Raw genomic sequence first — 57,359 nt, 5'->3', positions numbered from 1 at the left:
CCAACGGCTCCACCGCGACGGCAGGGCCGAGCGATACGAGGCCCCCCAGCTGATGACCGCGTGGGACGCGCTGTACCGGACGCTGCGAGAACCCCTTGCCGGGGTCTGCTACCGCCTGGACAGCGCCCTGAAACGGGTCCGAGTCGAGGCCGGCGAGGTCACAGCCGAGTTCGCCGACGGGCACACAGCGCAGGGCCACTTCCTCGTCGGCGCCGACGGAATCGGCTCGGCGACTCGCCAACTGCTCGATCACGCCGTGCACCCCTCGTACGCCGGTTACGTGGCCTGGCGGGGGCTGGAGCAGGAGTCTGCCCTGCCGGGCGATCTGCTGGAGCTGCTGACGGGCCGGTTCACGTTCTTCGGTTCGGACGGCCTACAGATGCTGTGCTACCTCGTTCCCGGCCCCGAGGGCCAGCTGGCCGAGGGCTCCAGACGCGTCAACTGGGTGTGGTACACCAACGTGCCCGAGCACGCTCTACCGAGACTTCTCGACAGCCGATCCGGGAAGTCGTACACGACGTTCCTGCCGCCCGGAGAGATGCTGCCGGAAACCGCCACGGAGCTCGCCGCCACCGCGGATGCATCGCTTCCACCGCAATTCGCGCAGCTCGTAGAGCGCTCCGAGGTCTTCATGCAACCCGTGTTCGATCTTCGTCCTCATCGGATGGTCGCCGACCACGCCGCCCTGATCGGCGACGCCGCCGGAACGGTCCGTCCCCACACTGCCTCCGGAACCTCCAAGGCGTTCGGGGACGCGGCCGGGCTTGCGGCGGCCCTGCACGGCTGGGCGCCCGGCCAGAACCTGCCCGCCGCGCGTCTGGCGGACTGGGAGCGGGAGCGACTCACCCACCTGGTCATGCTGTCGCGCGCCGGGATCGACCTCGCCAACCGGTCGTCGCTCGGAACCGCAACCGGACGACGCTTTTTCGTTCCTCGGTGACGACTCTTCGACGCCCTAACTCAGGGTCTTCGCGAGGAAGTTGAATACCGTTTGGTGGAGTTGGTACATAGCGCCTTCGTGGCAGTGTTGCCCGGCGCCGTCCGAATTTCGCATGACGACGTGTTCGTAGGGGGCCTGCATCTGCGCGGCCAGCTTCGCGGCCTGGCCCTTGAACACCTTGTCGTCCTCGCCTTCGAGGATGAGCGTCGGTGTCTGTATCCGCCGGATGTCTTCGGCGGTCAGTGTGTAATCAGCGGTTCTGCGAACGTAGTCGGCGACGGTCTCCACCCCGTACACCCACATGCCGTTCTGCAATCCCCACCGCGCGTTGGTGTCGCTCTTCATCAGGATCTCGAGGATCGGCATGGCCTCGTCGTCTCGCTCCTCCTCGATGAGGCGCAGAAGGAAAGCAGGAATCGGGGAGTAGGACGCGTAGAACGTGATCATGCCGTCGTTACACACGATCGCTGCCGACCGATGATCGTGGGCGGCATACCGCGCGACGAGGTAGCCGCCCAGGCTGTAACCGAAATGCACGATCTTGGCGCTGTCGATCTCCGGCACGGTCAGCGCGTAATCGACCACAGGGCCCAGGACGTTTTCCCAGTCCGCCCGGTACGGCACCTTCTTCTCCCGAATCATCCATCCTTGGCCCGGGCCGTCATACGCCAGAAAGTTGTACCCCCGGCGCAGCGCCGCCGCCCCGACAACGAAGTAGCCTTCCTCGCGAGTGGAGTCGAAACCGTTCGTGTAGATGACGGTAGGGCGAGGTTTCCCGCTGTCGTCGACGAGGAACAGATAGCCTGGCATCTCACCGTCCGGGTACCGGATGGACACCTCTTCGAACGGACCGTCCAGCAAGCCACCGGCTTTGACGAGGTAGTCCCTGGACAGCCTGGACAACTCCAATACCTGAGGATCGTTCGACGGATCTTTGCGTCGATAGAACTCGGCCGACCGGTAATAGCTGGACGCACGCAAGAACGCCTCCCGTGCGCTGACGCTGTCGCCGACCTCGAGGGACACCTCCCCCCGCCGCGCAGTCCGGTCCGCGATCGCCCTCCACGCCGCCGTCCAGGCATCCTCGTCGCCCTCGGGAATCTGTGCCGCCGTTACGACTACCTCGCCGATGTCTGCCCCTGCATCACCAGCGAATCCAGCCGCACGCAACGTCTCGAACTTGAACGCTTCGTCATCGAAGATGAACTCCACAGCCCTCGCCCCACTCCCTCGGCCGGCCGCCGGACCCGAGAGCTTCAGATGCTCGGCGAATCAAGCTCTCGCGCAGCTGGCTTCGTTCTCATACGGGATGATCCGGCCGTCGAACGTGTTCGCAGCCGAACCGCATCGCACAGCTCATCGTCCCCTGCCTTACCAGCCGCGTCCAGCGCCTGGCGGCACCGATCCGAAGCCGGAGTCCGGCATTCCTCCTGAACGAAAGCCAAACAGCCCCAACACCCGAATCGGGCGCGGGGCTTCTTGGGGACTGCCGCACGTGATGCGTGAGACCGGTCGAAGGGATCGTCCGCTTCCGCCGGGCGCCGCCGCTACGCCGGCGACGGCGCCCGCGACACGATCTAGCCCCGCGTGATCTTCAGCGTGACGTTGGTGCCCGCCTTGAGCGTGCGGCCGACGGTGCACACCTTGTCGACCGAACGCTCGACGAGCGTGACCAGCCTGTCCTGGGCCTCGGGGTCGAGTTCGCTGAGGTCGAGTTCGAGGGTCTCCTCGAGGTGCGGGTACACCTCGTTCTCCCGGTCTGCGGCTCCCGAGACGCGGATGGTGGCGTCGTAGTCGTCGCCGAGCCGGCGCGAGATCGGGAAGTCCGAGCTCATGCCCGAGCACGCGGCCAGGGCGATCTTGAGCAGTTCGCCGGGGGTGAAGACGCCCTCCACCGATTCCGACCCGATACGCACCTCGGCACCGCGAGAGCTACGGCCGGTGTAGAGGCGGGTGCCGGTGCGTTCGACCCACAGCTCGGTCGGCGCGGGAGCGGATTGCGGAGTCTGTTCAGCCATGGGTGGAGATCCTGCCATCCGCGCCCGAGTCGGTGGCACGCTCCCACACCTGAATGCCCTCGATCTCGGGCAGCTCCTCACGGTGGAAGGTGGGATCCAGGCCCGCGGCGCGCTGTCGGCTGTAGTGCCGGAACAGCAGGAACGCGACACCGGACAGCGGCAGCAGCGCCAACAGGTTCACTGTCGCCATCACCCCCATCACGAGGTCGGCCAGCGCCCACACGAGTGGCACCGACCCGATCGCGCCGGCGAACACGCACACCACCACCAGGGCTCGAAAGCCGGTCCGCACCCGCTTGGACTCGGTGAGGAATTCGATGTTGGTCTCGCCGTAGTAGTAGTTGCCGATCACCGACGTGAACGCGAGGAAGAAGATCGTGAAGGTGAGGAAGTGCACGGTCCACCCGCCGAGTTGCTCGCCGAGCGCGTTCTGGGTGAGCGACGCCCCGGCCTTGGTGCCGTACTCGGGATTCGAGAGCAGGATGACGAACGCCGTCGCGCTGCACACCAGCAGGGTGTCGAAATAGACGCCCAGGCTCTGCACCAGCCCCTGTTTGACGGGATGCGAAACAGCTGCCGTCGCACCGGCATTGGGCGACGAACCCATGCCTGCCTCGTTCGAGAAGAGGCCGCGCCGGATGCCGTTCATGAACGCCGCTGCGAATCCGCCGCTCACCACCTCCCGGACACCGAAGGCGTTCTCGACGATAAGCTTGACCATGCCCGGCACCTCGGTGATGTTGAGCACCACGACCAGCAGCGCGAGTGCCAGGTACGCACCCGCGACCACCGGCACCACGACCTGCGAGACGGCCGAGATCCGGCGGATGCCGCCGAAGATCACCGCCGCGGTCAGACCCGCGACCAACACGCCCACTGCGATCGCCACGCCGCGGCTGTCCGTGTCGAGGGAGGTGGACACCGCATCGACGATCGAGTTGGTCTGGACCGCGTTGAACACGAATCCGTAGGTCACGGTGATGACGACCGCGAAGATCACGCCCATCCAGCGGCGGCGAAGTCCGTGCAGCATGTAGTAGGCCGGGCCGCCGCGGAACCCGCCGTCCTTGTCGCGGATCTTGTAGACCTGGGCGAGCGTGGACTCGATGAACGCGCTGGCCGCACCGATGATCGCCATGACCCACATCCAGAACACCGCGCCCGGCCCGCCCACGCTGATCGCGATGGCGACACCGGCGATGTTGCCGGTCCCCACCCGCGACGCCGCGGAGATCGAGAACGCACGGAACGCCGAGATGCCCTTGGTCCCGTCCGGCAACTCCTCGGCGGGCTCGATGACCGATCGCAGCATGTCCGGCAGCAGCCGCACCTGCACGAACCGGGAGCGCACCGTGAAGTACAGGCCCAGGCCGACGAGCAGCACGATGACGCCGTACCAGTAGATGTCATTGACGTCGGTGACCAGTTCCACGAGCGAGTCCACACCAGGGACTATGCGGGACGGCCGTCCCGCGCGCCAGTCGGAAACCGACCGTCAGTTGCTAAACCTGGAAGCGATATCCCATGCCGGTCTCGGTCAGCAGATGCCGCGGCTTCGACGGATCCACCTCCAGCTTGCGGCGCAGCTGAGCGAGGTAGACCCGCAGGTAGTGCGTCTCGGTGGCATACGCCGGACCCCAGACCTCGCGCAGCAGTTCCTTCTGCCCGACGAGCTTGCCCTTGTTGCGCACGAGCATCTCGAGCATCCCCCACTCGGTGGGTGTCAAGTGCACTTCGGCCCCGTCTCGGGTGACCTTCTTCGCCGCCAGATCGACCGTGAACGAGTCGGTGGTCACCACCGGTTCGCTCGTCTCCGCCGCGGCCGCCCCACGCCGCACCGCGGCCCGCAGCCGGGCGAGGAACTCGTCCATCCCGAACGGTTTGGTGACGTAGTCGTCGGCGCCGGCGTCGAGCGCCTCGACCTTGTCCGACGAGTCCGTGCGCGCCGACAGCACGATCACCGGAGCCGTGCACCAGCCCCGCAGCCCCGCGAGCACCTCGATGCCGTCCATGTCGGGCAGGCCGAGGTCGAGCACCACCACCTCGGGGTGCTTCTCGGCCGCCGCCCGCAGCGCCGCAGCGCCGGTCGACGCCGTCGTGACCTCGTAGCCGCGGACACTCAGGTTGATCCGTAGTGCACGCAGGATCTGCGGCTCGTCGTCGACCACCAACACCCGGGTCATCGGGCTCCTTCCGTATCTTCGGCCGGCCCCGCCGGCGTGTCTCCGGCTCCGGTTCCGACCGGGCTGGCGGCCAGCTCGACGACCATCGTCAATCCGCCCCCCGGCGTGTCCGTCGCACTGACGGTTCCACCCATCGCTTCCACGAATCCCTTGACCACCGACAATCCCAGACCGACGCCGATCGTGTTGTCCCGGTCGCCGAGCCGCTGGAAGGCATCGAACACCTGATCGTGCGTGCCGCGGGCCAGACCGGGGCCCGTGTCGGCGACGGTGATCGTCATCCGGTCCCCCACCCGCGCCGCACCGATCCGGACGGGCTCGTCCGGCGCGTACCGCAGCGCGTTGTCGACGAGGTTCGCCAGGACCCGCTCGAGCAGCCCGGCGTCGGCCATCACCGCGGCAGCGCCCACCTCGACCTTCACCTGGTCCCGCACGCGCCGCGCCGAACCGGGCCCGCCGAAACCGGCGCCGACGAGGGCCCGGTGCACCACTTCCTCCAGGTACACCCGCCGCAGCGTCGGCTTGACCACGCCCGCTGCCAGCCGCGACGAGTCGAGGAGATTGCCGACCAGCGCCGTCAACTGATCGGTCGACTCCTCGACTGTCGCCAGGAGTTCGGCGGTGTCCTCGGGCGAGAACTCGATGTCGTCGCTGCGCAGGCTCGACACGGCTGCCTTGACCGCGGCCAGCGGCGTGCGCAGATCGTGGCTGACGGCCGAGAGCAGCGACCGCCGCAACCGGTCCGCCTCCGCCAGCGCCGACGCCTGGCTGGCCTCCTCCGCCAGCTGCCGCTGCCGGATCAGTCCGACCGCCTGGTTCGCGACCGCGTTGAGCACCTTCCGGTCCCTGGCGCCGAGTTCGCTGCCCGCGAGCAGCAGCGTGTACTCGCCGTCGCCCACCTCGCACACCGTCCCGGCGTCGTCGACGGTGCGCGGCGGCGAGGCGCCCGCGGAGCTGATCACCCCCTCGCCGCGACGGATGACGCTGACGCCCGTCTGCGCGTACGTCTCCCGCACCTTCTCGAGCAGCGCCGGCAGGTCGGCCCCGCGCAGCACGGACCCGGCGAACAGTGCCAGCAGCTCGGCCTCCTGCGACGCCCGCCGGGCCTCGCGCGCACGTTTGGCGGCGGCGTCGACGAGCACGGCGACCGCCACCGCGACCACCAACAGCACCATGGTGGTGATGAAGTTGTCGGGCTGCGCGATGGTGAAGCTGTAGAGCGGCGCGGTGAAGAAGTAGTTGAGCAGTAAACCGGAGATGAGCGCGGAGAGGATCGCCGGTCCGACGCCGCCGAGCAGCGCGACAGCGAGCACGACGACGAAGAACAGCGCGTTCTGGCCGCCTACGCCGGAGAACCGGTCGAGCACGCCCATCAGCACGGCTGCCAGCGACGGCACGACGACCGCCGCGAGCCACGAGACCACCCGGCGCTCCCCACGGCCCAGGATCGAGATCCGGTGCCGGGTCGCGGCCTCGTCGTGGGTGACCATGTGGACGTCGATCTTCCCGGACTGCTGGACGATCGCGGCCCCGATGCCCTCGTCGAGGATCCGCGCCCACCGAGACCGTCGGGACGTGCCGATCACCAGCTGGGTCGCGTTGACCTCGCGGGCGAACTCGAGCAGCGTCGTGGGGACGTCGTCGCCGACGACGCTGTGCAGGCTCGCGCCGATGCTGGCGGCGATCTTGCGCACCTTGCCCATGTCGCCGGCGGACACGCCCTCGAGCCCATCGCCGCGCACGACGTGCACCACCATCAGCTCGGCGCTGGCCTTGCTGGCAATGCGGCTGGCTCGCCGGACGAGTGTCTCCGACTCGGGGCCGCCGGTGACGGCCACGACGACCCGCTCGCGGGCCTCCCACATGTCGGTGATCTTGTTCTCGGCCCGGTACTTCGCGAGCGCGGCGTCCACCTGATCGGCCACCCACAGCAGCGCGAGTTCGCGTAGCGCCGTGAGGTTTCCACGACGGAAGTAGTTGCCGAGCGCCGCGTCCACCTTGTCGGCGGAGTACACGTTGCCGTGGGAGAGCCTGCGCCGCAACGCTTCCGGTGTGATGTCGACGAGTTCGACCTGGGTGGCGGCGCGCACCACCTCGTCCGGCACGGTCTCCTGCTGCGCGATGCCGGTGATCTGCTGCACCACGTCGTTGAGGCTCTCGAGGTGCTGGACGTTGAGCGTCGACAGGACGTCGATGCCGGCGTCGAGCAGCTCGTAGACGTCCTGCCAGCGCTTCTCGTTGCGGCTGCCCGGGGTGTTGGTGTGCGCCAGTTCGTCGACGAGGACGACGGCCGGACGCCGGGCCAGCACGGCCGCGACGTCGAGCTCCGGCATCGCGGTCCCCCGGTACTCGATGTACTTGGGCGGGATGACCTCGAGCCCTTCGAGCTGCTGCGCGGTGCGCCTCTCCGAGCATCGCGTAGGTCTTGCCGACGCCCGGCGCCGCACCGAGATAGATCCGCAGCTCACCGCGGCGTCGCGCTCGCTGATCCTCCGGAATCGTCACACCGCCATCATTCACCCGACTGCGCCGCGCCGCACCCAGGCGCGGTCAGGCCCAGTGCGAGATTGAGTTCGAGCACGTTCACCCGCTCGGCCCCGAGGAATCCGAGTTGACGGCCCTCGGTGTGCTCGGAGACCAGCTCGCGGACACGGTCCTCGCTCACTCCGTTGGCGGCCGCGACCCGCCGCACCTGCAGGGCCGCGTACGCGGGCGAGATGTGCGGATCGACCCCGGATCCGGAGCCCGTGACGGCGTCGACCGGAACGTCCTGCGGAGCGACACCCTCCCGCTCGGCGATCGCGGCCCGACGTGCCTCGACGAATCCGGCGAGCACCTCGCTGCTGGGGCCCTGGTTGGACGGCAGCGCCGCGGCCGGGTCGCCGGTGGCGAAGGGATCGCCGTCCGCGACCGAGCCGACGACCCGGTTGTGGAAGAACGGATCCGGCTTGCCCTCCTGCACCTGGGAGTCGACCCCGATCCAGCGGCTACCCACCACGCAGCCCGCGGCGTCGGTCACCGGCGAGCCCTCCGCCGAGCCGGAGCTGATGCGCCCGACACCCCACACGGCGGCCGGGTACAGCACACCGAGGATCGCGGTGAGCGCGAGCAGCACGAGCAGCCCGGCCCACACCTGCTTGAGAAGTCCGATTCCGAATCTCATTGACATTTCACCCGATTCCAGGAATGAGGCGGACGACGAGGTCGATCAGCCAGATGCCGATGAAGGGGGTGACGACACCACCCACACCGTAGATCAACAGGTTCCGGCCCAGCAGCTTCGATGCCGCGGCGGGCCGGTAGCGAACTCCCCTGAGCGCCAACGGGATCAGCCCGACGATGACCAGCGCGTTGAAGATCACCGCGGACAGGATCGCGGACTGCGGCGTCGCCAGATGCATGATGTTCAGCACCCCGAGCTGCGGGTAGATCGCGCTGAACAACGCCGGCAGGATCGCGAAGTACTTCGCGAGGTCGTTGGCGAGCGAGAACGTCGTGAGGGCGCCGCGCGTGATGAGCAGCTGCTTTCCGATCTCGACGACCTCGATGAGCTTGGTGGGATCCGAATCGAGGTCCACCATGTTGCCGGCTTCCTTGGCCGCCGACGTTCCGGTGTTCATCGCGACGCCGACGTCGGCCTGCGCCAGGGCAGGGGCGTCGTTGGTGCCGTCACCGGTCATCGCGACCAGACGTCCGCCCTCCTGCTCGGCGCGGATCCGCTCGAGCTTGTCCTCGGGCGTGGCCTCGGCCATGAAGTCGTCGACGCCGGCCTCCTCCGCGATGGCCCGTGCGGTCAGCGGGTTGTCGCCGGTCACCATGATCGTCCGGATACCCATTGCCCGCAGTTCCGCGAAGCGCTCGGCGATCCCGGGCTTGACGACGTCCGTCAGGGCGATCACGCCCAGCACCGTCGCCGTGCCGCGCTCGGCGACCGCCACGACGAGAGGGGTGCCGCCCGCCAACGCGACCTTCTCGACGGAATCCGACACGGCGGGATCCACGGCAGCACCGTATCCGGACACCCACGCGAGCACGGCGTCTCCGGCGCCCTTGCGGATCTGCTGCGGGCCGGTCGACGTCGCGATGTCGAGTCCGCTCATGCGTGTCTGCGCCGTGAACGGCACGAACTCGGCGTCCCGCTCGTGGTCGCTGGGATCGGAGGAGAGCCCGAATCGTTCGGCGCACAACTCGACGATGCTGCGTCCCTCGGGGGTCCCGTCGGCGAGGCTGGACAGCCGTGCGGCGGCGGCCAGTTCATCCTCCGAATGGCCCGGGGCCGGGTACAACGCCGTCGCGCGACGGTTGCCGAAGGTGATGGTGCCGGTCTTGTCCATCAGCAGCGTGTCGATGTCGCCGGCCGCCTCGACCGCGCGGCCCGACATCGCCAGGACGTTGCGCTGCACCAACCGGTCCATGCCCGCAATACCGATGGCGGACAACAGCGCACCGATCGTGGTGGGGATCAGGCACACCAGCAGCGCGATGAGCTTGATCGGATCCTGCTCCTGACCCGCGTACTGCCCCATGGGGCCGATCGCCACGACGGCAAGCAGGAAGATGATCGTGAGCGACGCGAGCAGGATGTTGAGCGCGATCTCGTTGGGCGTCTTCTTGCGCGACGCCCCCTCGACGAGTGCGATCATCCGGTCGACGAACGACTGCCCCGGAGCGCACGTGATCTGCACGACGATCCGGTCCGACAGCACGGTCGTGCCACCGGTCACCGCACAGCGGTCGCCGCCGGATTCGCGTACGACGGGGGCGGATTCGCCGGTGATCGCCGACTCGTCGACGGTCGCGATGCCTTCGATGACGTCGCCGTCACCGGGGATCACCTCTCCTGCCTCGACCACCACGGTGTTGCCGATCGCGAGCTGGGTGGCCGACACCTCCTCGATCGCGCCGGACGCGGTCAGGCGGCGGGCGACGGTGTCCTGCTTCACTTTCCGCAGGCTCGCGGCCTGTGCCTTGCCGCGTCCCTCGGCGACCGACTCGGCGAGGTTCGCGAAGAGCACGGTGAACCAGAGCCACGCGGCGATCAGCCACGAGAACACCGTGGGCTGCGCGACGGCCATGACGGTCGTGACGATCGAGCCGACCAGCACGACGAACATCACCGGGTTGCGCGCCTGATGGCGCGGGTCGAGCTTGCGCACGGCACCCGGCAACGACGTGATCAGCTGTCGCGGGCTGAAGATGCCCGCCTGCACGTGCGAGTGACCGTGCGCGGACTCCTCGACGGGTAGATCCGGAAGGGTGTCGGTCGGGTTCACTGTTGATTCCGTCCGCAGACTCATTGCAGGGCCTCCGAGATGGGCCCGAGTGCCAGGGCCGGGAAGAAGGTGAGGGCCGCGACCAGCACCACGGTGCCGGTGAGCAGGCCGGTGAACATCGCGCCGGAGGTGGGCAGGGTGCCCGCACCGGCCGGGGTCCGGCGCTGCGCGGACAGCGATCCGGCGAGCGCGAGCACGAACAGGATCGGCAGGAATCGTCCCAGCGCCATGCACACACCGAGCGCCGACTGGAACCAGTCGCTGGTCACGGTGATGCCGCCGAACGCGCTGCCGTTGTTGTTCGACGCCGAGGTGAACGCGTAGAGCACCTCGGAGAAGCCGTGGATGGACTGCGGGGTGCCGGGATCGCCGCTGTTGCCGAGGTATCCGACGGTGGACCCGAGGATCACCGTGATGCCGGTGCCGATCAGCACGAGCGCCGGCATCACGAGCACCGACAGTGCGGCGAGCGTGATCTCGCGCTGTCCCAGCTTCTTGCCGAGGTACTCGGGCGTGCGGCCGACGAGCAGACCGCCGACGAACACCGCGATCAGCGCGAGCACCAGGATTCCGTACAGACCGGTTCCCACGCCGCCCGGTGCGATCTCGCCGAGCAGCATGTTGAGCAGCACCGCGCCACCGCCGAGCGGGGAAATGCTGTCGTGGGCCGAGTTGACGGCACCGGTGCTGGTGCCGGTGGTGGTGACGGCGAACAGGGCCGAACCGGGGATCCCGAATCGGACCTCCTTGCCCTCCATCATCGATCCGGCCGCGGTGGCAGCGACGCCCCGCGCTCCGGATTCCGCGGTCAGGGTCACCGCGAGCAGACCGAAGTACAGCGTCGACATCACGGCGAGCAGGGTCAGGCCCTGCCGGCGGTCGCCGACCATCGTGCCGAACGTGCGCGTCAGGCTGACGGGGATGAGCAGGATGGCGAGGATCTCGACGACGTTGGTGAGCGGCGTCGGATTCTCGAACGGATGGGCGGAGTTGGCCGCGAGGATGCCGCCACCGTTGGTGCCGAGTTCCTTGATGGCCTCCTGCGACGCGACCGGCGCGAGCGCGTTGCTGACGCTGTTGCCGTCGAGTCCGGTCGAGGCGAAGCCGGTGTGGAACGACTGGATGACGCCCTGGCTCAGCAGGATCAGCGCGATGACGAACGAGATCGGCAGCAGGATGCGCAGGCAACCGCGGGTGAGATCGACCCAGAAGTTGCCGATCTCGCCGCCCCGCGAGACACGGATGAATCCGCGGATCAGGGCGGCCGCGACAGCCATGCCGACCGCGGCGGATACGAAGTTCTGGACCGCCAGGCCGGCGGCCTGCGTGAAGTTACTCATCGTCGTCTCGGGGACGTACGACTGCCAGTTGGTATTGGTGACGAACGACACGGCGGTGTTGAACGCGACGGCGGGGCTCACGCCTTCGTGGCCGCCGCTGAGCGGCAGCACTCCCTGGACGCGTTGCAGAAAGTAGAGGAACAGCACGCTGGCGGCCGAGAAGCCGAGCAGGCTCCCGGCGTATCCGTACCAGGTCTGTTCGGCGCGGGGGTTGACCCTGCACAGCCGGTAGAGCGTGGATTCGATGCGCAAATCGCCGGATCGGAGATCGGTGTCGGTGGTGTAGACCTTGGCCATGTAGTCACCGACGGGGACGTACAGAATCGCTAGCACGGCAATGACCAGTGCTATCTGCAGTCCCGCTGCGAGAGCGGGATTCATGTGCGAGGGACCTCTCGAGGACTAGAACCGCTCGGGGTTCAGGAGCGCGATGAGCAGGTAGATCACCAGGGCAGCGGCGATCACGACGACGGCGACACTGACCGTCCCGGCTACGGTCACCGGAGGCTCCTCGCCTGCAGACCACGCAACACCAGCGCACAGACGGTGAACACTCCGATGATCAACCCGACGTAGGCCAAATCAGCCATGACGTTCCTCTTCGACTTCCTCAGTAGGCGCACCGGACGACGGCGCGACGTGGAGACGCCGCATCCGGCGCCTACTGGAGAGTGCACCCGTTTCGAGCGCACGGACGTCGTCCTGACACTCTGCTGACGCCGCCAACCGAGCGTATTGATGCGATCTTTACGGCGGGGCAACCGCAGACACGCGGGCGATCACGAGACACCACAGATCGGAGGTGTAGTGAATCGCGTTGCACGGTGGTCGACGTCGCGAGCGGAGGCACCGTCTCGTGAAAATGAGTTCCACGACTAAGGCCGGTATGAAATTTCACATCTGGTTCATCTCGGGAACGAAATTCGTTCAACCATCCCGGGTTTGCTGTCCGCTTGTGACCAACACGATTCCCGTAGAAAAGGTGTCGACCACATCGACGGGCGGAGCAGGCATCGTCGAACGCATCCGGGCGGCATCGGTCTCATTCACACCGGCAGAACGTCGTGTGGCCGAGGCGATTCTGAGTGAGCCCGCCGCAGTGATCCACCGTTCGGTGACCGAACTCGCGGCCGCCGCTGGCAGCTCGCCCGCCACAGTCGTGCGGCTGTGCACGACGCTAGGCCTTCGGGGCTACCAGGAACTCAAGATCACCCTCGCGAGCGAATCGATCCCCGACGATCGCCGCGTACTCGGCGACATCACACCCGACGACACCGCCGGCGACATCGCCCACAAGGTCATGGACAGTACTGCCCGAGCTGTCGACAATGCTTCGAAAGCCCTCGACGTTCATGCCATCGAGACGGCCGTCGACCACCTGCTCGGCGCCCGTCGCATCGTGTTCGGGGCCGTCGGTACCTCCGCGCCGCTCGCACTCGACACCGCGTACCGGTTCGTCTCTCTCGGCCTCGACGCTTCCTTCACCCCTGACGTGCACAGCCAGCATGTCACCGCACGCATGCTCGGCCCCGACGACGTTTTCTTCGCGATCAGCCACACCGGATCCACCGTCGAAACCCTCGCGACGACCCGAGCCGCCAAGGCATCCGGGGCCGTCACCGTCGCCCTCACGAGCTTCTCCTCCTCACCGTTGACCGAAGAGGTGGCCGTGAGCATCGTCGCGGGCAGCGTCGAGACCAGCTATCGCGTCGAAGCGATGTCCAGTCGCATCGTGCATCTCGCCGTACTCGACGCTCTGTACGTCAACCTTTCCCGTCGCGCCGAAACCAGCGGAACTGCCCTCGCTCTCGCCGAAGACGTGCTCATCGAGCACCGCATCTGACCAGTCCGCCTGAACCGCACCCCACAGTCTCGGCGTGTCAGCGCCACAAAGGAGTTCACAATGCACGGCATCGTGTTGTACGACGACGGCACCCCCGCCGCGGGGGTGGCCGTCGCCACTGGTGGCGTCGTCACCAAGACTGATGACGACGGCCGTTTCACCCTCGCCCGCCAAGCGGAGTGGGGAGGGTTCGTCGTCCTCACCCGGCCCACCGGCTACACCGCCGCTCCCTGGTGGCACCGTGTTCCCGACACCGACGACACCGAACTCCGTTTCGTTCTCGTCCCCGAAGACCAACCCCTGCCGTACGAGTTCCTCCACCTCACCGACACCCACATGACGACCCGGGATGTCATCGACGCCGGTTACTACACCCACCGCTTGTACGCGGAGGGGAGCCTGCCCGAACAGGTCGTGGGATTCCTCGACCGCCTACCGACACTCGCGCCCGCTGCGCGACGCATCCTCGTCACCGGAGACCTCGTCGACAACGGGTTGCCGGAGGAATACGAGGCATACATCGAGGCCCTGCGGTCCAGCCCGGTGCCGGTCGAGTTGATCCCGGGCAACCACGACCACATGAACGGTGAACGCGGCTTCACGATCAGCCGCAACAACTACCTCACCAATTCCTCGGACCCGACCCTGTACGAGCGCTACCTGGGCCCGCGGTGGTTCAGCCTCGACGTCGCAGGCCTGCATATCGTCGGCTTGGACTGGCACAGCCACGAAGCCGGCATCGACCACGAGATCCAGAATGCCTGGGTCAAGGCGGATCTCGCTCAACTGGAGTTCGGTGCCCCGTACCTGCTGCTTTTCCACGATCAGCCGAACGCCTCCATTCTCGACGAACTCCCGTGGCGGCCGATCGCGGCGCTGTCCGGGCACTGGCACACCAGCCGTGTCATCGACGTCGACGGCACGCTGCACGTCAACAGTCCGGCCACGTTCTTCGCGAACCTCGACTACAGTCCGCCGGGATTCCGGCACGTGGTCTGGGACGGCACGACTGTCACCTTGCACACCGAAACCTTCTTGCCCGGTGAGGCACCCGAGGCCCTGACGGACGTGCGTACATCGACGTTCTCGGCTGCGACCGTGACCTCCACCGACAAGTCGATCCTGTGGTCCGCGCACGCGACCGGTGCCGGGCATCGGCACGGCGCCGCGGTACACGACGGCGCGGTCTACGTCGGTACCCAGATCGAGGACCGCCCCGCCGGCACCGTCGAATGCCTCGACCTCGAAACCGGTGCGGTGCGGTGGCGGGCCCGGACCCGATCCGCGGTGAAGACGACACCGGTTGTCGGTGACGGTCTGGTGATCGCCGCGGAGGTCTCCGGGGACGTCGTGGCCCTCGACACGTCAACCGGGGAGGAATGCTGGCGTGCCGCTTCGAGCGACCCGCTGCGCCGCTTCGCCTGGGGGGCACCGACGCTCGTCGACGGGACCGTCTACCTCGGGGATCCGTCCGATCTCCGCGCCATCGACGCCCGCACGGGGCAGTACATCTGGCACCGAACCGACCTCTCCCCCCACCACAACCTCGTCAATCATGCGGCCCCACTGGTCGTCGACGACCTCCTCGTCATGGGCTTCTGGCCTACCCCGACGGACCCGATTGGCCTCGACGCACGTACCGGCGAATCCCGTTGGAATCGTTCAGATCTCGACTCCGACGACCCGTTCACATCGTTGAAGCGACTGCTGATCATCGGCACAGGAGCACACGATGCGGCGCGCGATGTCGTGGTCATGCCCGCACACGGCCACACCACGGCCCTCGACCGAGGTACCGGTGCCACGCTCTGGACCGCTTCGCACCCGGGCAATTACGCCCCGACCACCCCGGTGATCACCGGGCACGGCTACGTCGTCACCGTGCCCGGGCTGGGACTACGGATGCTCGACCCCGACACCGGCGAGACAATCTGGGAAGCCGCGATCGACGGCGACGCTCCGTTCCCGATGAGCTCGTACACCAAGCGTCCTCACCCCGTCATCGCGCCGCCGCTGCTGCGCGACCAGCACCTTCTACTGCCCGGACTCGACGGCACGATCCGCCGCATCGACCTCGACGGGACCGAGCTGGGCCGAACCCAGTACGCCTCACCATTCGCTGCCGCGCTCACCGACGCGGGGGACCGTGTCCTCGCAGTCGGCACCGACGGCACCGTCCTCGCACTCGACCCCGCGACGATCGGTGGCGCGGGATGACCGCCACCATCGACGCACCCGACCGCGTCGTTCCACGCGCGATCGAGCGGCGTCGCGGTCGGCGCGGCGACCGGTTCGCCCCGGCTTTGCTGGTGCTGCCCGCCGGCATCGCGATGACTCTGTTCGTGATCGTGCCCGCGATATTGTCGCTCGTCGCGAGCTTCTTCGCTGTGCCGCTCGCCGGAGGGGCGTGGAAGTTCGTCGGATTCGCCAACTTCCAGCGGATCATCACCGACCCGACGGTGCAACAGTCGATAGTCAACACCCTCGTCTACACCGTGCTGACCGTCGTCCCCGGCCTTGCGATCGGTCTCGTTCTCGCATTGCTCGCCGAGTCCGTCGGCCGTGGCCGAACCTGGGTGCGTACCGCTCTGTTCCTGCCGATGACGGCGAATCTGGTGGCCATGGCAGTCGTGTTCCGGTGGCTCTTCGCCTACCAAGGCGGCTTCGTCAACCAGCTACTCGGCTTCCTCGGTATGGCCCCGGTGAACTGGCTCGGCGACCCCGACACCTCCCTGCTGACGGTCGCCGTCGTCGGGATCTGGCGCGGCGCCTCCTTCAGCATGATGATCTTCATCGCCGGCCTCGCGACGATCCCGACCACCATCGACGAGGCCTCCCGGGCCGAAGGAATCCGCGGTCTCCCCAAGCTGTGGCGCATCACGCTGCCGATGATGAAGCCGACCGTCGTCTTCGCAACCGTCCTCGCGATCCTCCACTCGGTGCAGGTCTTCGACGCGGTCAATGTGATGACCCAGGGCGGTCCACTCAACTCCACCGAAACCGTGCTCACCCAGTCCTACAAGCTCGGGTTCAGCTACTACGACCTCGGTGCGGCCTCCGCCCTGTCGTTACTGCTCCTCGTCGCCCTGATCACCGTCGGCGTACTCCAACGTCGCCTACTGACCGGAGAGAACCGATGAGCATCCTCGTCCGCGGCACCCGGTGGGTCCTACTCACCGTCGCCGTCGTCATCAGCTTGTTTCCGCTCTACTGGATGATCCGCACCTCGCTCGCCCCGGTGGAACAGGCCAACAAGAGCGGCATTCCGTTCATCCCCACCGAATTCGACCTCTCGTCCTATGCCCGGGCCTGGGGGGACGCGGGAATGGGACGGGCCGTCGTCACCGGGCTGATCGTGACCCTCTCGATACTCGCCCTACAACTCGCGACCTGCATACCCGCGGCCTACGTCCTGGCCAAAGTGCGCACGCGGGCATCGTCGGTGGTGTTCCTGATAGTGCTCGCCTGTCTGCTCATGCCCTCACAGGCCACCATGATTCCCACCTTCATCGGCATCAACGCCGCAGGTCTCGCGGACAGCTACGCCGGACTCGTCCTTCCCTTCACCACAAGCGCTTTCGGAATCTTCCTCCTGCGCCAACAGATGCTCTCCATCCCCGACTCTCTCCTCGAAGCCGCCCGCACCGACGGTCTGGGCCACTTTCAGATCCTGCGCAAGATCGTGGTGCCGCTCGCGGGCCCCGGCATCGCAGCCTTCTCGGTCTTCTCGGTCTTCGCTCACTGGAACGACTACCTGTGGCCGCTGCTGGTCGTGCGCAGCCCCGATCTCGTCACCCCGCCCCTCGCTCTCGCGGCGTTCCAGCATGCCGACATCGGCTTCGACTACGCGGCCCTCGCCGCCGGCGCCGTCATCGTGACCGCACCCGTGGTCTTGCTCTTCCTCGCCGCCCAGCGCCGTTTCGTGCAGGGCATGAGCGGCGCCGAGATTCCCGGATAGCTCGAGCCACTCGACAGACACCCGCCATCACAGCACTTATCCAAGGAGAACCCGCCATGCGCACAGCCCGACTTGCCGGCACCGCCGGAGCCCTCGCCGCCGGCATCCTCGTCCTCACCGGATGCGGCAACGCCTCGTCCACCAACACCGCCATCGCGGCAGCGACGGACATCAACTCCTGCACGCCGTCGGAACACACCCTCGACGTGACCTTCGGATCGCAGGGCGAGAACGCCATGAAGGTCGCCGTCGCGAACCTGCAGGCGAAGTATCCGGGCCTGACGGTCGACGCGGAACCCTTGAAGACGACGAGCTACGACGAACTCACGAACACCGTCGTCGCGGACATCGCGGTCGGCAAACGCCCCGACCTCATCATGAGTGGCCTCGGCCAGCTCCGCTTCTGGGTCGAGAAGTACTCGCCCGCCACCATCGACACCGCCGGCCTCGCGGACACGTACCAGTCGCAGTTCCTTTCCGCCGGTACGGTCGACGGCAAGGTCTACCTTGCCCCCGCCCAGGTATCCGCCCCGGTACTGCTCGTCAACCAGACGATGCTCGACTCCGCGAACGCGGGCAAGGCCACCGACATCCGCACATTCGACGACGTCGTCACCGCAGCCTCAAAAGTCACCGCGAAGACCGGGAACCCGTCGGTGTCGCTGCCCACCCAGCGCCTGCCCGACTGGCTCGGCCAGGGCTTCGTCCAAGGCGCCGGAGGGACCTTCGTCAACGCGGACGGCACCGCCGGTTTCGGTGACGCCACCGGCATCGACGCGCTCTCCCTCTGGACGAAGCTGAACGAGCGCGGCCTCGAAGCCCGTGTCAACGAGACGGATGCGATCTCCGCCTTCACGAGCCAGCAGACCGCTCTGGCCTTCACCGCGACCTCAATGATCGCATCCGTGAACAATACCGTCGGTGACGGATTCGAGTGGACAGCAGTGGATCTCCCGACCGTCAACGGCGGTGACGGGCTCCTGCCCGCCGGCGGCAACGGATGGATCGTCCTCAGCGACGACGGTTGCCGCGCAGCCTACGCCAATGCGCTCGTCGCCGAACTCCTCGGTACAGAGGCAGTGCTCGCCGCCAGCGGCACCGACTACTCCTACATCCCGGTCGACAAGGCGGCCGCCGAACAACTGCTGGCCACCAGCGGCATCCGCCAGCCACAGCGGTACGCCTGGACCTACGCCAAGGAACTCTCCCCGTGGGGCGGCTTCGACGGCGCCAGGACCTCGCAGATCAACGACGTACTCCGTCAGATGGCGCAGGGATTGCAGTCCGGTTCCGAACTCGAGCCCACAGTGAAGCGGGCCGTCACCACCATCAACTCGATCGTCGGGCAGGGCTGAGACATGACCCGAGTCGAACTCCACGGCATCAGCAAATCCTTCGGCGACGTCACCGCGCTCGACGGCATCGACCTCACCATCGGCGACGGCGAACAGGTAGCCATCCTCGGACCCTCCGGCTCCGGCAAGAGCACCCTGCTCCGAATCGTTGCCGGCCTGGAAACCCAGACCGCCGGTAGTGTCCACTTCGACGGCGTGCCGCAGGAAGGCATTGCCCCGCACCAACGCGACGCGGCCATCGTCTTCCAGCACTTCGCGCTCTATCCACACCTGACCGCACTCGAGAACATCACCCTCGGGCTGCGGCACGGCCTCGGCCTCCCCAAATCGGAAGCCGAGGCTCGGGCCCGCGACATCGCCACCCGCATGCGCGTCGAGGACCTCCTCGTCCGCAAGCCGAAAGCGATGTCCGGCGGGCAACGCCAGCGCATCGCGCTAGCACGAGCGCTCGCCCGCCGGAGCGGCATCGTCCTCCTCGACGAGCCCCTGTCCGGCCTCGACGCGCAACTGCACGTGACGCTCCGGGTCGAGATCGCAGCCCTGCTGCGGGAGGTCGGTGCAACCGGCATCAACGTCACCCACGACCAACTCGACGCCATGGCGATGTCCGACCGCATCGCAGTCATCAACCACGGCCGAATCGAACAGGTGGGCACCCCCGACGAGCTCTACGCAGCACCTGCCACCCTTTTCGTCGCCGGTTTCGTGGGATCCCCGCCGATGAACCTCGTCCCAGTGTCCGGCACCGGGGACTCGGTGTTCGGACCGATCGGCGGCCGGACCGAACCGATCACCCTCGGAATCCGCCCCGAACACCTCTCGATGCGCGGACACGAGAGCGACTGGCAACTGACCGGTACCGTCGTCCTCGTCGAACCGACCGGCCAGGATCGCGTCGTACAGATTGCACTCGACGACCACAGCACTGTCGCGTTTCGTTGCCCCGTCACCGACACCCCCCGGATTGGCCGGCCGGTCACGATCGGCGTGCGCCGCGAGCACGTACACGTGTACTCGACCGAAATGGGTGTCCGGCTGGGTACCGCCACCGAACTCGGGCTACGAAACGAGACCCTTGCGAGCGTGAGCGCGTGAGCACTCCCACTGCTGCACACACGATGGTGCTGTTCGACTGGAACGGCACCGTCGTGTGCGACGCGGACCGCGCCCGTGACGCCCTCAACGACGTACTGGCGAGCTATGGCGCAGATCCGGTGTCCAAGGATCAATTCCCCACCACGTTCCGCCTGCCCATGGCAGAAATGTTCGAGAGCCTCGGCCTGCCGCCCGAACACGGACCCGACGCCGAATCCCGATGGAACACAGCGATGACCCGACGCATCACAACGCTGCGTCCCGGCACACGCAACGCCCTAGTCGCCCTCGCCGACAACGGCGCCTGGCTGGGCGTCGTCTCCGCTGCGTCGGCCGACGCCGTCGCCTTCGACATCAACACCCTGAACGTGCCCGCGCTCTGGGATACGGTGGTCGCCCCGGCCGCGGACAAGACCTCGGTCCTGCGGTCACTCCGGCACCACGGTGACCGGGCCTACTACGTCGGCGACACCCCCTACGACATGGCCTGCGCGACGGAAGCCGGCTACGTCCCCATCGGGGTCCGCGGTGGTTACGCGAGTGAAGCCGCACTTCGCGCCGCCGGCGCGCACACCATGATCGACTCGCTGGACGAACTCACTGTGTTCACAGCAACGAAGAGGGTGACACTGGACGACCTGACCATCTGATCCGGGACTGCCGCACGACGGTGCCCATGTCACCCGTTCGTGCGGCAGTCCCCTGCACCGTCGAGAGAGGTGCGGTTCGAATGGCTACCGGTCCGTGCGGGTGAGCGCGCACACTGACGCCGGCACCGGCATGCCGTCGGGTACCCACGGAGCCGGGACCGGCTCTCCCACAACCGTTCGCATCGGCACCAGCCCGGCCCACACGTCGGGATTGCGGTCCCCCTCGCCGGGCGGTGCGGACCGGACCTTGACCGTCCACTGCCCCGGCGCGATCGGCAGCGCGATCGTGAGGGTGGCCGCGAGCTCCTTCCGTGTCGCCGCCCGCACCTCGGTGCTGCGGCCGGGGATCAGTGCATCGGACAACACCGTGAGCGCGTCCTCCGCCTCGGCCCCCGTGATCGGCTCGAGCTGTCCGCGCACCACGGCCGACCGGTAGTTCGCCGACGAGTTGAAGAGGTTGTCCGCCACCACGATCGCGTCGAGATGCGTCACGCACAGTGCCGCGGGTGCACCCGCCGCCACCTGCCGGAGTGCCCCGGCACCGGTCGACCCGTGCAGCAGGAGCCGGTCGCCGACGCGCGCGTACAGCATCGGCACCGCCCACGGCAGCCCGTCGACGACCGTCGCGAGCGTCCCGACAGCCGCCGCGTCCAGCACGGCGTCCAGGTCGGCGCGGTCGGCGCGGGCACGTTCGGGTAGTCGATTGATTCGGTCGAGGTCGTATGTGGTGCTCATGGTGCCACTGTCACCCGATTCCGGATATACAACCAGGTCCGGAATCGACCACAATCGCGGACCAGTATTCTCGCAGGATGCCTCGGACCAGGCCCGTCTCGACACTGCACCTGCACCTTCGGCTTCCCGACGACGGCGAACCCCTGCGCCGTCGGATCGCGTCAGCGATCGTGGCCGCCCTGCGCGACGGACATCTGGACGCCGGGGACCATCTGCCCGCGACCCGGGCGCTGGCGACCGAACTCGGGGTCGGGCGCGGCGCGGTGGTCGACGCGTACGACGAACTGGCCGCGGCCGGCTACATCGTGACGCGTCCCGGGGCCGGTACCCGCGTCGCGGCCGGGGCCGACGCCGCCGCCAAAGCCGGTGCCCGCCCCCATGTCGCGGCGCCCGACACCGCCCCGCCGGCCCCCGGAGTGGCCCCGCGGCGCGCCACGTTCGACCTCGCCCCCGGCTATCCCGACACCGCACTCGTCTCGCCACGGGACTGGCGATCATCTTGGCGGGCAACACTTTCCGGAGCACTTCCGAACGATGCCCCCAGCCCGGACCTCCATCTTCGACTCCGGGCGGCGCTGGCCGACCACCTCCGGCGCACCCGTGGGATCGTCGCGTCCGCGGACGAGATCGTGATCGTTCCCGGCATCCTGTCCGCGCTCCGAACGCTCGTCGCCGCAGCCGATCTCGCCGGAAGGCCGGTCGCGTTCGAGGATCCCGGATACGCTCGGGCACGCCGTCTCCTCGACGCGGCCGGAGTCCGGGTCCGAGCGGTAGCGGTGGACGACGACGGACTCGATCCGGACAGCCTCGGTCCCGCGGACGCAGCCGTGTACTGCACCCCGGCACACCAGTATCCGATGGGCGGCCGCATGTCCGTCTCCCGCCGGGCCCGGCTGATCGCCTCGTCGGCCGACGCCGGACGCCTCGTCATCGAGGACGACTACGACGGCGAATTCCGTTACGGCGTGGCGGCTCTGCCGGCGCTACGGTCGATCGACGGCGGCCGCGACACGGTCGCCTACCTCGGCACGGCGTCCAAGATCGTCTCGCCCTCGCTCCGGCTGGCCTGGATGGTTCCCCCGGCCCCGCTCCTGGCGCGGGTGCGCGAGGCGCTCGACATCAGCGGCGAGACCGTGTCCGCGGTCACCACGGACGCGTTCGCTCGATTCATCGAGTCCGGTTCGCTCACCAGGCATCTGGCGCGGGCGGCGCGGACCTACACGGCCCGGCGGCAGGCGTTCGTCGATGCGCTGCGTCGCCATCACCCGGACGTCGGGCTCGCGGGGATCGAAGCGGGACTGCACCTCGCGGTGCGATTGCCGGACGGCGTCGACGACGCGGAAGTCGCACGCGAGATCGGCCGACGCGGCGCGCTGGTCCGCGGCCTCGACGCCTACCGTGCCGGAGAGGCGGGCCCACGCGGATTGCTGTGCGGCTACGCGCGACTGCCCGAATCGCAGGCCGACGCCGCCGCGCGGCTGATCACCGACGTCATCCGCGAGCGTCGGGTCCGCGCTCCGGGGCTCGCACGATGATCGGTGGGGACGGTGTGCCCGCTTCCGTCATCGGTTGCCGTAGGCCGAGCTGCTCTTCTTCCGCAGCAGCATCGACCGCGGCAGATATCGCCTGTTGCAGGCGAAGGAAGTCCTCCCACTTTCCGTCGCATTCGATCGAGGGAAGCCCGAAGCTCTCCGCTCGCCGAGCCCAGGTCAAATGCACTTCGGTAAAGCGTTCGGGATCCGCCACGTGCTGGCAGAGAACGTCGTCGAAGGCGACATCGTGCGCTACCACCTCGACAGCCACCCCAAACAACGGGTGCTCGGCCGAGACTTCTACGGCGACTTCCTCTGCGATCCCGGAGTGAGACATGTCGCATTCCTCACTGGGCCTGCCAGTCGCGCACCAACCTTCGGGCAATGCGGAAAGCTGCGACGCGGTCAGGGGCATGCTCAGCCCCGAACGAGGCGGGGCCGCGGCTGACACTTGGGACAGCTGTACGACGAGCGATTCATGAACTTCTCCCGCACGATCGGCGCCCCGCACCGCTGACAGGGCAGGTTCTCCTGCCCGTACGCGGCGAGCGACCGGTCGAAGTAGCCGGACTGCCCGTTGACGTTGACGTACAGCGCGTCGAACGACGTACCGCCCTGTGCGAGCGCCTCTTGCATGACAGCCTCGACGGCCACCAGCAGTCGGCGCAGGCGCGGTCCGCTGAGCTTGTCCGTCGGCCGGTTGCCGTGAATCTCGGCGCGCCACAACGCCTCGTCGGCGTAGATGTTGCCGACGCCCGAGACCACGGTCTGGTCGAGGAGGGCACGTTTGATCTCGGTCTGCTTGCCACGCAAGACTTTCACGACCAGATCGGGATCGAATCGCGGATCGAGGGGATCACGCGCGATGTGCGCGACGGAATCGGGCACGACGGTGCCGTCGACGGTGACGAGATCCGCGAGGGCCCACCCTCCGAACGTCCGCTGGTCGACGAAACGCAGGTCGGTTCCGGAGTCGAGCCGCGCCCGGATCCGCAGATGCTTCTCGTCGACGACCGTCGGATCCTGCACGAGCATCTGCCCGCTCATACCCAGATGGACGACGAGGGCAACGTCGTCGGGTTCGAGGACGAGCCACAGATACTTGCCCCGACGCTCGGCCGACGCGATGGTCCGGCCCTCTAGCCGGCGGGCCAAGTCGATAGAGCCCGGCAGATGCCGGCGCACCGCACGCGGGTGCAGGACGTCGACCGTGTCGATCACACGGCCGACGACGTGCGCCTCGAGGCCCCGCCGGACGACCTCGACCTCAGGAAGCTCGGGCACGGTCCGTCTCGCTCCGCCGAGGTCCTACTGCTCGACGACGGGCTGGTCGGCCTGGGTGACGGACCGAGACGACTCGGCGGCCTCCGACAGTGCGCTCCAGGCCGTACTGGCGGCCTTCTGCTCGGCTTCCTTCTTGGAGCGGCCCATACCGACGCCCAGGGCGTTTCCGCCGACGAGAACCGTCGCGGTGAACTCCTTGTCGTGGTCCGGTCCGGTCGCCGAGATCTCGTACACCGGGACACCGATGCCACGCTCGGCGGTCAGTTCCTGGAGGCTGGTCTTCCAGTCCAGGCCCGCACCGAGCTTCGGGGCGCGCGTCAGGAGGTCGGCGAACAGATCGAGCACCACCGTGCGAGCGGTGTCGATGCCGTGCTGGAGGTGGATCGCACCGAGGAGCGACTCCATGCCGTCGGCGAGAATGCTGGGCTTGTCACGCCCACCGGTCATCTCCTCGCCCTTACCGAGCAACAGGTGGGCACCGAGCCCACCCGGGCCGAGACCGCGAGCGACCTCGGCCAGCGCGTGCATGTTCACGATGCTGGCGCGAATCTTCGCGAGTTCGCCCTCGGACTTCTCCGGGTGTGCGAGGTACAGCCGTTCGGTGATGGTCAAGCCGAGCACCGAGTCGCCGAGGAACTCGAGCCGCTCGTTCGTCGGCAGCCCACCGTGCTCGTACGCGTACGAGCGGTGGGTCAACGACAACGTCAGCAGCGACTCGTCCAAATGGACGCCAAGAGCGGCGAGGAGCGATCCGTGATCCCCCTCGCCGCCGGCGAGTGCTGTATTGCTTTTTTTGCTGGTCACAGCGCCACTGAGCAGACTAGACCGCGGCGGTAACCTGACGGCCCTTGTAGGTGCCGCAAGACGGGCACGCAACGTGGGGCAGCGTCTTCTCGCCGCAGCCACGGTTCGGGCAGGTGATGAGGGTGGGCGCAGTGGTCTTCCACTGGCTCCGTCGCGACCTCGTGTTGGACCGCGACATTCTGCGCTTGGGAACAGCCACGTCTACTTCTCCTCGTTGATCTTGCTGGCATCAGCAGTTGCATTGCTGGCGTCGGATCCTGCACCGAATTTGGCTGCGAGCCCAGCCCAGCGAGGATCCATTGTCTCATGACCGTGCCCGGATTCCGCAATCGCCAGGCGAATGCCGCATTCGGGGCACAATCCCTCACAGTCGTCGCTGCAGAGCGGCTGGAGCGGAAGCTCCAGTCCGACCGCATCGACGATCACCGGTTCGAGGTCGATCTCGTCGTCCACGACCCGGTAGATCTCGTCCTCCTCGGTGGTCTCCTCAGTGGCGCTGTCCGGGTAAGCGAACAGCTCCGTGAGGTGAAGGCTCACCGAGTCGTCGAACGGTTCGAGGCACCGCGAGCACTCACCCACCGTGTCCGCGCGAACGGAACCGGTGACGAGCACCCCCTCGGACACCGATTCGAGCCGCAGATCGAGTTCCACGTCCGTGCCCTCTTCGATCGCGACAAGGTCGAGACCGATCCGAGAGGGAGCCGGAACCACCCGCGACACCGTACGCATCGAGCCCGGACGACGCCCCAGCGAGAGGGTGTCCAGCACGAATCCCTCGTCGCGCGTCGGACGCGAGGACTTGTGGCGATGCGATGACACAGGTGTTCTCTTTCAGAAAGACATGGAACGGGCAACCACTCCACGGTACGCGATGGAGAGGCCCTGATGGAAATCGGAAGCGACTGGCGCGCAGTCTACCGCCGACGTTCGCCGTAGCCGGCGTCGTAGTCCGGAACCCCGGTGCCCGTCCGCAACTGCTGACGGCCCCGGCCCACCGATCGGATGGTGCCGTTCAGGAACTCCTCGAACTCCGCGAGCTTGGTGTCGACGTACAGGTCGCACTCGGAGCGTAGACGATCCGATTCGGCGTGCGCAGCGTCGACGACCCGCGCCGACTCCGCGTGCGCGGCCTGGACGACCTCGGCCTGCGAGACGAGCCGCTCCTGCTCCGCGACACCGTCCGCGACGGATCGCTCGTACGACGCCTTGCCCGACTCGATCATCCGGTCCGACTCCGAGCGAGCGCGCGACGTCACCGCGTCGTACTCCCGCTGCCCCTCCGCGACGGTCGCGTCCGCTTCCGCGCGGGCGTCGTGAACCAACTGCTCGGCATGCGAGCGCGCCTCGGCCACCATGCGGTCGGCGTGCGCCTTGGCTTCGGCGAGGATGCGGTCGGCGTTCTCCCGCGAGTCGGTGATCGTCTCGTGCGCCTCGGCATTCGCGCGCGAGACCGTCTGCTCCGCGTTCTGACGCGCGTCGCCCACCAGCTTGTCGCGGTGGTCCAGCACGTCCTGCGCGTCGTCCAGCTCACCCGGAATCGCGTCCCGCACATCGTCGAGAAGCTCGAGGACGTCGCCGCGCGGAACGACGCACCCGGCAGTCATCGGAACCCCACGTGCCTCCTCGACGATCGCCACTAGCTCGTCGAGTGCCTCGAATACCCGGTACACGCACAACCCCAATCGTCAGTTGCCAAATCGGTGCTGGCGTCCAGTCTGCCCCAGCCACCGCAGCCGAGCCGTCGCGGCGGCCGGTGTGTCGGCTCAGGCGTTCTCTGCGGCCCGCTCGGCGAGACGCACCGTCAGCCGAGCATGGACCTTCTCCGGCACCATGTCCGCGACGTCGCCGCCGAACGTCGCGACCTCCTTGACCAGCGAACTGGACAGGAAGCTGTACGTGGGGTTGGTGGGAATGAAGAGGGTGTCGACACCCGAGAGCTTCTGGTTCATCTGCGCCATCTGCAGCTCGTAGTCGAAGTCGTTGGCGCCGCGCAGACCCTTGACGATCGCCGTGATCCCTTGCGACTTCGCGTAATCCACGAGCAGCCCGTGCCAGGCCGCGACCCGCACGTTGGGCAGGTGGCTGGTGGCGTCCTCGAGCATCTCGATGCGCTCGTCGACAGTGAACAGACCGCGCTTGTTCTTGTTGATCATCACGGTGACGACGACCTCGTCGAACAGCGCCGCAGCGCGTCCGATCACGTCGAGATGACCATTGGTCACGGGGTCGAAGGATCCGGGGCAGACGGCGCCAGTCATGAGTCCAGACCGTAGCAGGTGGCGAGCTCGATTCTGGTCTCGCCGTAGCGCTTGACCCGCTCGGCCCGCATGCCCTCGGGCCACGTGGTCTCGGGCGAGCGCGACGACCGCTCCACCACCACGACCGAGCCCTCCCCCACCCAGCCGTTCGCCAGGAGCGCGGTCAGCGCCGCGGTCACCGATTCCTCGGTGACCGCGTACGGCGGATCGGCCAGCACCACATCGAATTCGCGTTCGGCGGCGCCGCCCACGACGGCCGCGACGGGGGCCGTACGCACGCTCGCCCCGGGCAGGCCGACCGCCGTCACGTTCTGCTTGATGACGGCGGCGGCCTTGGCGTCGGATTCGACGAGCAGCACGTGCTCGGCGCCACGGGACAGTGCTTCGAGCCCGAGGGCGCCGGAACCTGCGTACAGGTCGAGCACTGCGGCGCCCTCGAGGTCGATGCGGCTGTCGAGCGAGCTGAACAGGGCCTCACGGACTCGGTCGGACGTCGGTCGGGTCCCGCTCGCGGGCACCTTCAAACGCCTGCCTCCGGCACGGCCGGCGACGATTCTTGTCACGCTGTAAGTCCTGTCACTCGCTGGTTCTCACTCGTTGCCGGTGGTCTCCCGCGTCGACACGACGGCGAGGAGATCGCCGCCTTCGACCTGCGAAGCGCCGGCGATGGCAACGCGCGAGACGATACCGCTGCGCGGTGCCGTGATCGCCGCCTCCATCTTCATGGCCTCGATCGTCGCGACCGTGTCGCCGGCCGAAACCTGCTGGCCCTCGGTCACGACGAGCGTGACCGCGCCCGCGAACGGCGCGGCGATGTGGCCGGGGTTGTTCTTGTCGGCCTTCTCCGCGACCGGCACCTCGCTCGCGATCGAGCGGTCCCGCACCGACACCGGGCGCAACTGGCCGTTGAGGATGCACATCACCGTGCGGTAGCCGCGCTCGTCGGGCTCGGAGATGGCCTCGAGACCGATCAGGAGTTCGACGCCCTTGCCGAGCTTGACCCGATGCTCCTCGCCGCGCCGCAGGCCGTAGAAGAACTGGTTGGCCGACAGCTGCGACGTGTCCCCGTACTTGTCGCGATGCTCCCCGAATTCCTTTGTCGGACCGGGGAACAGGAGACGGTTGAGCGTCGCCTGGCGCTCCTTCGCCGAACCCGACAGACCCTTCTCGTCTTCCGGCGTGAGCGGGTTCTCCGGCTTGGCTGGGCCGCGGCCTTCGAGCGCCTTGGTCCGGAACGGTTCCGGCCATCCGCCGGCGGGCTCGCCGAGCTCGCCGCGCAGGAAACCGACGACGGAGTCGGGGATGTCGAACTTCGCCGGGTCGGCAGCGAACTCGTCAGCGGCGACGTCCGAGCCGACCATGTGCAGCGCGAGATCACCGACGACCTTCGACGACGGCGTCACCTTGACGAGGCGTCCGAGCATGCGGTCGGCGGCGGCGTACTTGGCCTCGACCTCCTCGAAGCGGTCGCCGAGGCCGAGGGCGATGGCCTGCTGGCGCAGGTTCGACAGCTGGCCGCCGGGGATCTCGTGGGTGTAGACGCGTCCGGTCGGGGCGGGGAGCCCTGACTCGAACGGCGCGTACACCTTTCGCAGTGCCTCCCAGTAGGGCTCGAGGTCGCACACCGCCTGCAGGTCGATGCCGGTGTCGAACTCGCTGTGCGCTGCGGCGGCGACGATGGCCGACAGGGCCGGCTGACTCGTCGTGCCGGCCAGCGGAGCCGCGGCGCCGTCGACGGCGTCGGCGCCCGCGTGCCAGGCGGCGAGGTAGGTGGCGAGCTGCCCGCCGGGGGTGTCGTGGGTGTGCACGTGCACGGGCAGGTCGAAGTTGCTGCGCAGCGCCGTCACGAGTTTCGCGGCGGCGGGAGCCCTCAGCAGGCCCGCCATGTCCTTGATCGCGAGGACGTGGGCACCGGCCTCGACGATCTCCTCCGCCAGACGCAGGTAGTAGTCGAGCGTGTAGAGGCTCTCGTTCGGATTCGCCAGGTCACCGGTGTAGGACATCGCGACCTCGGCGATCGTGGTGCCGGTCTCGCGGACAGCCTCGATCGCGGGGCGCATCTGGTCGACGTTGTTGAGGGCGTCGAAGATCCGGAAGATGTCGATGCCGGTGGCCGCGGCCTCCTCCACGAAGGCGCGGGTCACCTTCTCCGGGTACGGGGTGTAGCCGACGGTGTTGCGTCCGCGCAGCAGCATCTGCAGGTTGATGTTCGGCACGGCCTCACGCAGAGCCGCCAGGCGGTACCACGGATCCTCGTGCAGGAACCGCAGTGCCACGTCGTAGGTCGCGCCGCCCCACGCCTCGATCGAGAGCAGTTCGGGCGTCATCCGGGCGACGTGGCCGGCGACGTCGAGCAGTCCGGACGTACGCACGCGGGTGGCCAGCAGCGACTGGTGCGCGTCGCGGAACGTCGTGTCGGTGACCGCGAGCGCCTTCTGCTCACGCAGCGCCTTCGCGAAGCCGTCCGGTCCCAGTTCGAGGAGTCGGTCGCGCGACCCCTTCGGCGGGGCCACGGACAGGTCGATCTTCGGCAGCTTGTCGTGCGGGTACACCGCGGTCGGCCGGTCGCCGTGCGGCTTGTTGACCGTCACGTCCGCGAGGTAGTTGAGGATCTTGGTTCCGCGGTCGGCCGAGCTGCGCAGCGTCAACAGCTCGGGACGCTGCTCGATGAACGACGTCGTCACGCGTCCCGCACGGAAGTCCGGGTCGTCCAGAACCGCCTGCAGGAACGGAATGTTCGTCGCGACACCGCGGATGCGGAACTCGGTCACCGCGCGGCGGGCGCGGGCGACGGCGGCCTCGAGATCGCGGCCGCGGCAGGTGAGCTTGACGAGCATCGAGTCGAAGTGGGCACCGACCTCGGCGCCCAGGTTCGCGCCGCCGTCCAACCGGACGCCCGCGCCGCCCGGGGTGCGGTACGCGGTGATCCGGCCTGTGTCGGGACGGAACCCGTTCGCCGGATCCTCGGTGGTGATGCGGCACTGCAGCGCGGCGCCGCGGATCGTGATCGCGTCCTGCGACAGGCCGAGGTCGGCGAGGGTCTCGCCCGACGCGATCCGCAGCTGCGCCTGCACCAGGTCGACGTCGGTGATCTCCTCGGTCACCGTGTGCTCCACCTGGATCCGCGGGTTCATCTCGATGAACACGTGGTTGCCGCGGGTGTCGAGGAGGAACTCGACCGTGCCCGCGCACCGGTAACCGATCTGCTTCGCGAACGCCACCGCGTCGGCGCAGATCCGATCCCGCAGCGCCGGATCCAGATTCGGGGCCGGCGCGAGCTCGATCACCTTCTGGTGCCGGCGCTGGACCGAGCAGTCCCGCTCGAACAGGTGGATCACGTTGCCCTCGCCGTCGGCGAGGATCTGCACCTCGATGTGCCGCGGATCGACCACGGCCTGCTCGAGGAACACCGTCGGATCACCGAACGCCGACTCCGCCTCGCGCGACGCCGCCTCGATCGACTCCCGCAACTGGCCGCGCTCGGCGACCCGGCGCATGCCGCGACCGCCACCACCGGCGACGGCCTTGACGAAGACGGGGAACTCCATGTCCTCAGCGGCGGCGAGCAGTTCGTCGACGTCCGCGGACGGCTGCGACGACGCCAGCACCGGCAGCCCCGCCGCCTTCGCGGCCGCGATCGCGCGCGCCTTGTTCCCGGTCAGCTCGAGGACCTCGGCCGACGGCCCGACGAACGTGATGCCCTTCGCCTCGCACGCCGCCGCGAGATCGGGGTTCTCGGACAGGAACCCGTAACCGGGGTAGATCGCATCCGCCCCGGCACGCTCGGCGGCCGTGACGATCTCGTCGACCGACAAGTACGCGCGGACCGGATGACCGACCTCACCGATCTGGTAGGACTCGTCGGCCTTCAACCGGTGCACCGAGTTGCGGTCTTCGTACGGGAACACCGCAACCGTTCCGGCGCCCAGTTCGTAGGCGGCACGGAACGCGCGGATCGCGATTTCGCCGCGGTTGGCGACGAGAACTTTGGTGAACATGGGAAGCAAAGTACCTTGCCGCGCGCACCGTCGTGACAGGACCGTCCCACGATGCGGAACACTTCGCAAGCTTCACAAACAGGGCCTCTGACATGCGAAATTGGCAAGTTTGCAAACCGGGGAAGAAGTGCCCTGCACAGACCGTACGAACGGGAATCGACCCGGTGCCGGGGCGTCGGATCAGGCGCTAGGACTTCTCCAGGAACTCGATCCGCTCGGAGTCGAGTGCCGACGCCACCATCGCCGCGAGTCCCGGGTGCTCGGTCAGGTCCGGGTCGGCGTCGGTGACGCCGCGAGCGAACTCCTGCGCCGCCGCGATCACGTCCTCGTGCTCGAGCAGCGACAGCAACCGGAGGGTCGTGGCGCTGCCCGACTGCGCCGAGCCGAGGACGTCGCCCTCGCGCCGCTGCCGCAGATCGAGCTGGGCGAGCTCGAAGCCGTCGTTGGTGCCCGCGACCGCGGTGAGGCGCTCGAACGCCGTCGACCCCGGCATCATGTCCGTGATCAGGATGCACAGCCCCTGATGGCTGCCGCGCCCCACACGCCCGCGCAGCTGATGGAGCTGACTCACGCCGAAGCGGTCCGCGTCGACGAGCACCATGACGGTCGCGTTCGGGACGTTGACACCCACCTCGACCACCGTGGTGCACACCACGACGTCGATCGCCCCGGCCGTGAAGTCGCGCATCACCGCGTCCTTCTCGTCGGACGGCAGCCGGCCGTGCAGCAGCCCGAGCCGCAGATCGTGCATCGGACCCGCGCGCAGCTCGTCGAACAGGTCGACCGCGGATTTCGTCTCCGGCGGCTCCTTGCCGGCCTTGATCAGCTCGGCATCGCTGTCGCCGTCGCCGATCCGCGAACACACCACGTACGCCTGCCGACCGGCCGCGACCTCCTCGCGGATCCGCTCCCACGCCCGCGCCACCCACTGCGGGGTCTGCCGGGCCGCGACGACCTTGCTCACGATCGGCGCCCGCCCCTGCGGCAGCTGCCGCAGCGTCGACGTCTCCAGGTCGCCCAGCACCGTCATCGCGATCGTGCGCGGGATCGGGGTGGCGGTCATGACGAGCACGTGCGGGCTGAGCCCGTCGCGCGCCCGCGAGCGCAGCTGGTCACGCTGCTCGACGCCGAACCGGTGCTGCTCGTCGACCACCACGAAACCGAGGTCGAAGAACTCCACGTTGTCCTGGATGAGCGCGTGCGTGCCGATCACGATGCCCGCGTCGCCCGTGACGATGTCGAGCAGCGCGGCCCGCCGAGCCTTCGTCGACATCGATCCCGTCAGCAGCGTTACCCGGGTCGCCGGATCCGCTGCCCCGAGCTCGCCGGCCGTCCCGAGCGGACCCAGCATTTCCCGCAACGACCGGGCATGCTGCGCCGCAAGCACTTCCGTGGGCGCCAGCAGCGCGCACTGGTACCCGGCGTCGATTGCCTGCAGCATCGCGCGCAGCGCCACGATCGTCTTGCCCGAGCCCACCTCGCCCTGCAGCAGCCGGTTCATCGGGTGCGGCCGGGAGAGATCACTCGAGATCTCTTCGGCCACCTCCTTCTGCCCGTCGGTGAGCTCGAACGGCAGCATTTCGTCGAATGCGGCGGCGATGCCGTCCGGCTTCGGCGGGCACTGCGGCGCCACCCGCACCGCGATGTCCCGTCGGCGCTGCGCGAGCACCAACTGCAGTGCAGCGGCCTCGTCGAAACGCAGTCGTTCCTGTGCCCGGCCGATGTCGTCCCGGGTGTCGGGGAGATGCACCAGGCGCAGCGCCTCGTCCAGACCGATCAGGCCGTGCTCGTCGCGCACCTCGCGCGGCAGCGGGTCGTCGACGACATCGAGTTGGTCGAGCACCTGCCGGACGCACCGCAGCAGGGTCCAGCTCTCGACCTCGCGGGTCGCCGGATACAGCGGGATCAGCTCGCGATCGAAGATCGACATGTCCACCCCGGCGGCCGAATCCTGGGTGGCCCGGGCCATTCCGGCGAGAGCGCCCGCGCCCTGCACATGCGCCATCGAGACGACCGGGTCCTCCCCCTCGGCCGGCTCCGGCAGGATCAGATAACTCGGGTGCGTCAGGCTCCACTTCCCGCGGAAGTACTTGACCGTGCCCGAGAACATCGCCCGGACGCCCTTGCGGACCGCGTGCTTGACCTTGTGTGGATTGAAGAACGTGACGTCGACGCTCTGCGACTCGGCGGCCAGCACCACCTTGAGCATCTGCCCTCGACGACTCTTCATGTTCACCACGTCGGCCTTGACCACCCGCGCGATGATCGTGATGTGCGAGCCCTCCTCGGGCTCCTTCTCGGTCAGCTCCCGGCCCTGCGCCGCATAGCGGTGCGGATAGTGCCGCAGCAGGTCCTCGACCGTGTGAATGTCGAAAGCGTCGACCAGCGCGTCGGCCGTCTTCGCCCCCAACAGGTGGTCGAGGCGATCACTCAGCGTCGCCATCCTCGTCGCCATCCTCCGTCTCCTACTCGACCCCGAACTGCAGCAGGTCACGACTCTGCCCGCCCCGGTAGACCATCACCTCGACACCCGGGTGCCGCGACGAGATGTACGAGGACACCCGCTCCCCCAGATCGTCCGTGGCCTTCGCGCCGAGCAGGATCGTCACCAACTCACCGCCGGACCCCAACACGAGGTCCACGAGTCGGCAGCCCGCCGCGGCGACGTCCCGTTCGATCACCACGACCTCGTGGCCGACCAGGCCCAGCCCGTCCCCCGGTTCGCAGGTACCCACATACGTGAGTGCGCGCTCGTCGGCGATCCGCAGCGATCCCCACCGGGTCGCGGCGGCGGCCTCCGACATCGAGAACGCGTCGTCCACCGCGATCCGGTCAGCGTCGTGCACCGCGATCGCAGACAGCGCCTGCACCGTCGACGAACTGGGCAGGAACACCACCTCGCGGTCGTCGGCGCGGGCCTGCGCGCCGACCGCGACCAGATCCTGCGCGGGCAGGGCGCCGTTGGGCAGCACCATCACCTCGCGTCGGCCGGTGCCGCGGATCGCAGCGAGCAACTGGTCCGGGGTGATCGCGCCGTCGGAGCGCAGCACGTGCGCCCCCTCCTGCGCGAACAGTTCGGCCGCCCCTTCCCCCTCGACCACCGACACGACCGCCCGCAGGCCGCCGCCGGTGACTGCCGCGGTCCGCGCCGCGTCGAGCACGAAACAGGTGATCCGCACGTCCGAGAGCCGCCCGGCGGCGAGACCGGCCTCGACCGCGGCGCCCGCGTCCGCGCAGTGCACGTGGACCGACCAGGTAACGGAGGAGTGGTCGGCGTCGTCGGCGTGGCCGCCGTCGCTGACGATGACGACCGAGTCGCCCAGGTCGCACAGGTGCGCCCGCAGCGATGCGATGCGGGTGTCGTCGCTGTCCGCGACGAGATACATCACCTCGTAGTCCTGACCGGGCACCTCGTGGACGGTGTGCGGCGCCGCGCACCCATCGCCCGCTTCCGCTGCGGATTGCTCGCGGGTCGCCGGAACCGGCGCCCGCTCGGGGACACGACCGGTGACGACCCCGACCAGGGCGTCGAGGATCACGACCAGCCCGCGTCCGCCCGCATCGACCACCCCGGCCGCCCCGAGCACGTCGAGCTGCGACGGCGTTCGCAACAGCGCGGCGGATGCCGCGTCGGCCGCCACCTGCACCAGGTCCACCAGCGACGTGCCCGGCGCGCTCGTGTCGGCGGCGTCGGCGGCGGCCGCGAGCACCGTGACGATGGTTCCCTCCATCGGGACGCTCACCGCCTCGAGCGCCAGATCCGACGCGTGCCGCAACGCCGACCGGAAGGTGGCGGCGTGCAGGATGTCGGTGTCCGCGGATTCGGCGATACCGCGGGCGAACCCGCGCAGGACCTGGGACAGGATCGCCCCCGAGTTTCCGCGGGCGCCCGACACCGCGCCGCGCGCGAGTGCGCGGACGACCTCGGAAGCCGGGAAGGACGCCTCACGCTCGACGGCGGACCCCACCGCCCGGACCGCTGACCGCATGGTCGCGAGCAGATTCGTGCCGGTATCGGCGTCCGGCACAGGAAAGACGTTGAGGTCGTTGATCTCTTCGCAGTGCTCCTCGAGGCTGGTGACGCACGCGAGAGCCCACCGGTGCAGCGCCTGGCCGTCCACCGTTTCCGGGACCTCGAGCACTCGCCTGTCCTCTCCTGCGCCGACCTCGCACGACCACCGGGCCGGAACCTCGGAGAGGTCCGCCGATCCCGGCCAGGCAAGCCTAGCGGGACGTCCGGACAGCCCGCCGTTCCCGCACCGCGGCCGGAAGGTAAGCTGGTTCGAGTCCTTCGGTGCGCTCCGAGGAGCCCATTTCCGTCGCCGGATCGGTGATTTGGCCAATCCAGGCGGAAGCGGTTACCCTAGTCGGGTTGCCCTGCACGAGTGGCTCTGCTGCGCGTGTTCGAAGGCGCATACAAGACAATGTTTGACTATCACAAGGAGTTCGCGACTATGGCTGCCGTCTGCGACGTTTGCGCCAAGGGCCCCGGCTTCGGTAAGTCGGTCTCGCACTCGCACCGGCGTACCAACCGTCGCTGGAACCCGAACATCCAGACCGTTCGCGCTGAAGTTGCCCCGGGCAACACCAAGAAGCTGAACGTCTGCACCTCTTGCCTGAAGGCTGGCAAGGTGGTCCGCGGCTGATACAGCCCCTCGGACAGTTCTCACCGAACCCCCGACACCACTGGTGTCGGGGGTTCGGTCGTTTCTGGGCCCGGCCCGTCGCGGTGGATGGGACCGAAGTTCCGATCCACTCGATGCGGACAGTTACTGTGCTCACGTGACTGCAACCGATGCACCCAGCTATGTCCGGATCGAGGACGGCGTTCTGCGCGTGGCCGTGTCCACCGCCGCGAACGGAACCTCTCTCCACATCGACGGAATCACCCAGGCCATCGCCGCACTGCGCGAACTCCCCAGCGACGTAGGAGCCGTACTGCTGGTCGGCGACGGAGCGAACTTCTGCGCCGGCGGCAACGTACGGGCCTTCGCGTCCGCCGAGCGCCGCGGCGAGTACGTCGGCGAGGTCGCCACCGGGTTCCACGAGTTCGTCCGCGCCCTCGACGCGACCCCGGTTCCCGTGGTCGCCGCCGTCCACGGCTGGGCGGCGGGCGCCGGCATGAGCATCGTGTGCCTCGCCGACATCGCGATCGGCGGCACCTCCACGAAGCTGCGTCCCGCCTACCCGTCGATCGGTTTCACGCCGGACGGCGGCATGTCGTGGACGCTGCCGCGCGTCGTCGGCGCATCCCGCGCCCGTGAGATCCTCCTCACCGACGCCGTCGTGGGCGGCGAGGAGGCCGTGCGTCTGGGTCTGCTGAGCCGCCTCGTCGAGGACGATCAGGTGCAGGACGAGGCGCTGCGCGTCGCGCGCACGCTCGCCGCCGGCCCGACCGCATCGTACGCGGGCATCAAGAAGCTGTTCGTGAGCAGCCGAACCAACACGCTGTCGGAGCAGCTCGACGCCGAGACCGCGTCGATCTCCGCGGCCGCCGACGGCCCGACCGGCCGTGAGGGCGTCGACGCGTTCGTCGAGAAGCGCCGCCCCGACTTCTCGTCGGTCCGCAACGGATAGATCAGAGGCGCGGACCCCGGTCGGCCGTCAACACTCCACGGTCACGGCCACCGGGGTCCGGTCCGCACGGCAGTGCACCTTCGGCCCATAGCCGTCCATGAAGGCCTGCTCGAACAGTCCCTCGTCGTCGGACAGATCGATCCCGAAGTCCCCCGAGTGGTAGACGGTGACGGCCTCCACGCCGAACCCGGCGACGAACCGTGCACGGTCGTCGTCGGTGTCGTCTTCGTCGCGCCCCCACTCCCACAGGTAGCCGACGGCCGCATCGTGGACCGCCGGCAGATCCGCCAGGATGTCACGCACCACCGGTAGCAACTCTTCGATCCGCGCGCGGCTCACGCCGTCGAACAGCACCCCGACGGACCGACCGCCGAACGTGCCGGCCTCCGGAACCTCGGCCGTGTAGCCCATCACCGACGGCACTCGCACGACGATCTCAACACCCAACACCGGATCGCTCAGCGGCACGTCCGGACCCGACACCTCGACATCGGCGGCCGGAAGGTTCGGAGCATCGAGGAAGGCCCGCTCGTCCTGTTCCTCGTAGTGCGGATTGTCCTCGGCAGGCACGAGGTACGGGACGACGGACAACTGCCCCGGTGACGCGACGAGCACCCTGCCGTCGTCGGAGTGCAGGTGCACTCGGTTCGCCTCGTGGGTGACCGTCGCGACCCGGAACCGGCGGGGAACCGGGCGCGACAGCCTGCCGATCTCGAGGACTTGCCCGTCATCGGTGTCGAGGACGCGGACGGATTCGGCAGGTGTGCTCATGATCGGCACTCTAACAACGAACCGAACGTCAGGGCAGACGCCAATCCACCTGATCCGCACCGAGTTCCGCGAGCAGCGTGTTCGCGCGACTGAACGGCCGCGACCCGAAGAAGCCGCGCGACGCCGACAACGGCGACGGGTGCGCCGACTCGACCGTCGGAACATCGCCGAGCATCGGCTTGAGCGTCGCCGCGTCACGCCCCCACAGGATCGCCACCATCGGGGTCCCCCGTTCGACGAGCGCGCGAATCGCCTGCTCCGTCACCGCTTCCCAACCCTTGCGGCGGTGCGATCCGGCATCACCGGGCGCGACGGTGAGCACCCTGTTGAGCAGCAGCACACCACTCTCGGTCCAGGGCGTCAGATCACCGTTCGATGGTGTCGGGTACCCGAGGTCCTGGCTGTACTCGGTGAAGATGTTGTTCAGACTCCGCGGCACCGGCCGGACGTCGGGGGCCACCGAGAAGCTCAGGCCCACAGCGTGACCCGGCGTCGGGTAGGGATCCTGTCCGACGATGAGCACCCGCACGTCCTCGAACGGATGCGTGAACGCACGCAGGACGTTGTCGCCGGCCGGCAGGTACTGACGCCCGGCCGCGATCTCGGCCCGCAGGAAGTCGCCCATCTCGGTGATCCGGCCCTCGACGGGCGCCAGCGCCTTCGCCCACCCGGGATCGATCAGGTCGGCGAGAGGTGTGGCCGCCATCAGTCGAGCCTGCGCAGCGAGTCGCGGTAGTACGCGGCGTTCGCCTGGTACAGCTTGACGTTCAGGTCGAGGTGTCCCTCCGGAACCTCGTAGCCCTCACGGACCTTCGCCGGCACACCGAGCGCCATGCTGCGCGGTGGGACCTCCAACTTGAACGGGACCACCGCGCCCGCGCCGACGACCGAACCCGCGCCGACGACGGACCCGTTGAGCACGACCGACCCGGACGCGATGAGGCAGTTGTCGCCGATCGTCGCGCCCTCGATGTGCGCGTTGTGGCCGACCACGCACCCGGCGCCGATGATCGTGGCGTCGACCGACGTGCAGTGGACGATCGTGCCGTCCTGGATGTTGGTGCCGGCACCGACGCTGATGGTGCCGTAGTCACCACGCAGGACCGCCTGCGGCCAGATCGAGGCGCCCGGCCCCAGCGTGACGGCGCCGATGACGACGGCGTCGGGGTGGACGTAGGCGTCCGGAGCGATGTCCGGTTCGCGATCACCGAGTGCATAGATAGCCATGCCTGCAACCTATCCCGCGTCGAAGCTCTGCCAACCGCCGGAGGCCGTCCAGTCCCGTCCGTCGACAAGCACAGCCGAGCCCTCCGCAGTCTCGTCGTCCCCAGGCACGACGTCCCCGATGACCGCCCACCCGTCGGGCAGGTCCGCGTCCGACGCGAAGGTCGCGGCCAGGGCGTGGTCCTCACCACCGGCCAGGATCCACTCCCACGGGTCCGCGCCCACCCGCTCTGCCACGGCCGCGAGCGCCGGGTCGAGTCCGATCCGGCTGCGGTCGAGCCGGATCCGCACGTTCGAGGCGTCCGCGATGTGACCCAGGTCGGCGACGAGGCCGTCCGAGATGTCCGTCATGGCCCGCGCACCCGCCGTGGCCGCCTCGACGCCGGCGCGGTACGGCGGGGTAGGCACGCGGTGGGCGTCGAGCAGCGCGGCGACCGACTCATCGGACGCCCGGTCGGCGCCGGTGAGTCCGGCCGAGAGCAGCGCGAGCCCGGCGGCCGAACGCCCGAGCCTGCCCGCGACCGCGACGACGTCGCCGGCGCGCGCACCCGACCGAAGCACCGGAGCCCGGCCCTCGAGGTCGCCCAGCACCGTCACCGACACCACCACCCGGTCGGACTGCACCAGGTCTCCGCCGACGACACCGGCCCCGATCGCCTCCGCGGCGAGCCCGATGCCCTCGGAGATCCCGGCCGCGACGGCCACCGGGGTGTCGGGCGGGCAGCCCAAGGACACGAGGAAAGCGGTCGGCCGGGCCCCCATCGCGGCGATGTCCGCGCCGTTCTGCGCCACGGCCTTTCGCCCGACCTGCTCGGGCGTCGACCAGTCCAGACGAAAGTGTCGGCCCTCGACGAGCATGTCGGCCGACACCGCGACGCGCCCGTCCGGTGCGCGCACCACCGCGGCGTCGTCGCCGGGCCCGAGGAGTGTCGTCGCCGGCTGGGTGCGGCCCGCGACGGCCCGTCCGATCACCGCGAACTCGCCGAGTTCCGCGACGGTGCGATCGGCGTCGTCCTGCTTCGGTCGTGGCGTGTCGATGGTCGCCCTCCCAGTTTCGAAGTCGTGGCCGTTTCGGCTGATCGTCCCCGCGGGCGGCCCAGGTCACACGTTGGGGTGCCGCGACTGCGGTACCTTTTAGTTTGCGGCCGGGCATCCCGGTGCGGGACGCCGGCAGGCGTGTCGCGGGGAGTCCCCGGGGACTTTCGAGACTCTACCGAGATGACGGCGCACGACGACGGGAAGGGATGGACCCGTGGTGCAGGCTTTCGTACTGATCCAGACAGAGGTCGGTAAGGCCGCCGCGGTCGCGGCGACACTCTCCCGGATAGCGGGTGTCGACTCGGCCGAGGACGTGTTGGGACCGTACGACGTGATCGCCCGAGTGGGCGCACCCGTCGAATCGAGTCTGTCCGACGTCGTCGACGACATGAAGAAGGTTCAGGGCATCACCCGGATCCTGACCTGCCAGATCGCGGCGCCGGCCGCACCGACCGAGAACTGAGATGTCCGAACCCGAACACGCCACAGCCGAACAGACCGAAGAACACCCCGCGGAGAGGCGCCACCCGGCGCTGATCGCCACGGCCGTCGCGCTCCCGGTGGCGCTGGTGGTCGGTGTCATCGCCGCCGCCGCCATCGCGAACCGGACGCCGGCGAAGGAGTCCGTGGGCCTCGGCCCGGTGGAGGCCCCAGCCGCGCAGTCCGCCGAGTGCACCGAACTCATGGGGAATCTGCCCGAGAACCTCGGTGACTACACCCGCGCCGAACTCCGGGATCCGGCTCCCGAGGCCACCGCCGCCTGGCAGCCGACGGAGGGCGACCCCGTCGTCATGCGGTGCGGGTTGCCCCGGCCGCCGGAGTTCAACCAGGCGTCGCCGCTCTCCGTGGTCGACGGCGTGCAGTGGTTCGAGATCTCCGGTGCCGCGCAGGGCATTGAGGCCAGCACGTGGTACACCGTCGACCGCGGCGTGTACGTCGCACTGACCGTGCCGAACGGGTCGGGTCCTACACCCCTGCAGGACGCGTCGGCCGCAGTCACTCAGGCGCTGCCGCAGCAGCCCCTCGATCCGGCACCCGTCCCCAATCCGTGAGTCCCGGGCTCCGGTTCCACCGGAGCCCGGTCCCGCGGGACTGTGTCAGCGAAGCCCGGTGCCCCGGGCGAGCGCGGTGTCGACGAGCGTCGAGACCAGGTCCGCGTATTCGACGCCGACCGCCTGCCACATGCGCGGGTACATCGAGATCGACGTGAATCCGGGCATCGTATTGATCTCGTTGATCACCGGACCCTCTGCGGTGACGAAGAAGTCGACCCGCGCCAGACCCTGGCAGTCGAGCGCCCGGAATGCCCGGACGGCGAGTTCGCGGATCTGCTCGCTGATGTCGTCGTCGAGCTTGGCCGGGACGTCGAACTCGCAGACGTCGTCGAGGTACTTGGTGTCGAAGTCGTAGAACGCGGACTCGTCGCCGTCGGTATCGGGCATGCGGATCTCGGCCACCACGCTCGCCCGCACGTCGCCGTCCGGGAACTCGAGGACACCGCACTCGACCTCGCGTCCCACGATGCCGGATTCGACGATCACCTTGGGGTCGTGCTTCCGGGCGTGGGCCACCGCGTCGTCGAACTGGTCCCAGTCCGCGACGCGCGTGATGCCGATCGACGATCCGCCGCGCGCGGGCTTGACGAACACCGGCAGTCCGAGGCGCTCCTTCTGCATGTCGGTGAGCGTCGCGGTACCCGGCCGCAACACGACCTGGAAGCCGATCGGAAGACCCTCGGCCGCGAGGAGCTTCTTGGTGAACTCCTTGTCCATGCCCGCGGCGCTCGCCAGCACGCCGGGGCCGACGTACGGGATGCCGGCGAGTTCGAGGAGGCCCTGAATGGTGCCGTCCTCGCCGTACGCGCCGTGCAGGACCGGGAACACGACGTCCACCGACGCGAGAATCTCCCCCGCACGCGTCTTGTCGAGCGCGACCAACGCACCCGAGCGGGTGGGGTCCGCGGTGAGAGCCAGCGACGTGCCGTCCGCGTCGACGGTCGGCATGGACCGGTCGCGGATGGCCAGCGTGGCCGGGTCGGTCGATCCCAGGACCCAGGACCCGTCCGTCGTGATCCCGATCGGTACCACCTCGTAGCGCTCCGGGTCGAGGTTCCTCAGGACGCTGCCGGCGGACACACAGGACACAGAATGCTCGTTGCTACGGCCACCGAAGATGACGGCGACCCTGGTACGCGGATTGTTCACGCCCCAAACCGTACCGTCGAGAGCACCGACACACCGAACCGACCGAGCAGCCCGATCGCGGCTCCGGGCATTACTCGGGCTTGACTCGTCGGCCGAGTAACATTCCGACCGCATCCTGGACCGCCAGGCCCTCGTGGCACACCTGGTGAACGGCTTCGGTGATCGGCATCTCGACGCCGTGCGCGGCCGCGAGCGCCCGGACCGACGAGCACGACTTGACCCCCTCGGCGACCTGCCCGTGTGTGGCCGCCTGTGCGCTCTCGAGTGAGTCGCCGAGACCGAGCCGTTCACCGAAAGAACGGTTCCGCGAGAGCGGTGACGTGCACGTCGCGACCAGATCGCCGACACCGGCGAGTCCCGCCAGCGTCGCCGCGTTCGCGCCGAGCGCGACACCGAGTCGGATGATCTCGGCGAGACCGCGTGTGATGAGGCTGGCGACCGTGTTCTCGCCCAGGCCGATCCCCGACGCCATTCCGCACGCCAGCGCGATGACGTTCTTGCACGCGCCGCCGACCTCGCACCCGATCACGTCGGTGTTGGTGTAGGGGCGGAAATACCCTGTTGCACAAGACTTCTGAATCGCCATGGCGCGCGCCTCGTCGGTGCACGCCACGACGGTGGCGGCTGGCTGCTCCAGCGCGATCTCACGGGCGAGGTTCGGCCCGGACAGCACCGCGACCCGCGACGGGTCGACCGAGGCGACCCGAGAGATCACCTCGCTCATCCGCAACAGCGTCACGCTCTCGATGCCCTTGGCGAGGCTCAGGAGCGTCGCGTCCGGACCGATGGCCCCGGCCCAGCGCTCGAGGTTGCCGCGCAACGACTGCGATGGCACCGCCAGCACCACCAGGTCGGCTCCGGCGAGCGCCTCCTCGTGGTCGGCCGTCGCCGACACCGTGGACGGCAACACGACGCCGGGCAGATAGTCGGGGTTCTCGTGCCGCGCGACGACGGCGTCCGCCACCTCACTGCGCCTGGCCCACAACGTGACATCCGTACCCGCGTCCGCGAGCACCTTCGCAAACGCGGTCCCCCACGAACCCGCCCCCAACACCGCGGCCTTGCTCACGCCGTCCCCTCCGATCCGCGCTCACCACTCGTGTCGTTCACTGCCCACACCGTTCCGCCGCCGACCTGCTCGCTCCGCTGAACTCCGCTGATTGCTCGACAACACGATATCTCCCCCGGGCGGTCCGGTCGCCGGTCGCGAGCCCACCACGAGGCGACTGGCAAGATTGCGCGCATGGAGGCCATGGAGGCGCAGCACCGATCGGAGCGGGCGGTGCACACCCATGTCCTGATCGCGGTCAAGGAACTCCGCCTGGCGAAGTCGCGGCTCGCCGAATCCCTCTCCGTCGCCGACCGCACCGATCTGGTCGCGGCGATGCTCCACGACACGCTGGCCACCCTCCTCGGCGCCGGGATCGGGACCGATCCGCACTCGGGGATCACCGTCGTCACACCCGATCCGGCGGTGGCCGCGATCGCCGACGAATACGGCGTCCGGCACTGGCCGGACCCGGCCCGATCGCACACCGACACGTCGGGGCTCAATGCAGCGCTCGTCGCCGCCGAGACCGGACTGGAGTCTCGCCCCGACGAGACCGATCTCGTCGCGCTGCAGGCGGACCTGCCCGCCCTGCGTGCCGCCGAACTGCTCGATGCGCTCACGGCCGCGCGGCGGGTCGGGCGCGCAATCGTCGTGGACCACACGGGCACCGGCACCGCGGCACTGTTCGCGTGCGGGCCCGGAACCACCCTCGATCCACGGTTCGGTTCGAATTCGGCCGCCCGCCACATCGCCTCCGGTGCGCAGGCGCTCGACGGCGGCTGGCCGGGTCTGCGCCAGGACGTGGACACCGTCGCGGATCTCACCGCCGCCGCACGCCTCGGGGTCGGGCCCAGGACTCGCGCGGTGCTCGACCGCATCGCGTGTACATCGGGTGACCGTCGTCCCTAGTTGCCGTGAACTGCCCGTGATCGATTGTCGTGCCTGCATTTCTCGAGGGATGATCGGAGTGTGAGCAACGGGAGAGCACTCGAGCGACGCACAGAATCCGACCGATCCCAGGGCAACCGCGCCGGGACCGACCGGAAGGTACCGGCGAGCGGTCCCGACGGAGGCCACTCGCCGAGCATCCCCACCGCACCGCCGGCGGCGACCCCGCCCCCGACCGGGACGGAGGACGTCGGGCTGCCCGTCGCCCGTTACCTGAACCGCGAACTCAGTTGGCTCGACTTCAACTCGCGCGTGCTCGCCCTGGCCGAGGACACCTCGCTGCCACTGCTCGAGCGCGCGAAGTTCCTCGCGATCTTCGCATCCAATCTCGACGAGTTCTACATGGTCCGGGTGGCGGGCCTCAAGCGTCGCGACGAAACCGGGCTGTCCGTCCGCTCCGCCGACGGGCTCTCGCCTCGTGAGCAGTTGGCGCTGATCGGATCCCGCACCCAGGAGATCTCGTACAAGCACGCCCGGGTCTTCCTCGACTCGGTGCGTCCCGCGCTCGCCGCGGAGGGAATCTCGATCATCGGTTGGCCCGACCTCGACACCGAGGAACGTCGTCGTCTGTCGAACTACTTCCACGAGCAGGTCTTCCCGGTCCTGACACCGCTCGCCGTCGATCCCGCCCACCCGTTCCCCTATATCAGCGGGCTGAGTCTGAACCTCGCCGTGACGGTGAAGGACGCGACCACCGGGGGCGAACACTTCGCCCGCGTGAAGGTGCCGGACAACGTCGACCGGTTCGTACGCGTCACTCGCACCGGCGATCCCGCGAGTGCGATCCCCGCGTTCCTGCCGACCGAGGACCTCATCGCCGCGCATCTCGACGTCCTCTTCCCCGGGATGGAAGTCGTGGAACACCACGCCTTCCGGATCACCCGCAACGCCGATTTCGAGGTCGAGGAGGATCGGGACGAGGACCTCCTCCAGGCACTCGAACGCGAACTCGCCCGACGCCGCTTCGGGTCCCCCGTCCGGCTCGAAGTGGCGGACGACATGACCGAGCACATGCTCGAACTGCTGTTGCGGGAGCTGGACGTCGATCCCGGTGACGTCATCCAAGTTCCTGGGCTACTTGATCTTTCGTCGCTCTGGCAGGTCTACGGAGTGGACCGGCCGAACCTCAAGGACGCGCCGTTCGTACCCGCGACCCACCCCGCGTTCGGTGAACGGGAGACGCCCAAGAGCGTGTTCTCGACGTTGCGCGACGGCGACGTCCTCGTCCAGCATCCGTACGACTCGTTCTCGACGAGCGTGCAGCGGTTCATCGAGCAGGCCGCCGCCGACCCGCAGGTGCTCGCGATCAAGCAGACCCTGTACCGGACGTCCGGTGACTCGCCGATCGTCAACGCGCTCGTCGCTGCCGCCGAGGCCGGCAAGCAGGTGGTCGCGCTCGTCGAGATCAAGGCGCGGTTCGACGAACAGGCCAACATCAAGTGGGCACGCAAGCTCGAACAGGCGGGCGTCCACGTCGTCTACGGCCTCGTCGGCCTGAAGACCCACTGCAAGACCTGTCTCGTGGTGCGCCGTGAGGGCTCCACGATCCGCCGCTACTGCCACATCGGGACCGGCAACTACAACCCCAAGACCGCGCGACTCTACGAAGACGTCGGCCTGCTGACGGCCGCGCCCGAGATCGGCGCCGACCTGACCGATCTGTTCAACTCGCTCACCGGATACTCGCGGAAATCCCAGTACCGCAACCTGCTCGTCGCGCCGTACGGCGTACGCGCCGGAATCATCGCCCGCATCGAGGCCGAGATCGAGCACAGGAAGGCCGGACACGAAGCCGGGATCCGACTCAAGGCCAACGCACTCGTCGACGAGCAGGTGATCGACGCGCTGTATCGGGCGTCTCGGGCCGGCGTCCCGGTCCAGGTGGTCGTCCGCGGCATCTGCGCCCTCAAGCCGGGCGTTCCGGGTCTGAGCGAGAACATCGAGGTCCGGTCCATCCTCGGCCGGTTCCTCGAGCACTCCCGGATCATGCACTTCCGCGCGGCGAACGAGTTCTGGATCGGCAGCGCGGACATGATGCACCGCAACCTCGATCGGCGCGTCGAAGTGATGGCGCAGGTCAAGGATCCGCGCCTGACCCGTCAGCTCGACGAGATCTTCGAATCCGCGCTCGATCCGACCACGCGCTGCTGGGTCCTCCAGGCCGACAGTAGTTGGCAGGCGTCGCCGGCCCGCGGCGAGAAGGTCCGTGAGCACCAGGAGGAGATGATGCGCCGCCGTCGGTACGTCACCTCCTGACCGACACCCTGCCCTGCCGAGCACCGCGAACCCGTGGTCGATGGAAGGAACAAGCCGTTGAGCCCTGAAAAGCCGCAGCCCGACAGACCGATAACCGACAAACCGGTCAAAGCAAATATCTTCGCGGCGGGTGCGGTCCTGTGGCGGAAGTCTCCTTCGAATCCGTATGAGATCGAAATCGCTCTCATTCACCGTCCGCGGTATGACGACTGGTCATTTCCCAAAGGAAAGCTCGATCCCGGTGAAACGTCGATTGTTGCGGCCATCCGCGAGATCCACGAAGAAACCGGGATCAACGCCCAATTGGGTCGGTACCTGTCAGGTGTGACATATCCGATACCGGGGCACCGCAAACTGAAACGGGTCGAATACTGGGCGGCCGAGGCGGCATCCGGCGAGTTCACGCCCAACGACGAGGTCGACGAACTGCGATGGCTCGCGCCCGACCTTGTCGCCGAACAACTGTCCTACCCGATGGATCGAATGATCCTGAGGCGGTTCGCGGCGCTCCCGCCCGACACGACGACGGTACTGCTGGTCCGGCACGCCAAGGCAGGCAGCAGCAAGAACTACACCGGCGACGACACTGTGCGCCCCCTCGACGCGAAGGGGCAGGTTCAGGCGAAAGCGCTTGTGGCACAACTGCGGGCGTTCGGAGCCAGCGAAATCTGCTCGGCGGATCGCGCGCGGTGCGTCCAGACGGTCGAGCCCCTCGCTGCGGAACTCGGCGTCCCGATCAGACTCGAACCGCTGCTGTCGGAGGAGGGCTACGCGGCCGATCCGGCAGGCGCACGGGCCCGCGCACGCAAGATCGCGGCGATGGGCGGCGTCCAGGTGATCTGCAGTCAGGGCGGCGTCATTCCCGACCTGATGCAATGGTGGGCCGAGCGCGACGGTATCCAGTTGCCGCCGGCACGAAACCGCAAGGCGAGTATGTGGGTTCTGTCTCTGTCCGGAGGACGACTCGTCGCCGCCGACCATATCGACAGTCCACTTCCGGTCGTACGCAAGGCAAATTGATCCGCTGATCGGACAACACAACTCGGCGGCCACGGGATAATTCCCGTGGCCGCCGAGTCAGTTACGGAGTGTTCCGTCGACGCTGTGACGCCGCAGTTTACTTGCGGGCGGTGCGCTTGGCCGGAGCCTTCTTGGCCGCGGTCTTCTTGGCTGCGGTCTTGGCGGGAGCCTTGGCCGCAGTCTTCTTCGCGACGGTCTTCTTCGCGACAACCTTCTTGGCGGGAGCCTTGGCCGCGGTCTTCTTCGCCACGGTCTTGGCGGGAGCCTTGGCCGCAGTCTTCTTCGCGACGGTCTTCTTCGCGACGACCTTCTTGGCGGGAGCCTTGGCCGCGGTCTTCTTCGCCACGGTCTTGGCGGGAGCCTTGGCCGCGGTCTTCTTCGCCACGGTCTTGGCGGGAGCCTTGGCCGCAGTCTTCTTCGCCGCAGTCTTCTTGGCGGCAGCCTTCTTGGCCGCCGTCTTCTTGGCCGCAGCCTTCTTCACGGGCTCAGCCGCACCACGCTTGACGGCCGGGCCGCTGGACGGCAGCTTCTGGCCACCGGCGATGAGTGCCTTGAACTGTGCGCCCGGACGGAAGGCCGGAACCGACGTCGGCTTGACCTTGACGGTCTCGCCGGTGCGCGGGTTGCGCGCGACACGGGCCGCGCGGCGACGCTGCTCGAAGACACCGAATCCGGTGATGGTGACACTGTCCCCGGCATGGACGGCCCGCACGATGGTGTCGACGACATGCTCGACAGCCTCGGTGGCGGTGCGCCGATCCGTGCCCAGTTTCTCGGTCAGAACATCGATGAGCTCTGCCTTGTTCATGGGAAATTCCTCCGCAAACTAATGGTCCACCGTCGGACCGACTACGAACTACGGTAAACCCGAAATCGGCAAGAGTCTATGTGGCACGCCAATTCTCATCAAGCGCGGCCCCCCGATCTGTGGTAGATCGGGGGGCCGAGTCAGCTGTCCGATTGCGTCAATTGTCGTTCGCGACGCGTGCGGGAAGCGTCGCAGGTTTCCATGACGGCCTTGACTTTTCGAACTCCGAAATCGCGTCTACCTGGCGCAACGTGAGTCCGATGTCGTCGAGACCCTCGAGCAGACGCCACCGCGTGTAGTCGTCAATCTCGAAGCGCACCACCGTCGTTCCGGCGGTCACCGTCTTGTCCTCGAGGTTCACCACGAGCTCGAGGCCCGGCTGCTCTTCGAGGAGCTTCCACAGCATCTCGACATCGCTCTGATCGACCTGAGCGGCGAGCAGACCGGCCTTGCCGGCGTTGCCGCGGAAGATGTCGGCGAAACGTGACGCGATGACGACGCGGAAACCGTAGTCGGACAGCGCCCAGACGGCGTGCTCTCGGGACGAGCCGGTGCCGAAGTCGGGGCCGGCGACCAGAACGGAGCCCTTGTCGTACGGCTGGACGTTGAGAATGAACTCGGGGTCCGTCCGCCAACCGGCGAAGAGTCCGTCCTCGAAACCGCTGCGGGTCACGCGCTTCAGGTACACCGCGGGGATGATCTGGTCGGTGTCCACGTTGGAACGGCGCAGAGGAACACCGATTCCCTTATGAGTGGTAAAGGCTTCCATCGATTTTCTCCTAGTTCCCTTGCGCCCTATGCCAGATCTGCCGGTGCCGAGAGCGTTCCCCGGACCGCGGTCGCCGCGGCGACCGCCGGAGAGACGAGGTGCGTGCGACCGCCCTTGCCTTGGCGGCCTTCGAAATTGCGGTTGGACGTCGACGCCGAACGCTCACCCGGGGCCAACTGGTCCGGATTCATGCCCAGGCACATCGAGCATCCCGCCTGACGCCAGTCGGCGCCCGCAGTGGTGAAGATCTCACCGAGACCCTCATCTTCGGCCTGGGCCCGCACGCGCATCGATCCGGGGACGATCAGCATCCGGACGCCTTCGGCGACGCGACGACCCTTCAGAACCTCAGCGACCGCACGCAGATCCTCGATCCGGCCGTTGGTGCACGATCCGACGAAGACGGTGTCGACGGGCACCTCACGCAGCGGCGTGCCGGCCTCCAATCCCATGTAGGCCAGAGCCTTCTCCGCCGCGAGGCGCTCGCTCTCGTCCGCGATATCGGCCGGGTTCGGCACCGAATCACCGAGCGGAGCACCCTGACCGGGGTTGGTGCCCCAGGTGACGAACGGCGTCAGCGACGCCGCGTCGATGTGGACCTCGGCATCGAAGACGGCGTCCTCGTCGGTCGCCAGCTGGTCCCAGGCCGCAACGGCCGCATCCCAATCGGCACCCTGCGGCGCGTGCGGACGACCCTTGATGAACTCGTAGGTGGTCTCGTCCGGCGCGATCATGCCGGCGCGGGCACCCGCCTCGATCGACATGTTGCAGATCGTCATCCGGGCTTCCATCGACAGCTTCCGGATGGCCTCGCCGCGGTACTCGAGGACATACCCCTGTCCCCCACCGGTACCGATCTTCGCGATCACGGCGAGGATCAGGTCCTTGCTCGTGACGCCGGGCGGCAGTTCGCCGTCGACCGTGATCGCCATCGTCTTGAACGGCCGCAGCGACAGCGTCTGGGTGGCCATCACGTGCTCGACCTCACTGGTGCCGATTCCCATTGCGAGAGCACCGAAAGCACCGTGCGTGGACGTGTGGCTGTCACCACAGACGACGGTCGTGCCGGGCTGCGTCAGACCCAGCTGCGGACCGACCACGTGCACGATGCCCTGGTCCAGATCGCCCATCGGGTGCAGGCGAACCCCGAACTCCTCGCAGTTCTTGCGCAGAGTGTCGACCTGGGTCCGCGAGACCGGGTCCGCGATCGGCTTGTCGATGTCGACCGTCGGGACGTTGTGGTCCTCGGTGGCGATCGTCAGGTCCGGGCGACGCAGCTTCCGGCCGGCGAGCCGGAGTCCGTCGAATGCCTGCGGGCTGGTGACCTCGTGCACGAGGTGCAGGTCGATGTAGATCAGGTCCGGCTGACGCGCCGAACCCTCACCCTCGCCGCGCACGACTACGTGCTCGTCCCACACCTTCTCGGCCAGAGTGCGTCCTCTGTGAGCCATCTTCTCCACCTCTGTGATCAGGATGTCGCGTCGCCGGGTTTCAGGGCCGACCCGTCTCGCGTGATGTGTCGAAACCATCCGCCGCCGCATTCGGTTATGATCCCAATATGCGAGAACGGAGTATCGACCTATGAGACAGCATAGCGGTATCGGAGTGCTTGACAAAGCAATGGGCGTGCTACATGCGGTGGCCGAACAGCCGTGCAGCCTCACCGAACTGTGCAACCGAACCGGTCTCCCTCGTGCCACCGCGCACCGGCTCGCGGTGGGCCTCGAGGTCCACCGGCTCCTCACCCGCGACGCGGACGGTCTGTGGTGCCCGGGCCCCGGATTGAGCGAACTCGCTGCGAGCGCCAGCGACCCACTCGTCGACGCCGCCGCCCTCGTGCTGCCGCGCCTCCGCGAGATCACCGGCGAGAGCGTCCAGTTGTACCGACGCGAAGGCACACAGCGCGTGTGCATCGCCTCCATGGAACCGCCCACCGGACTGCGCGACACGGTCCTCGTGGGTGCCCGCCTGCCGATGACGGCCGGATCCGGGGCCAAGGTCCTCCTCGCATGGGCCGACCCCCAGACGCAGCGCGCCATCCTCCCCGACGCATCGTTCGGCGAACGGGTGCTCGTCGAGGTCCGCCGTCGCGGCTGGGCCCAGAGTGCCGCCGAGCGCGAGCCGGGTGTGGCCAGTGTCGCGGCACCGGTCCGGGACGCCGCCGGCAACGTCGTCGCCGCGATCTCGGTTTCCGGCCCGATCGATCGGATGGGCCGTCGCCCGGGCGCCCGCTGGGCGGCCGATCTGCTGGCCGCCGCCGACGCCCTCCACAAGCGCCTCTAGCCGCCGCGGCGGACCCGCTCGGCATCCACGAAAGTGATTCGTGGCACAGTCTTTCGCAGGAGCGAATTTCAGTCGAGCGGAGGAACTGCTGTGGGAACCAACCAGCGCGGGCAGATCACGATGACGGAAGTCGAGATCACCGAATTCATCGAACGAAGCCGGGTCTCGACGATGGCGACGATCGGACCGAACGGCACGCCGCATCTGGTCGCCATGTGGTACGCGGTGATCGACGGCGAGCTGTGGTTCGAGACCAAGGCGAAGTCCCAGAAGGCCGTCAACCTCCGCCGTGACGACCGGCTCACGATGATGATCGAGGACGGCGACACCTACGACACGTTGCGCGGCGTCTCGATCGAGGGACGCGGCGAGATCGTCGACGACCCGGAGGCGCTGTTCAAGGTCGGCATCAGCATCTGGGAGCGCTACACGGGTCCGTACTCGGAGGACGTCAAACCCGCCGTCGAGATGATGCTCCACAAGCGGGTCGCGGTCCGCGTCGTCCCGGAGCGGGTCCGGTCGTGGGACCACCGCAAGCTCGGTCTGCCGGCGATGCCGGTCGGTGGCTCTACGGCCGTCTACCTGTAGGCCGAGAATATTCACGCGACTCCTTCTTCCCTCGGCGGTACATTCCCGAGTACCCACGAGCGGGAGGAGGACGAGGTGACGGAAGCCGAGACCGACGACATCAAACGCAAGTTCCGTGAGGCACTGGATCGCAAGAACCACCGGCAGTCGAATACGGCGGCACACCTGGACGGACAGTCGAAGGTGCACGACGCCCACGGCAGCGCGGATCACAAGCGAGAGTTCCGCCGCAAGAGCGGTTAGCGGGTCGGGTGGCCACCGCCGAACGATCGACCGAACGAAAACACCCTCCGATCACATGATCGGAGGGTGTTTTCCTTGTAGCCCCGACGGGATTTGAACCCGCGCTACCGCCTTGAGAGGGCGGCGTCCTAGGCCGCTAGACGACGGGGCCAGGACTGTGTTGTTCTGCAAGATCTCCGTAGAAGAAACCTCCGACGATCACTGATGATCGGAGGGCAATTCCGTGGTAGCCCCGACGGGATTTGAACCCGCGCTACCGCCTTGAGAGGGCGGCGTCCTAGGCCGCTAGACGACGGGGCCGAGAACTTGCATCGAACACTGTATGACTGCGCAACTCTGACGAGCAAATCGCAGTGTCTGTACACAACACCTTGCAAGCGAGGCGTTGCGATTGGAAGAACCGGAGAGTCGAGACTCACCGAAATCCTGAGGTTTTCACCTCGGGACTTCCGCTGGGGTACCAGGACTCGAACCTAGAATGGCTGAACCAGAATCAGCTGTGTTGCCAATTACACCATACCCCAATGGTTTGTTCCTTCGGCCTGCCCTGTGGGCGTCTTGGCCTCCGTTCCGAACCGAGAAGAAGATTAGCACCAACCCTGCGCCGAACTACAAATCGGCAGGTCAGAGTTGGTAAATCGCGCCGGAGACGCACTCGGCCCGCGCCGGAGAACCGGTGCGGGCCGAGATCCGCGGGACGCGTCAGGCGATCTGCGCGCGAGCCGAGCGCAGGCGCGCCAGGGTCTTCTCGCGGCCCAGCAACTCCATCGACTCGTACAGCGGCGGGCTGATGTGCGATCCGGTGAGCGCCACGCGCACGGGCGCGAAGGCCTTACGCGGCTTGAGTTCGAGCTTCTCGATCAGCGCGACCTTGAGTGCCTCCTCGAGATCCGCAGTGGCCCACGTGGGCAGGGAATCGAGCGCAGCGATCGTCTCGTCGAGCACCGGCGCAGCGTCAGCACCCAGGTTCTTGGCAGCGGCTGCCGGATCGATCGCGAACTCCGACTCGTCGACCAGAAGGAACTTCAGCAGGTCCCAGGCATCCGACAGCACGACGATGCGGGTCTGTACCAAATCGGCCGCGACGTCGAACTGTTCGGCCGTGAGCGCCTCGACCGGGTGACCGTGCGTGGTCAGGTACGCCCGCAGCCGAGCCGAGAAGTCGGCCGGCTCGAGCAGGCGGATGTGTTCGGCGTTGATCGCGTCGGCCTTCTTCTGGTCGAAGCGCGCGGGGTTGGAATTGACCTTGGAGATCTCGAACGCAGCGACCATCTCGTCCAGGGAGAAGACGTCGTGGTCGTCGGCGATGCTCCATCCCAGCAGGGCCAGATAGTTCAGGAGACCCTCGGGGATGAAGCCGCGGTCGCGGTGGATGAAGAGGTTCGACTCGGGATCACGCTTGGACAGCTTCTTGTTGCCCTGCCCCATCACGAACGGAAGGTGGCCGAACTCCGGTGTGAAATCGGCGACACCGATGCGCTGGAGCGACTCGTAGAGCGCCAGCTGACGCGGCGTCGACGACAGCAGATCCTCGCCGCGCAGCACGTGTGTGATCTTCATCAACGCGTCGTCGACCGGATTCACGAGCGTGTAGAGCGGAATTCCGTTGCCACGGGTGAGCGCGAAGTCCGGGACCGTGCCGGCCTTGAACGTCGTCTCACCGCGCACCAGGTCGTTCCACGTCAGGTCGTGGTCCGGCATCCGCAGCCGCACGACGGGCGCCCGCCCCTCGTCCAGGTACGCCTGACGCTGCTCGGGCGTCAGGTCCCGGTCGAAGTTGTCGTAGCCCAGCTTGGGATCGCGTCCGGCCGCCTTGTGCCGCGCCTCGACCTCCTCGGGGGTGGAGAAGGACTCGTACGCCTCGCCCGCCTCCACGAGTCGCCGCACGATGTCGAGGTGCTGATCACGCCGCTGCGACTGCCGGTACGGCTCGTACGGACCGCCCACCTCCGGGCCTTCGTCCCAGTTCAGCCCGAGCCACCGCAGCGCGTCCAGGATCGCCTGGTACGACTCCTCCGTGTCACGGGCGGCGTCGGTGTCCTCGATACGGAACACGAACGTGCCACCGTGGTGACGAGCGAACGCCCAGTTGAACAGGGCGGTTCGGACGAGCCCGACGTGCGGGGTGCCGGTGGGTGACGGACAGAAACGGACGCGTACTTCGCTGGTGGTCATGGCTCACTTCGATGGGCACTGCTAGGCGCGTGGACAGGACCTCTACAGGCTAGTCCCGTGCCCACCGGGAGCGGTATCCGATCAGCGCTTGGCGGCAACCGGATTGGTCAGCGTGCCGATCCCCTCGACCGTCACGCTCACCGACTGGCCGTCGACGATCGGGCCGACGCCCTCGGGGGTTCCGGTGAGGATCACGTCACCCGGCAGCAGCGTCATGACCGTGGACACCCACTCGATGACCTTCGGGATGTCGTGCAGCAGAAGTGAAGTCCGGCTGCGCTGCTTGACCTCACCGTCGACCTCGGTCTTGACCTCGACGTCCGAGACGTCGAGGTTCGTCTCGATCCAGGGACCGAGCGGGCAGAACGTGTCGTAGCCCTTGGCCCGGGTCCACTGACCGTCGTGACGCTGCTGATCACGTGCGGTGACGTCGTTCGCGACGGTGTAGCCGAGGATCACGTCGCGCGCCTTGGCGGCGGGAACGTCCTTGCAGGGACGGCCGATGACGACGGCCAGTTCACCCTCGTAGTGCACCTCGTTCGACGACGGCGGCAGCACGATCGGCGCACCCGGTCCGACGATCGAGGTGTTGGGCTTGATGAAGATGACCGGATCCTCCGGCGCCTCGCCGCCCATCTCGGCCGCGTGGGCGGCGTAGTTCTTGCCGACGCAGATCACCTTGCTCGCAAGGATCGGCGCGAGCAGACGGACGTCGGCGAGCGGCCAACTGCGCCCGGTGAAAGTCGGTGTACCGAAGGGGTGTTCGGCGATCTCCTTCGCAGTCTGCGCGTCGCCCTCCCCCTCGATGGACACGAAGGCAACTCCGTCGGGACTGGCAATTCGACCTAGGCGCATGGGGCCGAGTCTATCGATTGACGACGCACCGACCCGGCAGACCCGTCGCAGTCCGGGCGCCACAGGGTCTACACTCCGAGTCGTATCCACATTCTAAGACACTCATTTCACATTTTGGGATGGCGCCGTGATCGAGACGAGAAGTCCGAAATTGCAGTCGAGCGCAGTGCACCGCTGGTCGATGCTGGGACTCGGTGTGCTCGCACAGTCGGCCGGAGGGGTGTTCTCGAACGCGCCGGCGTTCCTGCTGCCGACGCTCCGCAGCGATCACGGACTGGGGCTGTCGCAGGCCGGACTGGTGGTCGCCGCCCCGACCGTCGGCTTCCTCGTCAGCCTCATGGCATGGGGTGTCGTGGTCGACCGCATCGGTGAGCGCCGCGTCCTGGTCATGGGCATGGCGATCACGGCGCTCGCCAGTGCCGGTGCCGCGCTCAGTTCGTCGTTCGCCATGCTGGGGATGTTCCTGCTGATCGGCGGCATGGCGGCGTCGAGCGCGAACGCGGCCAGCGGACGAGTCGTGGTCGGCTGGTTCCCACCGGAGCGGCGCGGATTCGCGATGGGCATCCGTCAAATGGCGCTGCCACTGGGTGTGGCGTTGGCCGCGCTGACAGTTCCCCGGATCGCCGAAACCCACGGTGTCGGTTGGGCGTTGGCTCTGCCGACCGTTGTGACATTCGTCGCAGCGATTGCCTGCCTGTTCGTGATCGACCCGCCCCGGCCGGCACCCGCGGCTGCGAAGGAGAACGGCCTGCTGGACAACCCGTACCGGGGATCGAGTGTGCTGTGGCGGATCCACGGTGTATCCGTGCTGTTGGTGGTTCCGCAGTACCTGGTGTGGACCTTCGGCCTGCTGTGGCTGATGACGGAACGAGACTGGTCCGCCACCTCCGCCGGCATCCTCGTCACGGTCACCCAATTGCTCGGTGCCGCAGGCCGGATCGCCGCCGGCGCCTGGTCCGACCGGGTCGGTAGCCGGATGGGACCGCTGCGGTGGGTGGCCGCCGCGGCGGCCGTGTCCATGGGAGCGCTGGCGCTGACGGACTGGCTCGACTCCCCCGTCTCCGTCGCACTCCTGATGATCGCGTCGGTGATCACGGTGGCGGACAACGGTTTGGCCTTCACCGCGGTCGCCGAGATCGCCGGACCGTACTGGAGCGGACGCGCCCTCGGCGCCCAGAACACCAGCCAGTACCTGGCCGCGTCCGTGGTACCGCCGGTGTTCGGTGCGGTCATCGCCACCGTCGGCTTCCCGCTCGCGTTCGCGGTCACCGCCGTGTTCCCCCTCGTGGGCGTGCCGCTGGTGCCCGAGGACCGTCCCGAACGACGCTGAAACGACCACGACCGCCGCCCGGAATCCGGGCGGCGGTCGCGTGTTTCGAGATGCGGAGTGCCTAGACGGCAGCCGCGATACGGTCACCGACCTCGGTGGTGACGATCGGGGCGTCGCCACGCGACGCCAGATCGGCCTCGACAGCAGCCTCGATGCGGGCGGCGTCGTCCCCACGCCCCAGGTGACGCAGGAGCATCGCGGCCGAGAGGATCGCGGCCGTGGGATCGGCGATGCCCTGGCCGGCGATGTCCGGAGCCGAGCCGTGAACCGGCTCGAACATCGACGGGTTGGTGCCCGAGGCGTCGATGTTGCCCGACGCGGCCAGACCGATACCGCCGGTCACCGCGCCCGCGAGGTCGGTGATGATGTCGCCGAACAGGTTGTCGGTGACGATCACATCGAAGCGGGTCGGGTCGGTGACCATGTAGATGGTCGCGGCGTCGATGTGGCAGTACGCCGTCTCGACGTCCGGGTACTCGGCGCCGATCGTCTCCATCGCGCGGGTCCAGATGCGGCCGGCGTTGGAGAGCACGTTCGTCTTGTGGATGAGCGTCAGGTGCTTGCGGCGGGTCTGCGCCAGCTCGTACGCGGCGCGCACGACGCGCTCGGCACCGAACCACGTGTTGACCGAGACCTCGGTGGCGACCTCGTGCGGGGTGCCGACGCGGATCGAACCACCGTTGCCGGTGTACGGACCCTCGGTGCCCTCGCGGACCACGATGAAGTCGATGTCCGGGTTGGCGGCCAGGGGCGAGCTCGAGCCCGGGTAGGTGCGGGCCGGACGCAGGTTCACGTGGTGATCGAGCAGGAAGCGCATGTTCAGCAGCAGCCCACGCTCGAGGATGCCCGGCGCGACGAACCGCGGATCGCCGATGGCGCCGAGCAGGATCGCGTCGTGCTGGCGGATCGCGTCGAGCTCGGCCTCCGGCAGCAGGTCGCCGGTCTCGTTGTAG

53 protein-coding genes, 3 tRNA genes and 1 pseudogene (2 of these 57 only partly in view) are annotated in these 57,359 nt (G+C 68.1%); 20 read left to right on the top strand and 37 right to left on the bottom strand.

Features of this window, described 5'->3' with window-relative positions; genetic code table 11:
• On the top strand, positions 1-940 hold the 3' portion of the coding sequence (locus tag ABI214_RS22885) for an FAD-dependent monooxygenase (protein ID WP_348604730.1). 227 nt of this gene lie to the left of the window's left edge; 940 of the gene's 1,167 nt are visible here — the last part of the coding sequence; its start codon lies beyond the left edge, outside the window; its stop codon occupies positions 938-940.
• Between the two features lie 15 nt (positions 941-955).
• On the opposite strand, the gene ABI214_RS22880 is transcribed toward ABI214_RS22885, so the two are convergent.
• The 10 genes and pseudogenes from ABI214_RS22880 to kdpF form a co-directional block, all read right to left on the bottom strand.
• Entirely contained in the window at positions 956-2,152 is a 1,197-nt protein-coding gene (locus ABI214_RS22880; RefSeq protein WP_348604729.1) for an alpha/beta hydrolase family protein, read from the bottom strand.
• A gap of 365 nt (positions 2,153-2,517) precedes the next feature.
• Positions 2,518-2,958, bottom strand: coding sequence for an OsmC family protein (locus tag ABI214_RS22875; protein ID WP_348604728.1), 441 nt, complete (start codon positions 2,956-2,958; stop codon positions 2,518-2,520).
• Positions 2,951-4,402, bottom strand: coding sequence for an alanine/glycine:cation symporter family protein (locus tag ABI214_RS22870; RefSeq protein WP_348604727.1), 1,452 nt, complete (start codon positions 4,400-4,402; stop codon positions 2,951-2,953). The genes ABI214_RS22875 and ABI214_RS22870 overlap by 8 nt, the downstream gene beginning before the upstream one ends.
• Positions 4,403-4,460: 58 nt before the next feature.
• The gene (locus ABI214_RS22865) at positions 4,461-5,141 is read right to left on the bottom strand and encodes a response regulator (protein ID WP_348604726.1); all 681 of its coding nucleotides are present in this window, start codon (positions 5,139-5,141) and stop codon (positions 4,461-4,463) included.
• Positions 5,138-6,316, bottom strand: coding sequence for a sensor histidine kinase (locus ABI214_RS25555; protein ID WP_431357165.1), 1,179 nt, complete (start codon positions 6,314-6,316; stop codon positions 5,138-5,140). The genes ABI214_RS22865 and ABI214_RS25555 overlap by 4 nt, the downstream gene beginning before the upstream one ends.
• Positions 6,296-7,556: pseudogene (locus tag ABI214_RS25550) on the bottom strand (DUF4118 domain-containing protein); the annotation flags it as partial. The pseudogene ABI214_RS25550 and the gene ABI214_RS25555, both read right to left, overlap by 21 nt.
• Before the next feature lie 97 nt (positions 7,557-7,653).
• Positions 7,654-8,304: a potassium-transporting ATPase subunit C gene (locus tag ABI214_RS22855; RefSeq protein WP_348604725.1), complete on the bottom strand. Its 651-nt coding sequence runs from the start codon at positions 8,302-8,304 to the stop codon at positions 7,654-7,656.
• A 7-nt stretch (positions 8,305-8,311) separates the two neighbouring features.
• Positions 8,312-10,438, bottom strand: a complete 2,127-nt coding sequence (gene kdpB, locus ABI214_RS22850) for a potassium-transporting ATPase subunit KdpB (RefSeq protein ID WP_348604724.1) — start codon at positions 10,436-10,438, stop codon at positions 8,312-8,314.
• Positions 10,435-12,135, bottom strand: coding sequence for a potassium-transporting ATPase subunit KdpA (gene kdpA, locus ABI214_RS22845; protein WP_348604723.1), 1,701 nt, complete (start codon positions 12,133-12,135; stop codon positions 10,435-10,437). The genes kdpB and kdpA overlap by 4 nt, the downstream gene beginning before the upstream one ends.
• Positions 12,136-12,156: 21 nt before the next feature.
• On the bottom strand, positions 12,157-12,255 hold the full coding sequence (gene kdpF, locus ABI214_RS22840; RefSeq protein WP_145272899.1) for a K(+)-transporting ATPase subunit F: 99 nt from the start codon (positions 12,253-12,255) through the stop codon (positions 12,157-12,159).
• 361 nt (positions 12,256-12,616) lie between these two features.
• On the opposite strand from kdpF, the gene ABI214_RS22835 reads away from it, so the two are divergent.
• Genes ABI214_RS22835 through ABI214_RS22805 form a run of 7 tightly spaced genes read left to right on the top strand, consistent with a single transcriptional unit; the run spans position 12,617 to position 20,655 of the window.
• Positions 12,617-13,597, top strand: a complete 981-nt coding sequence (locus ABI214_RS22835; protein WP_348611955.1) for a MurR/RpiR family transcriptional regulator — start codon at positions 12,617-12,619, stop codon at positions 13,595-13,597.
• A gap of 60 nt (positions 13,598-13,657) precedes the next feature.
• Positions 13,658-15,814, top strand: coding sequence for a PQQ-binding-like beta-propeller repeat protein (locus ABI214_RS22830; RefSeq protein ID WP_348604722.1), 2,157 nt, complete (start codon positions 13,658-13,660; stop codon positions 15,812-15,814).
• A complete protein-coding gene (locus ABI214_RS22825) occupies positions 15,811-16,737 on the top strand; it encodes a carbohydrate ABC transporter permease (protein ID WP_348604721.1) in 927 nt (308 codons plus the stop codon). Before ABI214_RS22830 ends, ABI214_RS22825 begins: the two co-directional genes overlap by 4 nt.
• Positions 16,734-17,555: a carbohydrate ABC transporter permease gene (locus ABI214_RS22820; RefSeq protein WP_348604720.1), complete on the top strand. Its 822-nt coding sequence runs from the start codon at positions 16,734-16,736 to the stop codon at positions 17,553-17,555. Before ABI214_RS22825 ends, ABI214_RS22820 begins: the two co-directional genes overlap by 4 nt.
• 56 nt (positions 17,556-17,611) lie before the next feature.
• Positions 17,612-18,910, top strand: coding sequence for an ABC transporter substrate-binding protein (locus ABI214_RS22815; RefSeq protein WP_348604719.1), 1,299 nt, complete (start codon positions 17,612-17,614; stop codon positions 18,908-18,910).
• Between the two features lie 3 nt (positions 18,911-18,913).
• Entirely contained in the window at positions 18,914-20,005 is a 1,092-nt protein-coding gene (locus ABI214_RS22810) for an ABC transporter ATP-binding protein (RefSeq protein ID WP_348604718.1), read from the top strand.
• Entirely contained in the window at positions 20,002-20,655 is a 654-nt protein-coding gene (locus ABI214_RS22805) for an HAD family hydrolase (protein ID WP_348604717.1), read from the top strand. The genes ABI214_RS22810 and ABI214_RS22805 overlap by 4 nt, the downstream gene beginning before the upstream one ends.
• An 84-nt stretch (positions 20,656-20,739) precedes the next feature.
• Here ABI214_RS22805 and ABI214_RS22800 read toward each other — a convergent pair whose 3' ends face one another.
• Positions 20,740-21,390: a pyridoxamine 5'-phosphate oxidase family protein gene (locus ABI214_RS22800; RefSeq protein ID WP_348604716.1), complete on the bottom strand. Its 651-nt coding sequence runs from the start codon at positions 21,388-21,390 to the stop codon at positions 20,740-20,742.
• Positions 21,391-21,467: 77 nt separating this feature from the next.
• Here ABI214_RS22800 and ABI214_RS22795 point away from each other — a divergent pair, with 77 nt between their 5' ends.
• Positions 21,468-22,925: a PLP-dependent aminotransferase family protein gene (locus tag ABI214_RS22795; protein ID WP_348604715.1), complete on the top strand. Its 1,458-nt coding sequence runs from the start codon at positions 21,468-21,470 to the stop codon at positions 22,923-22,925.
• On the opposite strand, the gene ABI214_RS22790 is transcribed toward ABI214_RS22795, so the two are convergent.
• The 11 genes from ABI214_RS22790 to ABI214_RS22740 form a co-directional block, all read right to left on the bottom strand.
• On the bottom strand, positions 22,882-23,259 hold the full coding sequence (locus ABI214_RS22790) for a hypothetical protein (protein ID WP_348604714.1): 378 nt from the start codon (positions 23,257-23,259) through the stop codon (positions 22,882-22,884). The two genes, ABI214_RS22795 and ABI214_RS22790, sit on opposite strands and share 44 nt — an antisense overlap.
• Positions 23,260-23,339: 80 nt before the next feature.
• Positions 23,340-24,206 carry a bifunctional DNA-formamidopyrimidine glycosylase/DNA-(apurinic or apyrimidinic site) lyase gene (gene mutM / locus ABI214_RS22785; protein ID WP_348604713.1) on the bottom strand — a complete coding sequence of 289 codons (867 nt, stop codon included), beginning with the start codon at positions 24,204-24,206 and terminating at the stop codon, positions 23,340-23,342.
• 24 nt (positions 24,207-24,230) lie between these two features.
• Complete coding sequence (gene rnc, locus ABI214_RS22780; protein ID WP_348604712.1) at positions 24,231-25,010, bottom strand: ribonuclease III; 780 nt, start codon at positions 25,008-25,010, stop codon at positions 24,231-24,233.
• A 16-nt stretch (positions 25,011-25,026) separates the two neighbouring features.
• On the bottom strand, positions 25,027-25,209 hold the full coding sequence (rpmF, locus tag ABI214_RS22775) for a 50S ribosomal protein L32 (RefSeq protein ID WP_081880878.1): 183 nt from the start codon (positions 25,207-25,209) through the stop codon (positions 25,027-25,029).
• A gap of 2 nt (positions 25,210-25,211) precedes the next feature.
• Entirely contained in the window at positions 25,212-25,778 is a 567-nt protein-coding gene (locus ABI214_RS22770) for a YceD family protein (RefSeq protein ID WP_348604711.1), read from the bottom strand.
• Between the two features lie 146 nt (positions 25,779-25,924).
• Complete coding sequence (locus ABI214_RS22765; RefSeq protein WP_348604710.1) at positions 25,925-26,680, bottom strand: DivIVA domain-containing protein; 756 nt, start codon at positions 26,678-26,680, stop codon at positions 25,925-25,927.
• Between the two features lie 93 nt (positions 26,681-26,773).
• Positions 26,774-27,268, bottom strand: a complete 495-nt coding sequence (gene coaD, locus ABI214_RS22760) for a pantetheine-phosphate adenylyltransferase (RefSeq protein WP_348604709.1) — start codon at positions 27,266-27,268, stop codon at positions 26,774-26,776.
• Positions 27,265-27,831, bottom strand: a complete 567-nt coding sequence (rsmD, locus tag ABI214_RS22755; RefSeq protein ID WP_348604708.1) for a 16S rRNA (guanine(966)-N(2))-methyltransferase RsmD — start codon at positions 27,829-27,831, stop codon at positions 27,265-27,267. Before rsmD ends, coaD begins: the two co-directional genes overlap by 4 nt.
• Positions 27,832-27,858: 27 nt before the next feature.
• Positions 27,859-31,266, bottom strand: coding sequence for a pyruvate carboxylase (locus tag ABI214_RS22750; protein WP_348604707.1), 3,408 nt, complete (start codon positions 31,264-31,266; stop codon positions 27,859-27,861).
• Positions 31,267-31,453: 187 nt separating this feature from the next.
• On the bottom strand, positions 31,454-33,709 hold the full coding sequence (gene recG, locus ABI214_RS22745; RefSeq protein WP_348611952.1) for an ATP-dependent DNA helicase RecG: 2,256 nt from the start codon (positions 33,707-33,709) through the stop codon (positions 31,454-31,456).
• Between the two features lie 22 nt (positions 33,710-33,731).
• Positions 33,732-35,408, bottom strand: coding sequence for a DAK2 domain-containing protein (locus tag ABI214_RS22740; RefSeq protein ID WP_348604706.1), 1,677 nt, complete (start codon positions 35,406-35,408; stop codon positions 33,732-33,734).
• Between the two features lie 312 nt (positions 35,409-35,720).
• On the opposite strand from ABI214_RS22740, the gene rpmB reads away from it, so the two are divergent.
• Positions 35,721-35,912, top strand: coding sequence for a 50S ribosomal protein L28 (gene rpmB, locus ABI214_RS22735; RefSeq protein WP_137799103.1), 192 nt, complete (start codon positions 35,721-35,723; stop codon positions 35,910-35,912).
• 136 nt (positions 35,913-36,048) lie between these two features.
• Positions 36,049-36,843, top strand: a complete 795-nt coding sequence (locus tag ABI214_RS22730; protein ID WP_348604705.1) for an enoyl-CoA hydratase/isomerase family protein — start codon at positions 36,049-36,051, stop codon at positions 36,841-36,843.
• Positions 36,844-36,870: 27 nt separating this feature from the next.
• On the opposite strand, the gene ABI214_RS22725 is transcribed toward ABI214_RS22730, so the two are convergent.
• Genes ABI214_RS22725 through ABI214_RS22710 form a run of 4 tightly spaced genes read right to left on the bottom strand, consistent with a single transcriptional unit; the run spans position 36,871 to position 39,810 of the window.
• Positions 36,871-37,614: a hypothetical protein gene (locus ABI214_RS22725; RefSeq protein ID WP_348604704.1), complete on the bottom strand. Its 744-nt coding sequence runs from the start codon at positions 37,612-37,614 to the stop codon at positions 36,871-36,873.
• Positions 37,615-37,642: 28 nt separating this feature from the next.
• Positions 37,643-38,320, bottom strand: a complete 678-nt coding sequence (locus ABI214_RS22720; protein ID WP_348604703.1) for a uracil-DNA glycosylase — start codon at positions 38,318-38,320, stop codon at positions 37,643-37,645.
• Positions 38,320-38,841, bottom strand: a complete 522-nt coding sequence (locus ABI214_RS22715; protein ID WP_348604702.1) for a gamma carbonic anhydrase family protein — start codon at positions 38,839-38,841, stop codon at positions 38,320-38,322. Before ABI214_RS22715 ends, ABI214_RS22720 begins: the two co-directional genes overlap by 1 nt.
• 9 nt (positions 38,842-38,850) lie before the next feature.
• Positions 38,851-39,810: a thiamine-phosphate kinase gene (locus ABI214_RS22710; RefSeq protein ID WP_408586312.1), complete on the bottom strand. Its 960-nt coding sequence runs from the start codon at positions 39,808-39,810 to the stop codon at positions 38,851-38,853.
• Between the two features lie 280 nt (positions 39,811-40,090).
• Between ABI214_RS22710 and ABI214_RS22705 the strand changes: the two genes are divergently transcribed.
• Together ABI214_RS22705 and ABI214_RS22700 are read left to right on the top strand one after the other, a co-directional pair.
• Positions 40,091-40,339, top strand: coding sequence for an Lrp/AsnC ligand binding domain-containing protein (locus ABI214_RS22705; protein WP_408586310.1), 249 nt, complete (start codon positions 40,091-40,093; stop codon positions 40,337-40,339).
• Position 40,340: 1 nt separating this feature from the next.
• Positions 40,341-40,928 carry a DUF3515 domain-containing protein gene (locus tag ABI214_RS22700; protein WP_348604701.1) on the top strand — a complete coding sequence of 196 codons (588 nt, stop codon included), beginning with the start codon at positions 40,341-40,343 and terminating at the stop codon, positions 40,926-40,928.
• A 45-nt stretch (positions 40,929-40,973) separates the two neighbouring features.
• Here ABI214_RS22700 and ABI214_RS22695 read toward each other — a convergent pair whose 3' ends face one another.
• Both ABI214_RS22695 and ABI214_RS22690 read right to left on the bottom strand, forming a co-directional pair.
• The gene (locus ABI214_RS22695; protein ID WP_348604700.1) at positions 40,974-42,080 is read right to left on the bottom strand and encodes a D-alanine--D-alanine ligase family protein; all 1,107 of its coding nucleotides are present in this window, start codon (positions 42,078-42,080) and stop codon (positions 40,974-40,976) included.
• A 70-nt stretch (positions 42,081-42,150) separates the two neighbouring features.
• Entirely contained in the window at positions 42,151-43,149 is a 999-nt protein-coding gene (locus ABI214_RS22690) for an NAD(P)H-dependent glycerol-3-phosphate dehydrogenase (RefSeq protein WP_348604699.1), read from the bottom strand.
• 183 nt (positions 43,150-43,332) lie between these two features.
• Here ABI214_RS22690 and cofC point away from each other — a divergent pair, with 183 nt between their 5' ends.
• The 3 genes from cofC to ABI214_RS22675 all read left to right on the top strand — a co-directional run bounded on the left by cofC (position 43,333) and on the right by ABI214_RS22675 (position 47,355).
• On the top strand, positions 43,333-44,040 hold the full coding sequence (gene cofC / locus ABI214_RS22685) for a 2-phospho-L-lactate guanylyltransferase (protein ID WP_348611943.1): 708 nt from the start codon (positions 43,333-43,335) through the stop codon (positions 44,038-44,040).
• Positions 44,041-44,100: 60 nt separating this feature from the next.
• Positions 44,101-46,335, top strand: coding sequence for an RNA degradosome polyphosphate kinase (locus tag ABI214_RS22680; protein WP_348604698.1), 2,235 nt, complete (start codon positions 44,101-44,103; stop codon positions 46,333-46,335).
• Between the two features lie 90 nt (positions 46,336-46,425).
• Complete coding sequence (locus tag ABI214_RS22675; protein WP_348611940.1) at positions 46,426-47,355, top strand: bifunctional NUDIX hydrolase/histidine phosphatase family protein; 930 nt, start codon at positions 46,426-46,428, stop codon at positions 47,353-47,355.
• Positions 47,356-47,452: 97 nt separating this feature from the next.
• Here ABI214_RS22675 and ABI214_RS22670 read toward each other — a convergent pair whose 3' ends face one another.
• From ABI214_RS22670 to leuC, 3 genes are all read right to left on the bottom strand, one after another.
• On the bottom strand, positions 47,453-48,163 hold the full coding sequence (locus tag ABI214_RS22670) for an HU family DNA-binding protein (RefSeq protein ID WP_348604697.1): 711 nt from the start codon (positions 48,161-48,163) through the stop codon (positions 47,453-47,455).
• 157 nt (positions 48,164-48,320) lie between these two features.
• Entirely contained in the window at positions 48,321-48,932 is a 612-nt protein-coding gene (gene leuD, locus ABI214_RS22665) for a 3-isopropylmalate dehydratase small subunit (protein WP_348604696.1), read from the bottom strand.
• A 26-nt stretch (positions 48,933-48,958) separates the two neighbouring features.
• Positions 48,959-50,392, bottom strand: a complete 1,434-nt coding sequence (gene leuC, locus ABI214_RS22660) for a 3-isopropylmalate dehydratase large subunit (RefSeq protein WP_348604695.1) — start codon at positions 50,390-50,392, stop codon at positions 48,959-48,961.
• Positions 50,393-50,513: 121 nt separating this feature from the next.
• Between leuC and ABI214_RS22655 the strand changes: the two genes are divergently transcribed.
• The 3 genes from ABI214_RS22655 to ABI214_RS22645 all read left to right on the top strand — a co-directional run bounded on the left by ABI214_RS22655 (position 50,514) and on the right by ABI214_RS22645 (position 52,046).
• Entirely contained in the window at positions 50,514-51,215 is a 702-nt protein-coding gene (locus tag ABI214_RS22655; protein ID WP_280761433.1) for an IclR family transcriptional regulator, read from the top strand.
• Between the two features lie 90 nt (positions 51,216-51,305).
• Positions 51,306-51,803 carry a pyridoxamine 5'-phosphate oxidase family protein gene (locus tag ABI214_RS22650; RefSeq protein ID WP_348604694.1) on the top strand — a complete coding sequence of 166 codons (498 nt, stop codon included), beginning with the start codon at positions 51,306-51,308 and terminating at the stop codon, positions 51,801-51,803.
• A gap of 75 nt (positions 51,804-51,878) precedes the next feature.
• Entirely contained in the window at positions 51,879-52,046 is a 168-nt protein-coding gene (locus ABI214_RS22645; protein ID WP_348604693.1) for a DUF5302 domain-containing protein, read from the top strand.
• A 78-nt stretch (positions 52,047-52,124) separates the two neighbouring features.
• On the opposite strand, the gene ABI214_RS22640 is transcribed toward ABI214_RS22645, so the two are convergent.
• The 5 genes from ABI214_RS22640 to ABI214_RS22620 all read right to left on the bottom strand — a co-directional run bounded on the left by ABI214_RS22640 (position 52,125) and on the right by ABI214_RS22620 (position 55,076).
• Positions 52,125-52,197 (bottom strand) — tRNA-Glu (locus tag ABI214_RS22640).
• A gap of 73 nt (positions 52,198-52,270) precedes the next feature.
• A tRNA-Glu gene (locus ABI214_RS22635) sits at positions 52,271-52,346 on the bottom strand.
• A 152-nt stretch (positions 52,347-52,498) separates the two neighbouring features.
• Positions 52,499-52,570: transfer RNA gene (locus tag ABI214_RS22630), tRNA-Gln, on the bottom strand.
• A gap of 178 nt (positions 52,571-52,748) precedes the next feature.
• Positions 52,749-54,221 carry a glutamate--tRNA ligase gene (gltX, locus tag ABI214_RS22625; protein WP_348604692.1) on the bottom strand — a complete coding sequence of 491 codons (1,473 nt, stop codon included), beginning with the start codon at positions 54,219-54,221 and terminating at the stop codon, positions 52,749-52,751.
• A gap of 81 nt (positions 54,222-54,302) precedes the next feature.
• Entirely contained in the window at positions 54,303-55,076 is a 774-nt protein-coding gene (locus tag ABI214_RS22620; protein WP_348604691.1) for a fumarylacetoacetate hydrolase family protein, read from the bottom strand.
• 181 nt (positions 55,077-55,257) lie between these two features.
• Here ABI214_RS22620 and ABI214_RS22615 point away from each other — a divergent pair, with 181 nt between their 5' ends.
• A complete protein-coding gene (locus ABI214_RS22615; RefSeq protein WP_348611938.1) occupies positions 55,258-56,406 on the top strand; it encodes an MFS transporter in 1,149 nt (382 codons plus the stop codon).
• A 61-nt stretch (positions 56,407-56,467) separates the two neighbouring features.
• Here ABI214_RS22615 and ABI214_RS22610 read toward each other — a convergent pair whose 3' ends face one another.
• A protein-coding gene (locus ABI214_RS22610) for a 3-isopropylmalate dehydrogenase (RefSeq protein ID WP_348604690.1) crosses the window boundary here: on the bottom strand, positions 56,468-57,359 show its 3' portion. It continues 122 nt past the right edge of the window; the window shows 892 of its 1,014 coding nt (coding positions 123-1,014); its start codon lies off the right edge, out of view; it ends in the stop codon at positions 56,468-56,470.

The organism is Prescottella soli (genome assembly GCF_040024445.1).
In the GTDB taxonomy this organism is placed as follows: Bacteria; Actinomycetota; Actinomycetes; order Mycobacteriales; family Mycobacteriaceae; genus Prescottella; species Prescottella soli.
Note: the sequence above shows the minus strand (reverse complement) of the source record. Positions and strands in the feature narration are given on the sequence as shown.

What these genes read in the sequence shown, in the direction of transcription:
- ABI214_RS22815 (WP_348604719.1), top strand. Translation starts at nt 17,612, where the DNA reads ATGCGCACAGCCCGACTTGCCGGCACCGCCGGAGCCCTCGCCGCCGGC.
- gltX (WP_348604692.1), bottom strand. Translation starts at nt 54,221, where the DNA reads ATGACCACCAGCGAAGTACGCGTCCGTTTCTGTCCGTCACCCACCGGC.
- ABI214_RS22620 (WP_348604691.1), bottom strand. Translation starts at nt 55,076, where the DNA reads ATGCGCCTAGGTCGAATTGCCAGTCCCGACGGAGTTGCCTTCGTGTCC.
- ABI214_RS22670 (WP_348604697.1), bottom strand. Translation starts at nt 48,163, where the DNA reads ATGAACAAGGCAGAGCTCATCGATGTTCTGACCGAGAAACTGGGCACG.
- coaD (WP_348604709.1), bottom strand. Translation starts at nt 27,268, where the DNA reads ATGACTGGCGCCGTCTGCCCCGGATCCTTCGACCCCGTGACCAATGGT.
- rpmB (WP_137799103.1), top strand. Translation starts at nt 35,721, where the DNA reads ATGGCTGCCGTCTGCGACGTTTGCGCCAAGGGCCCCGGCTTCGGTAAG.
- ABI214_RS22725 (WP_348604704.1), bottom strand. Translation starts at nt 37,614, where the DNA reads ATGAGCACACCTGCCGAATCCGTCCGCGTCCTCGACACCGATGACGGG.
- kdpA (WP_348604723.1), bottom strand. Translation starts at nt 12,135, where the DNA reads ATGAATCCCGCTCTCGCAGCGGGACTGCAGATAGCACTGGTCATTGCC.
- leuD (WP_348604696.1), bottom strand. Translation starts at nt 48,932, where the DNA reads ATGGAAGCCTTTACCACTCATAAGGGAATCGGTGTTCCTCTGCGCCGT.
- ABI214_RS22875 (WP_348604728.1), bottom strand. Translation starts at nt 2,958, where the DNA reads ATGGCTGAACAGACTCCGCAATCCGCTCCCGCGCCGACCGAGCTGTGG.
- cofC (WP_348611943.1), top strand. Translation starts at nt 43,333, where the DNA reads ATGGAGGCGCAGCACCGATCGGAGCGGGCGGTGCACACCCATGTCCTG.
- ABI214_RS22810 (WP_348604718.1), top strand. Translation starts at nt 18,914, where the DNA reads ATGACCCGAGTCGAACTCCACGGCATCAGCAAATCCTTCGGCGACGTC.
- ABI214_RS22750 (WP_348604707.1), bottom strand. Translation starts at nt 31,266, where the DNA reads ATGTTCACCAAAGTTCTCGTCGCCAACCGCGGCGAAATCGCGATCCGC.
- ABI214_RS22700 (WP_348604701.1), top strand. Translation starts at nt 40,341, where the DNA reads ATGTCCGAACCCGAACACGCCACAGCCGAACAGACCGAAGAACACCCC.
- recG (WP_348611952.1), bottom strand. Translation starts at nt 33,709, where the DNA reads ATGGCGACGCTGAGTGATCGCCTCGACCACCTGTTGGGGGCGAAGACG.
- ABI214_RS22720 (WP_348604703.1), bottom strand. Translation starts at nt 38,320, where the DNA reads ATGGCGGCCACACCTCTCGCCGACCTGATCGATCCCGGGTGGGCGAAG.
- ABI214_RS22715 (WP_348604702.1), bottom strand. Translation starts at nt 38,841, where the DNA reads ATGGCTATCTATGCACTCGGTGATCGCGAACCGGACATCGCTCCGGAC.
- ABI214_RS22855 (WP_348604725.1), bottom strand. Translation starts at nt 8,304, where the DNA reads ATGAGATTCGGAATCGGACTTCTCAAGCAGGTGTGGGCCGGGCTGCTC.
- ABI214_RS25555 (WP_431357165.1), bottom strand. Translation starts at nt 6,316, where the DNA reads ATGGTGCTGTTGGTGGTCGCGGTGGCGGTCGCCGTGCTCGTCGACGCC.
- ABI214_RS22830 (WP_348604722.1), top strand. Translation starts at nt 13,658, where the DNA reads ATGCACGGCATCGTGTTGTACGACGACGGCACCCCCGCCGCGGGGGTG.
- ABI214_RS22835 (WP_348611955.1), top strand. Translation starts at nt 12,617, where the DNA reads ATGAGTTCCACGACTAAGGCCGGTATGAAATTTCACATCTGGTTCATC.
- kdpB (WP_348604724.1), bottom strand. Translation starts at nt 10,438, where the DNA reads ATGAGTCTGCGGACGGAATCAACAGTGAACCCGACCGACACCCTTCCG.
- ABI214_RS22655 (WP_280761433.1), top strand. Translation starts at nt 50,514, where the DNA reads ATGAGACAGCATAGCGGTATCGGAGTGCTTGACAAAGCAATGGGCGTG.
- ABI214_RS22865 (WP_348604726.1), bottom strand. Translation starts at nt 5,141, where the DNA reads ATGACCCGGGTGTTGGTGGTCGACGACGAGCCGCAGATCCTGCGTGCA.
- ABI214_RS22615 (WP_348611938.1), top strand. Translation starts at nt 55,258, where the DNA reads ATGCTGGGACTCGGTGTGCTCGCACAGTCGGCCGGAGGGGTGTTCTCG.
- ABI214_RS22800 (WP_348604716.1), bottom strand. Translation starts at nt 21,390, where the DNA reads ATGAGCACCACATACGACCTCGACCGAATCAATCGACTACCCGAACGT.
- ABI214_RS22825 (WP_348604721.1), top strand. Translation starts at nt 15,811, where the DNA reads ATGACCGCCACCATCGACGCACCCGACCGCGTCGTTCCACGCGCGATC.
- ABI214_RS22820 (WP_348604720.1), top strand. Translation starts at nt 16,734, where the DNA reads ATGAGCATCCTCGTCCGCGGCACCCGGTGGGTCCTACTCACCGTCGCC.
- ABI214_RS22790 (WP_348604714.1), bottom strand. Translation starts at nt 23,259, where the DNA reads ATGTCTCACTCCGGGATCGCAGAGGAAGTCGCCGTAGAAGTCTCGGCC.
- ABI214_RS22795 (WP_348604715.1), top strand. Translation starts at nt 21,468, where the DNA reads ATGCCTCGGACCAGGCCCGTCTCGACACTGCACCTGCACCTTCGGCTT.